At 53.0% G+C, this 54,177-nt stretch carries 66 protein-coding genes, 2 tRNA genes, 1 pseudogene and 1 riboswitch (2 of these 70 only partly in view); of the genes and pseudogenes, 57 read left to right on the plus strand and 12 right to left on the minus strand.

Annotation, left to right across the window (positions count from 1 at the left end; genetic code table 11):
- The 22 genes from pocR to ldtA form a co-directional block, all read left to right on the plus strand.
- Positions 1-15, plus strand: the final stretch of a protein-coding gene (gene pocR, locus HV237_RS09410) for a regulatory protein PocR (RefSeq protein ID WP_016153526.1). The gene continues 897 nt to the left of window position 1, outside the view; the window shows 15 of its 912 coding nt (coding positions 898-912); its start codon lies beyond the left edge, outside the window; its stop codon occupies positions 13-15.
- Positions 16-347: 332 nt separating this feature from the next.
- A riboswitch (cobalamin riboswitch) is annotated at positions 348-523 on the plus strand.
- Between the two features lie 87 nt (positions 524-610).
- Complete coding sequence (locus tag HV237_RS09415; RefSeq protein ID WP_047357937.1) at positions 611-1,990, plus strand: cobyrinate a,c-diamide synthase; 1,380 nt, start codon at positions 611-613, stop codon at positions 1,988-1,990.
- Entirely contained in the window at positions 1,987-2,946 is a 960-nt protein-coding gene (gene cbiB, locus HV237_RS09420; RefSeq protein ID WP_047357938.1) for an adenosylcobinamide-phosphate synthase CbiB, read from the plus strand. The genes HV237_RS09415 and cbiB overlap by 4 nt, the downstream gene beginning before the upstream one ends.
- A 10-nt stretch (positions 2,947-2,956) precedes the next feature.
- Positions 2,957-3,589 (plus strand): cobalt-precorrin-8 methylmutase, encoded by a 633-nt coding sequence (locus HV237_RS09425; protein ID WP_047357939.1) that lies wholly within the window; start codon positions 2,957-2,959, stop codon positions 3,587-3,589.
- The gene (cbiD, locus tag HV237_RS09430; protein WP_016153523.1) at positions 3,586-4,722 is read left to right on the plus strand and encodes a cobalt-precorrin-5B (C(1))-methyltransferase CbiD; all 1,137 of its coding nucleotides are present in this window, start codon (positions 3,586-3,588) and stop codon (positions 4,720-4,722) included. The genes HV237_RS09425 and cbiD overlap by 4 nt, the downstream gene beginning before the upstream one ends.
- Positions 4,716-5,321, plus strand: coding sequence for a cobalt-precorrin-7 (C(5))-methyltransferase (locus HV237_RS09435; protein WP_047357940.1), 606 nt, complete (start codon positions 4,716-4,718; stop codon positions 5,319-5,321). The genes cbiD and HV237_RS09435 overlap by 7 nt, the downstream gene beginning before the upstream one ends.
- Positions 5,311-5,880, plus strand: coding sequence for a decarboxylating cobalt-precorrin-6B (C(15))-methyltransferase (locus HV237_RS09440; protein WP_016153521.1), 570 nt, complete (start codon positions 5,311-5,313; stop codon positions 5,878-5,880). The genes HV237_RS09435 and HV237_RS09440 overlap by 11 nt, the downstream gene beginning before the upstream one ends.
- Positions 5,873-6,646 (plus strand): cobalt-precorrin-4 methyltransferase, encoded by a 774-nt coding sequence (locus tag HV237_RS09445; protein ID WP_003030275.1) that lies wholly within the window; start codon positions 5,873-5,875, stop codon positions 6,644-6,646. Before HV237_RS09440 ends, HV237_RS09445 begins: the two co-directional genes overlap by 8 nt.
- Complete coding sequence (gene cbiG, locus HV237_RS09450; protein ID WP_047357941.1) at positions 6,627-7,682, plus strand: cobalt-precorrin 5A hydrolase; 1,056 nt, start codon at positions 6,627-6,629, stop codon at positions 7,680-7,682. The genes HV237_RS09445 and cbiG overlap by 20 nt, the downstream gene beginning before the upstream one ends.
- Positions 7,682-8,407, plus strand: a complete 726-nt coding sequence (locus HV237_RS09455) for a precorrin-3B C(17)-methyltransferase (protein ID WP_003030278.1) — start codon at positions 7,682-7,684, stop codon at positions 8,405-8,407. The genes cbiG and HV237_RS09455 overlap by 1 nt, the downstream gene beginning before the upstream one ends.
- Complete coding sequence (locus tag HV237_RS09460; RefSeq protein WP_047357942.1) at positions 8,404-9,189, plus strand: cobalt-precorrin-6A reductase; 786 nt, start codon at positions 8,404-8,406, stop codon at positions 9,187-9,189. The genes HV237_RS09455 and HV237_RS09460 overlap by 4 nt, the downstream gene beginning before the upstream one ends.
- Positions 9,190-9,199: 10 nt before the next feature.
- On the plus strand, positions 9,200-9,994 hold the full coding sequence (locus tag HV237_RS09465) for a sirohydrochlorin cobaltochelatase (protein WP_047357943.1): 795 nt from the start codon (positions 9,200-9,202) through the stop codon (positions 9,992-9,994).
- Complete coding sequence (locus HV237_RS09470) at positions 9,991-10,704, plus strand: cobalt-factor II C(20)-methyltransferase (RefSeq protein ID WP_016156863.1); 714 nt, start codon at positions 9,991-9,993, stop codon at positions 10,702-10,704. Before HV237_RS09465 ends, HV237_RS09470 begins: the two co-directional genes overlap by 4 nt.
- The gene (gene cbiM, locus HV237_RS09475; RefSeq protein ID WP_016153516.1) at positions 10,701-11,438 is read left to right on the plus strand and encodes a cobalt ECF transporter S component CbiM; all 738 of its coding nucleotides are present in this window, start codon (positions 10,701-10,703) and stop codon (positions 11,436-11,438) included. Before HV237_RS09470 ends, cbiM begins: the two co-directional genes overlap by 4 nt.
- A 2-nt stretch (positions 11,439-11,440) precedes the next feature.
- On the plus strand, positions 11,441-11,722 hold the full coding sequence (locus tag HV237_RS09480; RefSeq protein WP_006683999.1) for an energy-coupling factor ABC transporter substrate-binding protein: 282 nt from the start codon (positions 11,441-11,443) through the stop codon (positions 11,720-11,722).
- Positions 11,709-12,386 carry an energy-coupling factor ABC transporter transmembrane protein gene (locus HV237_RS09485; protein WP_047357944.1) on the plus strand — a complete coding sequence of 226 codons (678 nt, stop codon included), beginning with the start codon at positions 11,709-11,711 and terminating at the stop codon, positions 12,384-12,386. The genes HV237_RS09480 and HV237_RS09485 overlap by 14 nt, the downstream gene beginning before the upstream one ends.
- A gap of 8 nt (positions 12,387-12,394) precedes the next feature.
- The gene (locus HV237_RS09490) at positions 12,395-13,210 is read left to right on the plus strand and encodes an energy-coupling factor ABC transporter ATP-binding protein (RefSeq protein ID WP_016153514.1); all 816 of its coding nucleotides are present in this window, start codon (positions 12,395-12,397) and stop codon (positions 13,208-13,210) included.
- Positions 13,207-14,727: a cobyric acid synthase gene (locus HV237_RS09495; RefSeq protein ID WP_047357945.1), complete on the plus strand. Its 1,521-nt coding sequence runs from the start codon at positions 13,207-13,209 to the stop codon at positions 14,725-14,727. The genes HV237_RS09490 and HV237_RS09495 overlap by 4 nt, the downstream gene beginning before the upstream one ends.
- The gene (gene cobU, locus HV237_RS09500) at positions 14,724-15,269 is read left to right on the plus strand and encodes a bifunctional adenosylcobinamide kinase/adenosylcobinamide-phosphate guanylyltransferase (RefSeq protein ID WP_016153512.1); all 546 of its coding nucleotides are present in this window, start codon (positions 14,724-14,726) and stop codon (positions 15,267-15,269) included. Before HV237_RS09495 ends, cobU begins: the two co-directional genes overlap by 4 nt.
- Positions 15,266-16,009 carry an adenosylcobinamide-GDP ribazoletransferase gene (cobS, locus tag HV237_RS09505; protein WP_047357946.1) on the plus strand — a complete coding sequence of 248 codons (744 nt, stop codon included), beginning with the start codon at positions 15,266-15,268 and terminating at the stop codon, positions 16,007-16,009. Before cobU ends, cobS begins: the two co-directional genes overlap by 4 nt.
- Before the next feature lie 24 nt (positions 16,010-16,033).
- Positions 16,034-17,098 (plus strand): nicotinate-nucleotide--dimethylbenzimidazole phosphoribosyltransferase, encoded by a 1,065-nt coding sequence (gene cobT, locus HV237_RS09510; RefSeq protein ID WP_016156857.1) that lies wholly within the window; start codon positions 16,034-16,036, stop codon positions 17,096-17,098.
- A gap of 854 nt (positions 17,099-17,952) precedes the next feature.
- On the plus strand, positions 17,953-18,882 hold the full coding sequence (gene ldtA / locus HV237_RS09515; protein ID WP_047357947.1) for a L,D-transpeptidase: 930 nt from the start codon (positions 17,953-17,955) through the stop codon (positions 18,880-18,882).
- Positions 18,883-18,905: 23 nt separating this feature from the next.
- Here ldtA and HV237_RS09520 read toward each other — a convergent pair whose 3' ends face one another.
- From HV237_RS09520 to mtfA, 5 genes are all read right to left on the minus strand, one after another.
- Complete coding sequence (locus HV237_RS09520; RefSeq protein ID WP_019077086.1) at positions 18,906-19,589, minus strand: ABC transporter ATP-binding protein; 684 nt, start codon at positions 19,587-19,589, stop codon at positions 18,906-18,908.
- A gap of 10 nt (positions 19,590-19,599) precedes the next feature.
- A complete protein-coding gene (locus HV237_RS09525; RefSeq protein WP_047357948.1) occupies positions 19,600-21,288 on the minus strand; it encodes an iron ABC transporter permease in 1,689 nt (562 codons plus the stop codon).
- Positions 21,272-22,309, minus strand: a complete 1,038-nt coding sequence (locus tag HV237_RS09530) for an extracellular solute-binding protein (RefSeq protein WP_047357949.1) — start codon at positions 22,307-22,309, stop codon at positions 21,272-21,274. Before HV237_RS09530 ends, HV237_RS09525 begins: the two co-directional genes overlap by 17 nt.
- A gap of 262 nt (positions 22,310-22,571) precedes the next feature.
- Positions 22,572-22,647: transfer RNA gene (locus tag HV237_RS09535), tRNA-Asn, on the minus strand.
- 99 nt (positions 22,648-22,746) lie between these two features.
- The gene (gene mtfA, locus HV237_RS09540) at positions 22,747-23,544 is read right to left on the minus strand and encodes a DgsA anti-repressor MtfA (RefSeq protein ID WP_047357950.1); all 798 of its coding nucleotides are present in this window, start codon (positions 23,542-23,544) and stop codon (positions 22,747-22,749) included.
- Positions 23,545-23,637: 93 nt separating this feature from the next.
- On the opposite strand from mtfA, the gene HV237_RS09545 reads away from it, so the two are divergent.
- Positions 23,638-23,727: transfer RNA gene (locus HV237_RS09545), tRNA-Ser, on the plus strand.
- A gap of 66 nt (positions 23,728-23,793) precedes the next feature.
- Here the strand turns inward: HV237_RS09545 and HV237_RS09550 are convergent.
- From HV237_RS09550 to HV237_RS09580, 7 genes are all read right to left on the minus strand, one after another.
- Positions 23,794-24,837, minus strand: a complete 1,044-nt coding sequence (locus tag HV237_RS09550) for a tyrosine-type recombinase/integrase (protein WP_103285481.1) — start codon at positions 24,835-24,837, stop codon at positions 23,794-23,796.
- Positions 24,812-25,054, minus strand: a complete 243-nt coding sequence (locus tag HV237_RS09555) for a DUF4224 domain-containing protein (RefSeq protein WP_071667664.1) — start codon at positions 25,052-25,054, stop codon at positions 24,812-24,814. Before HV237_RS09555 ends, HV237_RS09550 begins: the two co-directional genes overlap by 26 nt.
- A gap of 70 nt (positions 25,055-25,124) precedes the next feature.
- A complete protein-coding gene (locus tag HV237_RS09560; protein ID WP_181541779.1) occupies positions 25,125-27,596 on the minus strand; it encodes an exonuclease in 2,472 nt (823 codons plus the stop codon).
- Between the two features lie 141 nt (positions 27,597-27,737).
- Entirely contained in the window at positions 27,738-28,064 is a 327-nt protein-coding gene (locus tag HV237_RS09565; RefSeq protein WP_032944383.1) for an Rrf2 family transcriptional regulator, read from the minus strand.
- An 11-nt stretch (positions 28,065-28,075) separates the two neighbouring features.
- Positions 28,076-28,414 (minus strand): hypothetical protein, encoded by a 339-nt coding sequence (locus HV237_RS09570; protein ID WP_135107954.1) that lies wholly within the window; start codon positions 28,412-28,414, stop codon positions 28,076-28,078.
- A gap of 161 nt (positions 28,415-28,575) precedes the next feature.
- Positions 28,576-28,791: a hypothetical protein gene (locus HV237_RS09575; RefSeq protein WP_032943037.1), complete on the minus strand. Its 216-nt coding sequence runs from the start codon at positions 28,789-28,791 to the stop codon at positions 28,576-28,578.
- Positions 28,792-28,989: 198 nt separating this feature from the next.
- Positions 28,990-29,397 (minus strand): helix-turn-helix domain-containing protein, encoded by a 408-nt coding sequence (locus HV237_RS09580; protein ID WP_167394269.1) that lies wholly within the window; start codon positions 29,395-29,397, stop codon positions 28,990-28,992.
- Positions 29,398-29,527: 130 nt separating this feature from the next.
- On the opposite strand from HV237_RS09580, the gene HV237_RS09585 reads away from it, so the two are divergent.
- The 34 genes and pseudogenes from HV237_RS09585 to HV237_RS09745 form a co-directional block, all read left to right on the plus strand.
- Positions 29,528-29,755, plus strand: coding sequence for a YdaS family helix-turn-helix protein (locus tag HV237_RS09585; protein ID WP_047357952.1), 228 nt, complete (start codon positions 29,528-29,530; stop codon positions 29,753-29,755).
- 2 nt (positions 29,756-29,757) lie between these two features.
- On the plus strand, positions 29,758-30,312 hold the full coding sequence (locus tag HV237_RS09590; RefSeq protein ID WP_181541781.1) for a toxin YdaT family protein: 555 nt from the start codon (positions 29,758-29,760) through the stop codon (positions 30,310-30,312).
- Positions 30,313-30,366: 54 nt separating this feature from the next.
- Positions 30,367-31,167: a DUF1376 domain-containing protein gene (locus HV237_RS09595; protein ID WP_181541782.1), complete on the plus strand. Its 801-nt coding sequence runs from the start codon at positions 30,367-30,369 to the stop codon at positions 31,165-31,167.
- Positions 31,168-31,169: 2 nt separating this feature from the next.
- Complete coding sequence (locus tag HV237_RS09600; RefSeq protein ID WP_181541839.1) at positions 31,170-31,910, plus strand: ATP-binding protein; 741 nt, start codon at positions 31,170-31,172, stop codon at positions 31,908-31,910.
- Between the two features lie 19 nt (positions 31,911-31,929).
- Positions 31,930-32,346, plus strand: coding sequence for a PerC family transcriptional regulator (locus HV237_RS09605; RefSeq protein WP_181541784.1), 417 nt, complete (start codon positions 31,930-31,932; stop codon positions 32,344-32,346).
- A 5-nt stretch (positions 32,347-32,351) separates the two neighbouring features.
- A complete protein-coding gene (locus HV237_RS09610; protein ID WP_181541786.1) occupies positions 32,352-32,690 on the plus strand; it encodes a DUF977 family protein in 339 nt (112 codons plus the stop codon).
- Positions 32,687-32,881: a hypothetical protein gene (locus tag HV237_RS26160; protein ID WP_249415305.1), complete on the plus strand. Its 195-nt coding sequence runs from the start codon at positions 32,687-32,689 to the stop codon at positions 32,879-32,881. The genes HV237_RS09610 and HV237_RS26160 overlap by 4 nt, the downstream gene beginning before the upstream one ends.
- 10 nt (positions 32,882-32,891) lie before the next feature.
- Positions 32,892-33,404, plus strand: coding sequence for a hypothetical protein (locus tag HV237_RS09615; protein ID WP_071697840.1), 513 nt, complete (start codon positions 32,892-32,894; stop codon positions 33,402-33,404).
- A complete protein-coding gene (locus HV237_RS09620; protein ID WP_181541788.1) occupies positions 33,401-33,877 on the plus strand; it encodes a DUF550 domain-containing protein in 477 nt (158 codons plus the stop codon). The genes HV237_RS09615 and HV237_RS09620 overlap by 4 nt, the downstream gene beginning before the upstream one ends.
- Positions 33,877-34,134 carry a hypothetical protein gene (locus HV237_RS09625; protein WP_181541841.1) on the plus strand — a complete coding sequence of 86 codons (258 nt, stop codon included), beginning with the start codon at positions 33,877-33,879 and terminating at the stop codon, positions 34,132-34,134. Before HV237_RS09620 ends, HV237_RS09625 begins: the two co-directional genes overlap by 1 nt.
- The gene (locus HV237_RS09630) at positions 34,131-36,206 is read left to right on the plus strand and encodes a DNA cytosine methyltransferase (protein ID WP_181541790.1); all 2,076 of its coding nucleotides are present in this window, start codon (positions 34,131-34,133) and stop codon (positions 36,204-36,206) included. Before HV237_RS09625 ends, HV237_RS09630 begins: the two co-directional genes overlap by 4 nt.
- A gap of 732 nt (positions 36,207-36,938) precedes the next feature.
- Positions 36,939-37,172, plus strand: a complete 234-nt coding sequence (locus HV237_RS09635) for a DinI-like family protein (RefSeq protein WP_086539115.1) — start codon at positions 36,939-36,941, stop codon at positions 37,170-37,172.
- Between the two features lie 45 nt (positions 37,173-37,217).
- Positions 37,218-37,463 carry a hypothetical protein gene (locus HV237_RS09640; protein ID WP_127791700.1) on the plus strand — a complete coding sequence of 82 codons (246 nt, stop codon included), beginning with the start codon at positions 37,218-37,220 and terminating at the stop codon, positions 37,461-37,463.
- Positions 37,464-37,592: 129 nt separating this feature from the next.
- Entirely contained in the window at positions 37,593-37,793 is a 201-nt protein-coding gene (locus HV237_RS09645; protein ID WP_047357957.1) for a hypothetical protein, read from the plus strand.
- A complete protein-coding gene (locus HV237_RS09650) occupies positions 37,769-38,155 on the plus strand; it encodes a RusA family crossover junction endodeoxyribonuclease (RefSeq protein WP_249415306.1) in 387 nt (128 codons plus the stop codon). The genes HV237_RS09645 and HV237_RS09650 overlap by 25 nt, the downstream gene beginning before the upstream one ends.
- Positions 38,152-39,192: a DUF968 domain-containing protein gene (locus HV237_RS09655; protein WP_094169326.1), complete on the plus strand. Its 1,041-nt coding sequence runs from the start codon at positions 38,152-38,154 to the stop codon at positions 39,190-39,192. The genes HV237_RS09650 and HV237_RS09655 overlap by 4 nt, the downstream gene beginning before the upstream one ends.
- Before the next feature lie 13 nt (positions 39,193-39,205).
- A complete protein-coding gene (locus HV237_RS09660; protein ID WP_181541792.1) occupies positions 39,206-39,811 on the plus strand; it encodes a hypothetical protein in 606 nt (201 codons plus the stop codon).
- A gap of 381 nt (positions 39,812-40,192) precedes the next feature.
- A complete protein-coding gene (locus HV237_RS09665; RefSeq protein WP_016150433.1) occupies positions 40,193-40,471 on the plus strand; it encodes a phage holin in 279 nt (92 codons plus the stop codon).
- Positions 40,443-41,015, plus strand: coding sequence for a lysozyme (locus HV237_RS09670; protein ID WP_276569315.1), 573 nt, complete (start codon positions 40,443-40,445; stop codon positions 41,013-41,015). Before HV237_RS09665 ends, HV237_RS09670 begins: the two co-directional genes overlap by 29 nt.
- Positions 41,015-41,563, plus strand: coding sequence for a DUF2514 domain-containing protein (locus tag HV237_RS09675; RefSeq protein WP_181541794.1), 549 nt, complete (start codon positions 41,015-41,017; stop codon positions 41,561-41,563). Before HV237_RS09670 ends, HV237_RS09675 begins: the two co-directional genes overlap by 1 nt.
- Positions 41,564-42,006: 443 nt before the next feature.
- Complete coding sequence (locus tag HV237_RS09680) at positions 42,007-42,210, plus strand: hypothetical protein (RefSeq protein WP_181541795.1); 204 nt, start codon at positions 42,007-42,009, stop codon at positions 42,208-42,210.
- Positions 42,211-42,459: 249 nt separating this feature from the next.
- The gene (locus HV237_RS09685) at positions 42,460-42,951 is read left to right on the plus strand and encodes a DUF1441 family protein (RefSeq protein ID WP_181541796.1); all 492 of its coding nucleotides are present in this window, start codon (positions 42,460-42,462) and stop codon (positions 42,949-42,951) included.
- Positions 42,951-45,056: a phage terminase large subunit family protein gene (locus HV237_RS09690; protein WP_181541798.1), complete on the plus strand. Its 2,106-nt coding sequence runs from the start codon at positions 42,951-42,953 to the stop codon at positions 45,054-45,056. The genes HV237_RS09685 and HV237_RS09690 overlap by 1 nt, the downstream gene beginning before the upstream one ends.
- Positions 45,053-45,268: a hypothetical protein gene (locus HV237_RS09695; RefSeq protein WP_094169320.1), complete on the plus strand. Its 216-nt coding sequence runs from the start codon at positions 45,053-45,055 to the stop codon at positions 45,266-45,268. Before HV237_RS09690 ends, HV237_RS09695 begins: the two co-directional genes overlap by 4 nt.
- Positions 45,265-46,773, plus strand: a complete 1,509-nt coding sequence (locus tag HV237_RS09700) for a phage portal protein (RefSeq protein WP_094169319.1) — start codon at positions 45,265-45,267, stop codon at positions 46,771-46,773. The genes HV237_RS09695 and HV237_RS09700 overlap by 4 nt, the downstream gene beginning before the upstream one ends.
- On the plus strand, positions 46,700-48,742 hold the full coding sequence (locus tag HV237_RS09705; protein ID WP_176443280.1) for a ClpP-like prohead protease/major capsid protein fusion protein: 2,043 nt from the start codon (positions 46,700-46,702) through the stop codon (positions 48,740-48,742). Before HV237_RS09700 ends, HV237_RS09705 begins: the two co-directional genes overlap by 74 nt.
- Before the next feature lie 91 nt (positions 48,743-48,833).
- Entirely contained in the window at positions 48,834-49,160 is a 327-nt protein-coding gene (locus HV237_RS09710) for a capsid cement protein (protein ID WP_094169317.1), read from the plus strand.
- Positions 49,153-49,428, plus strand: coding sequence for an ATP-binding protein (locus HV237_RS09715; protein ID WP_094169316.1), 276 nt, complete (start codon positions 49,153-49,155; stop codon positions 49,426-49,428). Before HV237_RS09710 ends, HV237_RS09715 begins: the two co-directional genes overlap by 8 nt.
- A 12-nt stretch (positions 49,429-49,440) precedes the next feature.
- A complete protein-coding gene (locus HV237_RS09720) occupies positions 49,441-49,995 on the plus strand; it encodes a phage tail protein (protein ID WP_044712015.1) in 555 nt (184 codons plus the stop codon).
- Positions 49,992-50,390: a phage tail terminator protein gene (gene gpU, locus HV237_RS09725; protein ID WP_008784478.1), complete on the plus strand. Its 399-nt coding sequence runs from the start codon at positions 49,992-49,994 to the stop codon at positions 50,388-50,390. The genes HV237_RS09720 and gpU overlap by 4 nt, the downstream gene beginning before the upstream one ends.
- Before the next feature lie 7 nt (positions 50,391-50,397).
- On the plus strand, positions 50,398-51,135 hold the full coding sequence (locus HV237_RS09730; RefSeq protein WP_094169315.1) for a phage tail protein: 738 nt from the start codon (positions 50,398-50,400) through the stop codon (positions 51,133-51,135).
- 36 nt (positions 51,136-51,171) lie between these two features.
- Positions 51,172-51,579: a phage minor tail protein G gene (locus HV237_RS09735; protein ID WP_094169314.1), complete on the plus strand. Its 408-nt coding sequence runs from the start codon at positions 51,172-51,174 to the stop codon at positions 51,577-51,579.
- Between the two features lie 50 nt (positions 51,580-51,629).
- Positions 51,630-51,908 carry a phage tail assembly protein T gene (locus tag HV237_RS09740; protein ID WP_008322441.1) on the plus strand — a complete coding sequence of 93 codons (279 nt, stop codon included), beginning with the start codon at positions 51,630-51,632 and terminating at the stop codon, positions 51,906-51,908.
- Positions 51,886-54,177 (plus strand): annotated as a pseudogene (locus HV237_RS09745) (phage tail tape measure protein); its annotated part runs 12 nt beyond the window's last position; the annotation flags it as partial. The gene HV237_RS09740 and the pseudogene HV237_RS09745, both read left to right, overlap by 23 nt.

A 54,177-nucleotide genomic window follows, 5' to 3' on the forward strand; every position in this document is an offset into this window, starting at 1 on the left:
GGCGAATCCGCTTAAATGGCAATATTTTGCTATTGCCGATTTTTGATATAGGGCGCTATGTCAGTCATTATAAAATGAAAAGTAGCGACAGCAGTCAATAAATTGTCATAGCGCAACAAAATATTAGTATTAGAGGGATAAACTGCACCAGTTTTTATTTTTGTGATGAGATACAGTGTCTCTGTGAATGACTTTCTTTATTCTTTGTTGGCACTTTCATTCAGAATGCGAGCATATGAATAAGTGGGTTTATGCCAGGTAATTGGTTGAATGAACCCGGCAAGATATTAAATTGAATTATTGTCATGAGGTCGTGAATTTACCTCATAACAGAGAGCTTAATTAATCAGGCTCTTGAACTGACAGGTTTGCCACATTTGTGGTAGGGAAGGGGGTGAGAATCCCCCGCAGCCCCCGCTGCTGTGATGCTGACGACCCCGTATTGACCACTGATCGCAAGATTGGGAAGGACGGGTGAGGATGACGCTAAGCCAGAAGACCTGCCTGTCAGTGACTACCAACAACTTCGGTGGGAAGTGGGTGGTTCAGATGCATACAGTCGAGAGACTGGGTATCTTTACACCCCTACCACCCTGAACAGGATCAGGGTATGGCGGCCAATTTTCACGCTTTTGTTCTTGCAGGTACCGGAAGCGGCTGTGGTAAAACCACGGTGACGCTGGGCTTGTTGAGCTTGTTGAAAAAACGCGGTTTACGCGTCCAGCCCTGCAAAGTAGGCCCCGATTACCTTGATACCGGCTGGCATACCGCGGTATGCGGCACTGCTTCCCGCAATCTTGATAGCTTCATGCTTCCCGTCCCCACCCTGAATGCTTTATTTCGCGAGCACATGCAACATGCGGATATCGCCGTTATTGAAGGCGTTATGGGGTTGTATGACGGATACGGCACCGACCCAAACTACTGCAGCACCGCCGCGATGGCCAAACAGTTAGGCTGTCCGGTTATCCTACTGGTTGATGGCAAAGCCGTTTCCACCTCGATCGCCGCGACAGTAATGGGGTTTCAGCATTTTGATCCAACCCTGAATATTGCCGGCGTTATTGTTAACCGGGTTAACAGCGAAACGCATTACCAGCTCCTGAAAGTGGCGATTGAGCGTTACTGCGCTGTACCCGTATTAGGCTACGTTCCCCGTATGGAAGGCGTAGCGCTTCCTGAGCGTCATCTGGGTTTGGTTACCGCGCGTGAGTCGGTTATCAACCAGCAGCCGTGGCAGGCGTTTGCCGCGACGCTGGAGCAAACCCTTGATATCGACGCGCTGCTGAGATTAAGCCAGTTCGACACGCTTCCTGCTGGTGAATGGCCAGCGTTGCCCGCCGCAGACGCCGGGGCAGGGCTAACGCTTGCCATCGCCGATGACGAAGCGTTCAATTTCTACTACCCGGACAACATTGCGCTACTGGAGCGCACGGGGCTTAAGATTGTCCGTTTTAGCCCGTTGCACGACACCTGTTTACCCGACTGTCAGATGATCTGGCTGGGGGGGGGCTATCCTGAGTTACATGCTGCGGCGTTGGCCCGTAATATTGCAATGCTTAACCAACTGCGGGCGGCGCACCAGCAGGGTGTCGCGATTTATGCCGAGTGCGGGGGGCTGATGTATCTCGGCAGTTCGCTGGAAGACAGCCTGGGTGATACCTGGCTGATGGCGGATATCATTCCCGGTCACAGCAAAATGGGAAAACGTCTGACCCGATTTGGCTACTGCGAAGCGCAGGCCGCGCAGCAAACGTTGTTAGCTGCAGAAGGCGAAGTGCTGCGCGGACATGAATTCCACTACTCCGATTTTACCCCTGAAACCTCCGCGGTGATGAACTGTCGCAAAGTGCGCGATGGCAAAACGCTGCAAGCCTGGTCCGGCGGCTGGCAGGTGGGAAATACCTTTGCCAGCTATCTACACGTTCATTTTGCTCAACGTCCGCAGATGCTTAACCACTGGCTGGCAGCCGCGAGGAGCGCACTATGACCATCCTCGCGTGGTGTGTTGCCTGGCTGCTTGATTTTATCATCGGCGATCCGCAGAACTGGCCGCATCCAGTGCGCTGGATTGGCAATCTGATTTCTGCAGTGCAGCGAGTTGTTCGGCGTTACTGCCATAGCGACCGTGCGCTACGCATCGGTGGCGCGGTGATGTGGATTGTGGTGGTTGGGCTGACCTGGGCTGTGTCCTGGGGAGTACTGGCGCTGGCGCACTCTATTCATCCCTGGCTTGGTTGGGTGGTTGAGGTCTGGATGATCTTTACCGTGCTGGCCGGGCGCTGCCTGGCAAATGCCGCGCAGGATGTCGAGCGTCCGCTACGTGCCGGTAACCTTGCTGCAAGTCGGGAAAAGCTGTCATGGATTGTGGGACGCGATACCTCGCAATTACAGCCACAGCAGATCAATCGCGGCGTAGTGGAAACCGTGGCTGAGAACACCGTTGATGGCATTATCGCGCCGCTGTTCTTCTTGCTCCTCGGCGGTGCGCCTCTGGCGATGGCCTACAAAGCGGTAAACACCCTTGACTCCATGGTGGGCTACAAACATGAAAAATACCGCGCTATCGGTATGGTCAGCGCTCGTCTGGACGATGTCGCAAATTATATTCCCGCGAGACTAAGTTGGCTGCTGCTGGGCGCAGCGGCATTTTTATGTCGCCAGGACGGCGCGCGTGCTTTGCAGATTGGCTGGCGCGATCGCTACAACCACAGCAGCCCAAACTGCGCGTGGTCAGAAGCGTCCGTTGCCGGGGCATTAGGAATTCGTCTGGGTGGTCCTAATGACTACTTTGGCGAGCGCGTTGAGAAACCGTGGATCGGTGATGCACAACGCGATATTTCGGTAGACGACATTTCCCATACGATTCGATTGATGTGGGTGGCATCGATGCTGGCACTGGCGCTGTTTATTGCGCTGCGGTGGCTGCTGGTCGGTGTAGCCTGAGGACAACACAATGCAATATATCCAGCAACCCCAGGCGATAGAGGCCAAAAGTTTCGACATTATTGGCGAGATCATCCGTGAAACCCGCCCGGACTATCAGTTTGCCAGCTCGTTACATGAAGCCATTATCAAGCGGGTCATTCACACGACAGCGGATTTCGACTGGCTGGACATTCTGTGGTTTTCCAGTGATGTGCTGGAGCAGTTCTGTGCGGCGCTTAGCCGTTCGAGCGTGATTTATACCGATACCACTATGGCCCTTTCCGGGATTAATAAAACGCTGTTGGCAAAATTCGGTAGCGAATGCCGCTGCTACATCAGCGACCCGCGGGTCGTGCGGACGGCAAAAGAGCAGGGCATTACCCGGTCAATGGCGGCCGTTGACATTGCGGTGAAGGAAGAGGGTGAAAAGCTGTTTGTGTTTGGCAACGCGCCGACAGCGCTGTTCCGCCTGCTTGAGCATGATGTGGCCGTGAGTGGCGTAGTTGGCGTACCGGTTGGGTTCGTCGGTGCAGAAGAGTCGAAAGATGCACTGACCCAAAGCAATCTACCCGCCATTGCTGCGTTAGGTCGTAAAGGGGGAAGTAACGTCGCCGCCGCGATCGTCAACGCCATGCTTTATCACATGCAGGGGGCGCGATGAGCGAGTCCTTCGATACGCCTGTGTGGCACAACGGTAAAGCGCTGCGTAAAGGATATACCACGGGATCGTGCGCGACGGCGGCGGCAAAAGTGGCGGCGCTGATGGTATTGCGCCAACACCTGATCCATCAGGTTTCTATCGTGACGCCATCAGGTGTGACGCTGTGTCTGAACGTAGAGTCACCGCATATCGAAGGACAGCAGGCGATAGCCGCCATCCGCAAAGACGGTGGCGATGATGTGGATGCCACTCACGGCATGCTGATTTTTGCCCGCGTGACGTTAAACGATAGCAAAGAGATAACCCTTCAGGGCGGGGAAGGCGTCGGCACGGTAACCCGCAAAGGGATCGGCCTGCCAGTGGGCAGTTCGGCGATTAATCGCACACCTCGCCAGACCATTGAGTCTGCGGTTCGTGAGGCGATTGGTCCGAATCGTGGGGCGCAAATTGAAATCTTCGCGCCGGAAGGCGAAGAGCGGGCGCAAAAAACCTACAACTCCCGCCTTGGCATTCTGGGCGGCATTTCGATCATTGGTACGACTGGGATCGTCACGCCGATGTCAGAAGAAAGCTGGAAACGTTCACTGTCGCTGGAACTGGAAATTAAGCGAGCGGCGGGGCTGGAGCGTGTCGTACTGGTGCCAGGAAACCACGGCGAACGTTTTGTGCGTGAGCAGATGGGGATCGACACCCAGGTTGTGGTCACTATGAGCAATTTTGTCGGCTACATGATTGAAGAAGCCGTCCGTCTGGGGTTCCGACAAATTGTGCTGGTGGGACACCCTGGTAAGCTCGTCAAAATTGCGGCGGGGATCTTTCATACCCACAGCCATATTGCCGATGCTCGCATGGAAACGCTGGTGGCCCACCTCGCGTTACTGGGTGCGCCGCTGGAACTGCTCACGCTGGTCAGCGACTGCGATACCACCGAGGCGGCGATGGAACACATAGAAGCATACGGTTTTCAGCACATTTACAACCATCTGGCTAAGCGCATCTGTATGCGCGTCCTGCAAACGTTGCGCTTTACCAAAAATCCCCCGACCTGTGACGCCATCATGTTCTCTTTTGATAATCAGGTACTTGGAAGTAATCGCCCGGTCGCAGAGATTGCTGAGGAGATGCAATGTTAACCGTTGTAGGGATGGGACCAGCCGGTTTGCATTTGATGACGCCTGCGGCGCGTGAAGCGGTCGCAACGGCTGATGTTCTGGTCGGTGGAAAGCGACATTTGCAGCAATTCCCGGATTTTACCGGTGAACAGTTTGTTCTCGGTGCCAATATTCTCGAACTCTTGAACTGGATTTGCGCGCACCAGGAACAACGTGTTGTGGTGCTGGCATCTGGCGATCCGCTGTTTTACGGCATCGGGACGCGCATGGTGGCGCATTTCGGTATTGAAAATGTGCGCATTATTCCCGGTATTAGCGCGGTGCAGTACCTGTGTGCGCAGTCCGGTATTGATATGAACGATATGTGGCTGACCAGTAGCCATGGTCGCAGCGTCTGTTTCGATGAACTGGCGCGACATAACAAGGTGGCGATGGTGACAGATGCGCAGTGCGGCCCGCGTGAAATTGCGCAGCAGCTCATTGCACGAGGCAAGGGACATCGCTGGATGGTGATTGGCGAAAACCTGGCAATGGAAAACGAACGGATCCATTTCCTGCCTGTGAGCGAAGTTAACGCCGACTATGACATGAATGCAGTGGTGATCCTTGATGAAAGATGAGCTGTTTCTACGTGGAGAGAAAGTGCCGATGACCAAAGAAGCGGTACGTGCACTTGCCCTCTCAAAACTTGAATTACACCGCGCCAGTCACCTGATTGATATTGGCGCAGGAACCGGCAGCGTGTCGATAGAAGCCGCGCTGCAATACCCTGGATTGCGCGTGACGGCAATCGAGCGTAACCCGGCGGCGCTCAGGCTGCTGGATGAAAACCGCCAGCATTTTGCCTGTGCAAACATCGACATTTTTCCCGGTGTTGCGCCGATGACCATCGCTGAAAAAGCCGATGCTATTTTCATGGGCGGCAGCGGCGGCCATTTGACTGAACTGATTGACTGGTCAATGCGTCAATTGCATCCCGCAGGGCGGCTGGTGATGACATTCATCCTCCAGGAAAACCTCAACACCGCGCTGGCACATCTGGACCATCTTGGCGTACCGGGAGTGGATTGCCTGCAGCTACAGGTTTCCTCGCTTACCACGCTTGGCAGTGGTCACTATTTCAAACCGAATAACCCCGTATTTGTTATCGCCTGTCAGAAGGAAGGAAACCATGTCTGAGATTTTTGATCCCCGTAGCGTGTGGTTTGTTGGCGCAGGTCCTGGCGATCGCGAGCTGATTACCCTCAAAGGTTACCGGTTGCTACAGCAGGCGCAGGTTGTTATCTACGCCGGATCGCTGATTAACACCGAACTGCTGGAATATTGTCCTGCTGGTGCTGAATGCCACGACAGCGCTGAACTGCATCTGGAGCAGATCCTTGATCTGATGGAAGCCGGAGTGAAAGCGGGTAAGACCGTGGTGCGTCTGCAAACCGGCGATGTTTCGCTGTACGGTTCCGTGCGCGAGCAGGGCGAGGAACTGACCAAACGCGGGATTGACTGGCAGGTGGTGCCCGGCGTCAGCGCATTCCTTGGTGCGGCGGCGGAGTTGGGCGTTGAGTATACCGTGCCTGAGGTCTCACAGAGCCTGATCATTACCCGCCTGGAAGGACGCACGCCGGTGCCGGAGCGCGAACAGCTGGAGTCATTTGCCAGTCACCAGACATCTATGGCGATTTATCTGTCCGTTCAGCGTATTCATCGTGTGGCCGAGCGTTTGATTGAAGGCGGTTATCCGGCGACCACGCCCGTGGCGGTGATCTACAAGGCAACCTGGCCGGAAAGCCAGACCGTGCGCGGTACCCTGGCGGATATTGGCGACAAGGTTCGTGATGCGGGCATCCGTAAAACGGCCCTTATTCTGGTCGGTAATTTCCTGGGCTCGGAGTATCACTACTCCAAACTCTATGCGGCGGACTTTAGCCATGAATACCGTAAAGCCTGAGTCAATTGCGCTTTTTTGCCTGACCCCGGGAGGCGTTACGCTGGCAAAACGTCTGGCGGCCATGCTGCCGGTCACCTGTTTTACCAGTGAAAAGCTGCTGGAGGAGGGATTCATTCCTTTCGAAAACGGCTTTGCGAATACCACCCGCGAAGCGTTTGCGAATTACTCGGCGCTGATTTTTATCGGTGCGACCGGCATTGCGGTGCGCGTGCTGGCCCCGCTGGTCAACGACAAATTTTGCGATCCGGCGGTGGTAGTCATTGATGAACGCGCCCAGCATGTCATCAGCCTGCTCTCCGGTCACGCGGGCGGTGCCAATGCGCTGGCGCGGTATCTGGCGGGCATGTTGGGCGCCGATCCGGTGATCACCACTGCGACGGATGTCAACGATATGGCGGCACTGGATACGCTGGCATTTCAACTGAATGCCCGGATGAGTGATTTCCGTTCGGCGGTGAAGATCGTTAATCAGATGCTGGTCAGTAATAAGCGGGTGGGGCTGTGGTGGGATGATGAACTGACGCAGGATGTCAGTCATTGCGACCGGCGCGGATTTATCACGGTAACCGATCTCAATCAGCTTCCTGAACTGGATGCGCTGGTGTGTATCACCTTACGCACCAATTTGCCCGATCTGCCTGTTCCGCACTGGAAGCTGGTGCCACAACGTGTTGTGGCCGGAATTGGTTGTCGTCGTGACACGCCGTTCCCGTTGCTGGCCGCGCTGCTTGCCAGGCAACTCGAAGCCCAGCAGCTCGATCCGCTGGCGCTAAAAGCGATTGGCAGTATCACGCTGAAAAAAGATGAACAGGGACTTATCCAACTGGCTTCGTGCTGTCGCGTTCCTTTCGAGACCTTTACTGCTGACGCGCTGCGTGAGCATGAACACCGTTTCCCGGCCTCATCGTTTGTTCGCAAAACGGTGGGTACAGGGAGCGTTTCCGGTCCTGCAGCCTGGCTGCTGAGCCACGGAAAACTGTTAGGCGAGACCCTGCGAGAACAGGGCGTCACTATCACTTTGGGAGTTTCACACTGATGTTAAGCGTAATTGGAATTGGCCCTGGCTCGCAGGCAATGATGACCATGGAAGCCGTTGAAGCATTGCAGGCAGCGGAAATCATCGTTGGCTATAAAACCTACACCCACCTGGTAAAAGCGTTCACTGGCGACAAGCAGGTGATCAAAACCGGGATGTGCAAAGAGATTGAACGCTGCCAGGCGGCGATCGAACTGGCGCAGGCGGGTCACAACGTGGCGCTGATCAGCAGCGGTGACGCAGGGATTTACGGTATGGCCGGGCTGGTGCTTGAGCTGGTCAGCAAGCAAAAGCTGGACGTTGAGGTCAGGCTGATCCCAGGAATGACGGCCAGCATTGCCGCCGCCTCTTTGCTGGGCGCGCCGTTGATGCACGACTTCTGCCACATCAGCTTAAGCGATCTGTTAACACCGTGGCCAGTTATCGAAAAACGTATAGTGGCTGCCGGCGAAGCAGACTTTGTAATCTGTTTCTACAACCCGCGCAGTCGGGGTCGCGAAGGACATCTGGCGCGCGCATTTGAGCTGCTTTCTGCCAGCAAGAGCGCGCAAACGCCGGTGGGTATTGTGAAGTCAGCCGGACGTAAAAAACAGGAAAAATGGTTGACCACCCTGGGTGAAATGGACTTTGAACCGGTTGATATGACCAGCCTTGTGATCGTTGGCAACAAAACAACCTATGTTCAGGACGGCCTGATGATCACGCCACGAGGTTATGTGCTGTGAATTACGGTGATGTGTTGGTCATGGGCGGTACCAGCGATGCGCGCATGCTGTGCCAGCAACTGGACGCAGCCAATGTGGCCTACACCCTGTCAGTTGCGACCCCAACGGGGAAGCAGCTGGCGGGAGATATCAAAGGTCAGGTGCGCTGCGGACGTCTGGAGCGCGAACAAATGATTGCCTGGCTACAGGAAAATCAGACGCGCTGGGTGATAGACGCCTCGCATCCGTATGCCGAGGTGGTGAGCCGCAACATCATGAACGCCTGCGAAGCGGCGGGGGTACTGCTGAGCCGCTATCAACGTCCTGAGCAGTTGAGCGGTTTAACCCATCCGCAGCTTTATACCGTACAGAGTATTCAGCAAGCCTGCGAGGTTGCGCGCCGCTTCGGTGACCGCGTGCTGCTGACGACCGGCAGTAAAGATCTGGCTATCTGGCGCGAAGGGTTGCCTGAAAAAACGCTGCTGGCGCGCGTCCTGCCTGTACCCGAGGTTATTCAGCAATGCGCGGACCTGGGATTTGGCGTCGGTGAGATTTTTGCATTGTGCGGGCCGTTTAGCGCCGAGTTCAACGCTGCGTTTTATCGCCAGTGTCAGGCTGATGTGGTGATCACTAAGGCATCCGGTGCGGAAGGTGGTTATCAGGAAAAAGTTCAACCCTGTCTGGATGCAGGTATCCCCTGCATCGTGATTACACGTCCGGCACCGTTGGTGACGGGAGAAGAGTTACTGGAAAGTCAGGCCGCCTTTGGGGCGCGTTTAACGCGCTGGCTGGCCGCTGCTTAAGGAGTTAGAGATGAAAAAGGCGCTTCTGGTGGTCAGCTTTGGCACCAGCTATCACGACACCTGTGAGAAAAATATTGTGGCTTGCGAGCGCGATCTCGCAGCCAGTTGCCCTGACCGCGACCTGTTTCGGGCGTTTACCTCCGGGATGATTATCCGCAAGCTCAAGCAGCGCGACGGCATTGAGATCGACACGCCGCTGCAGGCACTGCAAAAGCTGGCGGATCAGGGGTATCAGGACGTGGCTATTCAGTCGTTGCACATTATCAACGGTGATGAATACGAAAAAATTGTCCGCGAAGTGCAAAGCATGTGCCCGCTTTTTTCTCGCCTGACGCTGGGTGTTCCGCTGCTGAGCAGCCATGACGATTACGCCCAGCTGATGCTGGCGCTGCAACAGCAGATGCCGGTGCTTGGCGAAAATGAAAAAGTGGTGTTTATGGGACACGGTGCCAGCCATCATGCCTTTGCCGCCTATGCCTGCCTCGACCATATGATGACGGCACAGCGCTACCCGGCGCGGGTTGGGGCGGTGGAAAGTTACCCGGAAGTCGATGTGCTGATTGAAAGTTTGTCTCAGGAAGGGGTGACGGCGGTGCATCTGATGCCGCTGATGTTAGTTGCTGGCGATCATGCCATCAATGATATGGCCTCTGACGAAGAGGATTCCTGGAAAACATTGTTCAATGCGGCCGGGATACCGGCTACGCCGTGGCTCAGTGGTCTGGGTGAGAATCCGGCGGTTCGCGCTATGTTCGTGGCGCATTTACAACAGGCGCTTAATGTGGCGCTGGAGGAAGCAGCATGAGCGGAAAACTGTACGCATTAAGCACCGGGCCAGGCGCTTCCGATCTTATCACCGTGCGGGCCGCACGCACGCTGGGTACGCTGGATATTCTCTATGCGCCCGCCGGGCGCAAAGGTGGCGACAGTCTGGCTCTGTCGATCGTACGTGAATATATCGGCGAGCAGACCGAAGTTCGCTGCTGCCATTTTCCTATGAGTGCTGACAGCGCCGAAAAAGAGGCGGTATGGGATGACGTTGCGGCCGCGCTGGTTCAGGAAGTCGAAGCGGGTAAGCAAGTGGGCTTTATTACACTTGGCGACGCCATGCTGTTCAGCACCTGGGTTTTTTTACTCCAGCGTATTGGCTGTCCTGACTGGTTAGAAATCGTCCCGGGCGTGACCTCTTTCGCTGCGATTGCCGCGCGGTCAAAAACGCCGCTCGCCATGGAGCAACAGTCACTGGCCGTGGTCTCCTGTACCGCGCCGGAAGCGGAAATCCAGCAGGCGTTAAAGCAGCATGACAGTCTGGTGCTGATGAAGGTATACGGTCGTTTTGCGCGCATCAAAGCGCTGCTGCAACAAGAGGGTTTGTTGGGCTGCGCATTGATGATGTCTGAAGCCACGCTGCCGGGTGAACAGTGCTGGCGTCATCTCGATGAGGTGAGCGACGATCAGCCGCTGCCTTATTTCTCGACCATTCTGGTCAATAAACAGTGGGAGTATGCACAATGAAGCTTGAACAACAGCTAAAACAGCTGTCTTTCAGCGGGTTGGCTGCGGCGCTATTACTGATGGTTGTTCCTGAACAAGCGTTCGCCATGCACATAATGGAAGGTTTTTTGCCGCCGATGTGGGCGCTGGCCTGGTGGCTGCTGTTTTTACCGTGCCTGTGGTACGGGCTGGTGCGGCTGCGCCAAATCGTGCAGGAAGATAGTCACCAAAAAGTATTACTGGCTCTGTGCGGCGCGTTTATTTTTGTGCTGTCGGCGCTGAAAATTCCTTCTGTTACCGGAAGTTGTTCGCACCCTACCGGGGTAGGCCTGGCGGTTATCCTGTTTGGACCGGGCGTGGTGGCAATCCTTGGGGCAATCGTCCTGCTGTTCCAGGCGCTGTTACTGGCGCACGGTGGTTTGACAACGCTTGGCGCTAACGGCATGTCGATGGCGGTGATTGGCCCGGTAGTGGGTTACATGGTATGGAAAATGGCCTGCCGTGCGGGGTTGCGTCGTGATGTTTGCGTCTTCCTGTGCGCGATGCTGGCGGATCTCGTCACCTATTTCGTGACCTCGGTGCAACTGGGCGTGGCGTTCCCGGACCCATCCGCCGGTGCTACGGGTTCAATCATCAAGTTCATGGGGATTTTCTGCCTGACGCAGATCCCAATTGCGATAGCGGAAGGTCTGCTCACCGTAATGATTTATGACCAGTTAACCAAACGGCAGTTGATTACCGCTCAAGGACATTAACGATGAAAAAGACGCTGATTTTGTTAGGGATGGTAGTGGCGCTGGTGATCCTGCCGTTCTTTATCAACCATGGTGGAGAGTACGGTGGCTCAGACGGTGAGGCGGAGAGTCAGATTCAGGCAATTGCCCCACATTATGAGCCGTGGTTCCAGCCGTTGTATGAACCGGCAAGCGGCGAGATTGAAAGCCTGCTGTTTACGCTTCAGGGATCGCTGGGCGCAGCCGTGATTTTCTACATTCTGGGTTACACCAAGGGCAGGCAACGCCGTGATGACCGGGCTTGACAGGCTTAGCTATCAAAGCCGCTGGTTTCATGTCTCACCCGTGCGGAAATTTCTGCTCTGGCTGATGATGATGATTCTGGCGTTTACTCTGCCCCCGTTGGGGCAGGGTATTGAGCTGTTACTGATTGCCGCGCTGAGCTGCTGGCTGCTGCGCATTTCCTTCTGGCGCTGGTGTCGCTGGATGGCATTACCGTTTGGTTTTCTGACGGTCGGCGTCGTGACCATTCTGTTTAGTTTTAACCGCGATCCGCAGACGCTGCTGGCCAGCATCCCCGTTGGAAGCTACTGGTTAGGCGTTAGCGCGCCAGGGCTTGTCACCGCCAATGAAACCTTCTGGCGCAGCCTGGCTGCGCTGGCGGCGACGTTCTGGCTGGTACTGAATCTGCCGTTTCCGCAATTGATTATCTTACTCAAACGCGCGCACGTTCCTCGCCTGCTCACTGAGCAGATCCTGCTAACCTGGCGCTTTATTTTTATCCTGTTAGACGAGGCGCTGGCTATTCATCGCGCACAAACGCTACGTTTTGGTTATCGTAGCTTGCCGTTGGGCTATCGCTCGCTGGCGATGCTGGTGGGATTGCTGTTTACTCGCGTGTTGATCCGCTACCAGCAAATGACCACCACACTGGATATCAAACTGTATCAGGGTGATTTTCACCTGTAAGGAAAAGTATGCTTGCCACTTCAGCGCTTTGGTTTCGCTATCAGGATGACCCGATCCTCAAAGGGCTAACGCTGGACTTTTCAACGCATGCCGTCACCGGGCTGGTCGGTGCTAATGGCTGCGGGAAATCCACGCTGTTTATGAACCTGAGTGGTTTACTGCGCCCGCAGGAAGGCGCGGTGATGTGGCAAGGCAAACCGCTGGATTACAGCAAGCGCGGCCTGCTGGCGCTGCGTCAGCAGGTGGCAACCGTATTTCAGGATCCCGATCAGCAAATTTTTTATACCGATATCGACAGCGATATTGCCTTCAGCCTGCGCAACCTTGGGGTGGATGAGACTGAAATCTCCCGCCGGGTGGATGATGCGCTCACGCTGGTCGATGCCCAGCATTTTCGCCATCAGCCTATTCAGTGTTTAAGCCACGGGCAAAAAAAACGTGTGGCGATTGCCGGGGCGTTGGTGTTGCAGGCGCAGTATTTGCTACTGGATGAACCTACTGCGGGCCTTGACCCATCAGGTCGCACGCAGATGATTGAGATAATCAAACGCATCGTAGCGCAAGGAAACCACGTGGTTATCTCCAGCCATGATATCGATCTTATCTATGAAGTCAGCGATGCAGTGTACGTTTTACGCCGGGGTGAAGTGCTAACACACGGCTCGCCGGGTGATGTGTTTGCCCGGACGGATCTTATTGAACAAGCGGGATTAACTCAGCCCTGGCTGGTGAAGCTGCATACCGAGCTGGGCTTCCCGCTGTGTAAAACAGAGGCTGAATTTTTTAGCTGTATGCGAGAGAACGCACTGAAGGAGGCGTCATGACGCAGGCAATAATGTTGCAGGGAACGGCATCTGATGTAGGTAAAAGCGTGTTGGTCGCCGGTCTGTGTCGAATTTTTTATCAGGATGGACTGCGTACCGCACCGTTCAAATCGCAGAACATGGCGCTGAACTCTGGCATTACGCCAGAGGGCAAAGAGATGGGGCGCGCGCAAATTTTTCAGGCTGAGGCCGCCGGTATTACGCCAGATGTGCGTATGAATCCGGTGCTGCTTAAGCCGACCAGCGATCGTAAAGCGCAGGTTGTGCTGATGGGCAAAGTGGCAACCGATATGGATGCGGTGAGCTACCACGAGTACAAACCTAAACTACGGGATCAAATCCTGTCTGTTTATAACAGTCTGGCGCAGGAGTTCGATGTGCTGGTACTGGAAGGGGCGGGAAGCCCGGCTGAGATTAACCTGCGCGATCGCGATATCGTCAATATGGGTATGGCTGAAATGGCGCAGTGCCCTGTCGTTCTGGTGGCGGATATCGACCGCGGCGGGGTGTTCGCCTCCATTTACGGCACGCTGGCGCTACTGCACGACCATGAACGCGCCAGGGTAAAAGGGGTGATCATCAATAAGTTTCGCGGTGATGTGGCGTTGCTGTATTCCGGGATTGAGCAAATTGAAGCGCTGACCGGCGTTCCGGTCCTGGGCGTCATGCCATGGCTGGACGTTGATCTGGAAGATGAAGATGGCGTTGCGCTGCAAAAGGGCAAATATTTGCGCACAGACAAACGCGACATCGATATCGCCGTTGTTCAGATACCACACATTTCTAACTTTACTGATTTCAATGCGCTTGCCGCACAGCCGGATGTGCGCGTGCGCTATGTTCGCCAGCCAGAAGAGTTGGCGGGGGCCGATCTGGTGATTCTGCCCGGCAGCAAAAACACCCTGGGCGATCTGGTGTGGCTGCGTGAAAGCGGGATGGCGCATGGCGTGGTGCAATTACATCGTAATAACGTACCCGTGGTGGGGATTTGCGGTGGCTATCAAATGCTCGGCGAAACCATCATTGATGAAGTTGAGTCAGGACTCGGTACGTTGCCGGGTCTGGGCTTGCTCAATACCGTAACGCATTTTGCCCAGCATAAAACCACGACCCTGGTTGAGGGACAAATGTCCTCCTCGCTGCCGGACTGGCTGGCGGGTACCGCGGGATTATCCGTTCGCGGTTATGAAATTCATATGGGCGAAACGGCATTAACCGAGGAATGCCGGTCGGTGATGACGCTGCGTAAAGACGGTGGCAACGTGGCTGATGGCGCGGTCACTGCCGATGGCCTGGCGTTCGGCACCTATCTTCACGGTCTGTTCGACAGCGATGAATTTACCCGTGCGCTGGTTAATGGCTTGCGAGAACGTAAAGGGTTAGCGCCGCTGGATTCCACCTTCCATTACGCGCAATATAAATCGCAGCAGTTTGATCTACTGGCGGATGCGATGCGGCAACACATCGATATTGAGAAAATTTATACCATCATGCAGCAACACCGGGAGCCAGTATGATGATTCTGGTGACTGGCGGCGCGCGAAGCGGCAAGAGTCGGCATGCGGAAGCGCTGATCGCAGATTCTCCAAACGTTTTGTATATCGCGACTTCGCAGATTTTTGATGAGGAGATGGCTGCGCGAATTCAGCATCATCGTGACGGACGTCCTGCGCACTGGCGTACAGCCGAACGCTGGCAACATCTCGATGAACTGATTACGGCAGCAAACGATCCACAAGAAGCCATTCTGCTGGAGTGCATCACCACGATGGTGACTAACCTGCTGTTTGCGCTGGGCGGTGACAGCGACCCGGATAGCTGGGATTACGCGGCGATGGAGCAATCTATTGAGGATGAAATTCGTTCGCTGATTGCGGCCTGTCAGCGCTGTCCGGCCAGGGTTGTGCTGGTCACTAACGAAGTCGGAATGGGGATTGTTCCGGAGAACCGTCTGGCACGGCATTTTCGCGATATTGCAGGACGTGTGAACCAGCGACTGGCGGCGGCGGCTGATGAGGTCTGGCTGGTGGTATCAGGAATTGGAGTCAAAATTAAATGAGTAAGTTGTTCTGGGCAATGCTCTCTTTTATTAGTCGCTTGCCCGTTCCTGCTCGCTGGTCGCAAGGACTGGATTTCGAGCACTATTCGCGTGGCATTGTGATGTTCCCGCTAATTGGCGTGGTGCTGGGAGGGTTGACGGGGCTGGTCTTTATGGCGCTGCAGCCCTGGTGTGGGGTGCCGTTGGCGGCCCTGTTTGCAGTCCTCACGCTGGCGTTATTGACCGGGGGATTTCATCTCGACGGTCTGGCGGATACCTGTGACGGTATTTTTTCTGCCCGTCGACGCGAGCGGATGCTGGAAATCATGCGTGACAGCCGCCTGGGGACCCACGGTGGACTGGCGTTAATTTTCGTGTTGCTGGCAAAAGTGCTGGTGGTGAGCGAACTGGCTTTGCGGGGCACGCCGATGCTGGCGGCGCTTGCTGCCGCTTGTGTCGCCGGGCGGGGTGCCGCTGTTTTGCTGATGTATCGACATCGCTACGCTCGCGAAGAAGGGCTGGGCAACGTCTTTATCGGTAAAGTCACCGGGCGTCAAACCTGCGTCACGTTGGGATTCGCGGCGATCCTGGCTGCCGTGCTTCTTCCTGGCATGCGCGGCGTGGCGGCGCTGGTTGTTACGATGGTGGCGATTTTTATTCTTGGGCAGTTATTAAAACGCACGTTGGGTGGGCAAACCGGCGATACGCTGGGCGCTGCCATTGAACTTGGCGAGTTGATTTTCCTGCTGGCTCTGCTCTGAGTCAGCCAACATACTGGAACCCTTATGCAGACTTTAACCTCTTTACTCCACGCAATCCCTTCACCTGATAGTGCTGCGATGCTGCGTGCACAGCAGCATGTCGATGGCTTGCTTAAACCGCCAGGAAGTCTTGGTCGGCTCGAGTCGCTCGCCGTGCAACTGGCCGGAATGCCGGGTCTGAAGGGCGTACCGCATGTGAATGGCAAAGCGATGCTGGTGATGTGCGCCGATCACGGTGTATGGGATGAAGGGGTTGCCGTTTCGCCTAAAATCGTCACGGCTATTCAGGCTGCTAATATGACGCGTGGCACGACAGGCGTTTGTGTGCTGGCAGCTCAGGCGGGGGCAAAGGTACATGTGATTGATGTCGGCATCGATGCTGAGCTTATCCCTGGCGTGGTGAATATGCGCGTGGCGCGCGGCTGCGGCAATATTGCACAAGGCCCGGCGATGAGTCGTTCGCAGGCCGAGGAGCTGCTGCTGGAGGTTATTCGCTATACCCATGAGCTGGCCAAAGATGGCGTAACGCTGTTTGGCGTCGGTGAACTTGGTATGGCAAATACGACACCAGCGGCGGCAATCGTCAGCGTACTGACCGGCAGCGATGCCGAGGATGTGGTGGGTATCGGCGCTAACCTGCCGCTTTCAAGAGTAGGCAATAAAGTCGATGTTGTGCGGCGAGCAATCGCCGTCAATCAACCGGATCGCAATGACGGTATCGATGTGCTGGCTAAGGTAGGCGGGTTTGATCTGGTCGGCATGGCGGGGGTGATGTTGGGGGCGGCCTCCTGCGGCCTGCCGGTCGTGCTGGACGGTTTTCTCTCTTATTCCGCTGCGCTGGCAGCCTGCCAGATTGCGCCGCAGATTAAACCTTACCTGATCCCGTCACATTTCTCCGCCGAGAAGGGGGCTCGCACCGCGCTGGCGCATCTTGAACTGGAGCCGTATCTCAATATGGGGATGCGTTTGGGTGAAGGCAGCGGGGCCGCGCTGGCGATGCCGATTGTTGAAGCCGCCTGTGCAATGTACAACAACATGGGGCAGCTTGCCGCCAGCAACATTGTGCTTCCGGATGGTAAGGAAGCATAGTTTTCGGCCACGCTGAACCTCGCCCCATGGTGCAATACCGTTCAGTTAAGCATTATGGGGAACATGTGATTCTTGCTAAGGGTTCCGTTCACCTCGGCGGTAGCAATTCTCTGAAGCGCAGATACCCGTGAACGTGCAAGGGAGGCTCACCGCCGCCTCCCTTGCAACCCAGGCTCCCGGCGGGAAAATCGTCGCTGCGCGATTCATTCGTCTTATGCCGTCAGCCTGTCGGGTCGGGGCCGGGCCTGCGTCCCTGCAGGCCGTCCCCTCTGCCCGCATCCCTGCGGGCAGACCCGGTCAGCCGTCAACGCCTCATCGATTTTCAGCCGGACCGGGGTTATCGCTGCAACGCACTGACTTCCAGTTAACTCTGTTTTGCTGTTCAGATAAAAAACGCAGGTGGTCAGGTGTGGGCTGGTCCGGCTGAAAATTGCCGACGTGTTTCCGTAAGGCAGGGAGAACCCGCAGGGATGCGGGTTCAGGGCGCGTTTTGCAGGGATGCTACCTCGCGCCCGGCCCGGTAGCCTGGAGGAATAAACGGAGGGGACCGCGGAGCGGCAATTTTCCCGCCAGGAGCCGGGATTGTAAAGGGCGTGGCGGAGAACGCCCTTTACACGTTCACAGGAATCGGTGTTTCAGAGAAACGATGCACATGAGGTGAACGGAACCCTTACCGTGAGATAGCATATTCATAACTTCTGCCAACACAGGTGATGCTTTCTGATACAGAGGCGTTAACTGAACTGCATTAGCTTCAGGCGGCTTTTTTATGCGGATTTTAGGCGTAACCCACTAAAACAGATAATAAAAGCTATAATGAACGGATATCTGCTGCGGCGAAGGAAAGGAAAAAAATGCGTCGTGTAAAACTGCTTTGTTCACTCATTATGCTGCTCGTGAGTCAGAGCGCGCAGGCGGTGAGTTTTCCGCTCCCGCCTGAAGGCAGTCGCCTGGTGGGGAGCCCTTTGACCATTACGGTACCTTCAGGAAACACTCAGCCGTTGGAAGCTTTTGCCGCGCAGTACGGACAGGGGTTGAGCAATATGCTGGAGGCCAATCCCGGCGTGGATGTTTTTCTGCCTAAGTCTGGCTCTACGCTGGTTGTGCCACAGCAACTGATATTACCGGATACTGTACGCGAGGGGATCGTAATCAACGTCGCAGAAATGCGCCTTTACTATTATCCCGCTGGCAGCAATACGGTTGAGGTTTTACCCATTGGCATTGGCCAGGCGGGCAGAGAAACGCCGCGTAACTGGGTCACGGCGGTAGAACGTAAGCAGGAAGCACCAAGCTGGACGCCTACGCCGAATACCCGGCGCGAATACGCAGCGCGTGGGGAAAGCCTGCCGGCGTTTGTTCCTGCCGGGCCAGATAACCCGATGGGACTGTATGCGATTTATATCGGCAGGCTTTATGCCATTCATGGCACAAATGCGAATTTCGGTATTGGTCTGCGGGTAAGTCAGGGGTGTATCCGTTTGCGTAATGACGACATTAAATATCTGTTTGATACCGTACCGGTAGGGACGCGTGTGCAACTGATAGACCGACCGGTGAAATACAGCGTAGAGCCGGACGGTAGTCGCTGGGTGGAAGTGCATGAACCACTGTCACGAAACCGGTCGGAATACGAGTCTGACAGAAGAGTTCCCTTGCCAGTCACCCCCGCGCTGCGCACCTTCATCAGCGGGAATGACGTGGATGTGAGTCGCGGAAATCAGGCACTGGAAAGACGCTCCGGCATGCCGGTGAATATCAGTCTGATTCAGACCCATTACTAATTTTCAAGGCGACCCTGTGACCTTTAGCCTGGGTGGGTCGCTTTTTTAATTTGATACTGCCCCATTTTTACCACGCCAATATGGTCTGCCATTAGCTGCGCCTCGTGTTCGCTGTGTGTAACCAGCAGTGCCGTTTGCCCGGCGGCACGCAAAATATCCCGTACCTCGTTGCCAAGACGCTCACGCGTGCGCTTATCAAGGCTGGAGAAAGGCTCATCGAGCAGCAGGATTTCCGGATGTGGCGCCAGCGCGCGCGCAAGAGCGATACGCTGCTGTTGACCGCCGGACAGTTCATGCGGATAACGGCTGGCATGACTGTGCAACTCCACCATTTTTAACAGTTCCGCCACCCGGACCTGCTGCTGCTCACGCGGCATACGTCGTAACCCAAAGGCCACGTTTTGTTGCGCGGTCAGGTGAGGGAATAACGCATATTCCTGAAAGACCATGCCGACATGCCGTTTTTCCGGCGGCAGATGAACACCGGAACCGGCAACGCGGCGCTGCGACACATAGATCTCTCCGCTTCGCAGCCGTTCAAATCCGGCAACTGCGCGTAACACGGTGGTTTTTCCGCAACCTGAAGCGCCCAGTAGACAGGCGATCTCTCCTTTACGTACCGACATTGAAAACCCGCTCAGCACCGATTGCTGGCTGTTGCCGTAGGCAACGTGCACATCCTGGAGTCGTAATGCAATTTCTGACATTGTTACTCTCTTAACCACGGCGAGTCATCTGGTGACGCACCAACAAAATAACCGGTAGCGTGCCAGCTAAAACAATCATTAGCGCGGCGATAGCACCTTCTTCATAGGTTCCACGGGCGGCTTCTGCATACAGCAACGTTGCCAGCGTTTCGAAGTTTACCGGGCGCAACAGCAACGTTGTTGGCAGTTCTTTCATGGCATCGGCAAAAACCAGCAGGGCGCTACTCACTAACGCCGGGCGCAGCAATGGGAAATGAACCCGTGCAAATGTGCCCGCACCATTCTCACCCAACAGACGAGAAGCCTGCTCCAGCGAAGGCGGAATGCGGCCCAGGCCGGAATCCAGTGCGCCGATAGCAATCGCCTGGAAACGCATGGCACAACAAATTACCAGCAGGATCCCGGCAGACATCAGCGGCAGGCCGCGAACATCCAGTAAATCTGCCAGCCAGCGGTCGACTGCCATGGCGGGGGTTAAAAAACCAATCGCCAGAATTGTACCGGGAACCGCGTAGCCTAAAGAAGCCAGACGCATTACACCACGGCGAAATCCTGGCATCGCGTTATCTGCGGCGCTATGCCGCGCGCTCCAGGCCACCAACATACTGACGCAAACCACCACCAACGTGGTTCCCGCGGCCAGTGATAACGTATTTTGTAATGCAGCCAGTAACGAGGAGGATATAGGGCTCTCGTCACCTATACGTTTGGCGCTTTCCCAGATTAAAAACAGCACCGGGGCCAGAAAGCCCAGCACAACTGGCAGCGAAATAACGATACCGAGTAGCCAGCCACGCCAGCCTTGCACGCGGGTGGGTTGAATTTCCCGCAGGCTACGGCTGCTGAATCCCTGTTTTCTGCGGCCATAAAATTCCAGCGTCAGAATAAAGAATATAAACATCAGCATCATGCAGGCGATTTGCGCTGCGGCAGATAAATCAGAGCGAGAGATCCACGTGGTGTATACGGTAACGGTTAACGTTTGTACCCCGAGAAATTCCGACGCGCCAATATCGTTAAGCGTCTCCAGCAGCGCCAGACTGATCCCGACGGCCAGTGCCGGGCGTGCCATGGGGAGAGCAACACGAAAAAAGGTCCCGGTTGCGCTGCAACCCAGCGTACGTGCAGCTTCCAACAGGTGGGCCGGCTGGCTGATAAACATGGCGCGGGTTGTCAGGTACACGTAAGGATAAAGTACTAATCCGAGCAAGATTATTGCGCCGGAAAGGGAACGTAAATCGGGCAGGCGGAACTGTCGCGGGCTGTCAAAGCCCAGTAAGAAACGGATAAAGGTTTGCAGGGGGCCAATCGGATGCAGCAGATCGAGCCATGCAAAGGCAACGATGTAGGTCGGCATTGCCAGCGGCAACAGCAGCGCCCAACTGAGAATTTTTCGCCCAGGGAAATCCCATGCCGTTACCGCCCATGCGCTGCCTACGCCAATGACGCCAACCATTATCGCGACACCCGCTAGCAACAGCACGGTGTTTTTTAGCGCTGAGGGCAGTACATATGTCATAAGATTATCCCAGTGGGATAAATCAGCCTGGGTGGCCTGCCAGATCAGCGCAACGATGGGGGTCAGGACGCCAAGCGCGACGCACAATGCGCCAAGATGCAACGGCGTTAATAATGACTGCGGCCCGGAAACCAGGCCGCGTAACGTCGGAAACTGCAGCGATTTATTGATCGAATCCAACTTTATCTACCAGCAAACTAGCTTGTTTACGATACTTCACGATCTCGGTGAGCGGCGTTTTATCGACGTCGATTTCACCGATTGTGGCGCTAATGACCGGGTCAAGCGTTACGCCTTTCAGTACCGGATATTCGAAGTTCGCTTTCGCATACTGCTGCTGGGCAGGCGCGGAAACCAGATATTCCATCAGCTTAACGGCATCGGCTTTATTTGGCGCATAGCGGGCAACGGCAGCGCCGCTGATGTTGACGTGCGTACCGCCATTTTCAAAGGTTGGTTTAACGACTTTAATGGCATCGCCCCACCGACGAGCATCGCTGCCTTCTTTGGCGTTTTTCATATGGCCGACATAATAGGAGTTGGCCAGACCAATATCACAAATTCCACCGAGGATATCGCGGGCAACATCGCGATCGCCGCCGGTGGCTTTACGCGCCAGGTTAGCCTTCACGCCGCGCAGCCATTCTTCGGTTTTGGCTTCACCATGATGGGCAATCATCGCGGCGATCAGCGCCGTGTTGTAGGGGTGCTGACCGGAACGAATACAAACTTTACCTTTGTATTCTGGGCTGGCGAGCTGTTCGTAATGCCAGTTATCGATTGGCAGAGACTTCTCGGCATACAGTACGCGGGCGCGCATTGAAAGCGCAAACCACTGATTATCCGCGCCGCGCAGATTCGCCGGAATGGCGGCTTTCAGCGCTTCTGACTCTACCGGCTGGGTGACGCCGGCTTCAACTAAATCGATGAGATTTCCGGCATCGACGGTCATCAGCAGGTCGGCAGGGGAGTTTTTGCCTTCCGCCTTAACACGCTCAAGCATACCGTCTTTGATATAGACCGTACTTACTTTGATACCGCTGGTTTTAGTCCAGCTATCAAGTAAAGGCTGGATCAGGCCCGGTTCACGGGTGGTGTAAAGCGTTAACGTTTCCTGAGCGAAAGCCGGCAGGCTGACAGAGAAGAGGAGGGCAGAGGCAAGCGTGATACGGCGCAATCCTGTGCGAGTCAGAGCATTCATCGTTTTTATCCCAGAGTAATTGGAACATACAGTGAACCGAGTCGGGGCTCGTTCTTTTGGCTCGCGTACAATAAATGATAATCACTAGCACTTACAATAATTGCAAAGTTTAAACGATTTACATTTACACAACTTTAATCAACGATGTGATGCGGCATGGAATAGGGAGTTATGGCAGACTGAGGGCTTATAGAGGCAGCTTTTACACAGACATGAAAAGCAAAAAGCCCGCTTAAGTTTCCTTAAGCGGGCTTCTTAAATTTGGCTCCTCTGACTGGACTCGAACCAGTGACATACGGATTAACAGTCCGCCGTTCTACCGACTGAACTACAGAGGAATCGTGTGAACGAGGCGCATATTACTGACCTCATCATGAGGTGTCAACAGTAAAATTAGCGCGTCATTTCAATTGGTTAATTAATCTTCAAATTCAGTGTTAATGCGTGTTTGGTGAGCGATAATCGTCGTCTCCCCGGGTATCTCGTAACCGCTCCATGGGGTTCTGGCGATAAAACTGGATGAAACGCTGCCATAAGGCAGGAAAACGCGGAGCAAATAATTCAGGAGCACTGAAAAAATACTCGGATAGCACGGCAAAGCATTCAGCAGGATCGGTCGCTGCGTAGGCATCTATACTGCACGCAGTTTCACCAACCAGATCGATCTCATCCTGAATATTGTTCATTGCAGCATGCAGGTCGTGTTCCCAACCGGCGATATCGCGTAGGGGAATCGCCGGAATACCGCTGGCACGATCGCCATTACGCATATCAAGCTTGTGCGCCACTTCATGGATGATCAGATTAAAGCCGGAGGCATCAAAGGAATCCTGAATATCAAGCCAGTTGAGGATTATCGGGCCTTGTTGCCAACTCTGCCCGGACTGTACCACGCGTTGATTATGCACCAGCCCAATATCGTCTTCCCATTCATCGTCTACGACAAATGGGGCAGGGTAGATGAGAACTTCATGAAACCCGTCGAGCCACTCAATCCCCATTTCCAGAACAGGTAAACAGAATAGCAGAGCAATGCGCGCACTTTTTAGCGGGTCCAGCTCAAACCCCTGAAGAGCGACTAATCTTTTTTGTTGTAAAAAGCGCTCGGCCAGGGCAATAAGTCTGGCTTGTTCTTGCTCGGTGAGATTCACCAAAAGGGGAATAGCCAGGGCGTCGTCCCACGGCCAATCGTCACTCCGGGTTGCTTCTTGTTCTTTCCAGGGCCACTTAATCATCGTTTTGCTCGCAAACTCGTCACTTGAACGAAATTGACGGAACTGGGTCTGTTAAAATGCCAAATTACCTGGCATCATGGCAACCGCCAAAACGGAGAGATGCCAGAGCGGCTGAATGGACCGGTCTCGAAAACCGGAGTAGGGGCAACTCTACCGGGGGTTCAAATCCCCCTCTCTCCGCCACTATTCAAACACTTAGCTCAATTCCTTTCAACGACTCATGTCACACTTGGTATAGTGTTGGTATATTCACTTGGTATAAAACTCGCCATCATCATCTTCTGATTTGCCCAATACTGGAAGATCCAATGTGGGAGAAATTTTCACTTTTCTGTCATAAACCACAACTTGGCTTTCAGTTTTGTGACCTGAGAATAGTTGTTTGTCCTTACTCGAGCCTTCGTAATCAGATATTCCCTTGGCTTTGAGATCATGAAATGTACACGGCAGTTTTCTATCTAGTTTTTTTCCTGCTGCTTCCCTTGCAGTTTCCCACAGATCGTTAAACCCACTTTTTGAATACTTAGTTTTTTTACTGCTACAAACAACGGTTTCCCGTCCACCCAGAGTCTTTGCAAGTTCGATGGCGTTATGTAGCCTCTCGGTCCAGACTTTTATTTGTTTAGTCCCGGTCTTTCCCTGCTGGATAAAAATGCCTTCCTCGCTTACTTGCGACCATTTGAGAGAAAGAACATCGGAAACGCGAGCCGCACATAAGTAAGATATCTCCATGCCAACCCGGAGAGCTGGTGCCGCCTCTTCATAAATTGCCTGATATTCTTCGTCTGTCACGTACACGTCACGGGCTTTTAAAGAGAACTTGCGTACTCCTTTGCACGGATTTCCTTTCACATACCCTCGTTCATATCCCCATGAGAAAACTCGCGACATCCCGCCGAGTTCCTGGTTTGCCTGGTTAATACTGCGTTGGCCCCGTTTATCCATATAGATCCTGACCATCTCAATTTTTATGTCATCTGCTCGCATATTCCCGAACACTGGGACCAGGTTTTTTTCATATGACCTGTAATCAGTCTGTGTCCGCGGAGCCAGTTCAGCAAAAGCTGGGCTGCTGGTGAATAACTTCCATAATTTAGAAAATGTCATTACGTCTGAACGCTTGGCTTTTTCTTCCTCATAGCGCGCCCATAGCCGGGACATACTTGTCCCGGTAATAGGTGCAAGAGTTACGCTTTGTTTTGTTCCTTTTGGCTTCCACACATAGCTATAACGGTTTTTAGTTACGCGTGGCGGGAGGTGCTTGTCTTTAGGATCTTTTCTTGGTCTGCCCATTGATTGCGTCGTAATTTGGCTCAAGTGCAACATATTCATCGACCTTAGGTAATTCAGAAACTCCGGGATCAATACTTCTGCGCAATACAATTGGGCGGTTCCGCCCATCAGTGGTGAACGGTATGCCGTGACACCGCAGTTGTCGCTGCTGGTGGGTGTAGCGCTGATAGCCAGTAATTTCTGCAATTTCCTGAGGAGACAGTGTAAGTTCGTGCATAGCTCATCTCTCTGATGGCCTGCCTGTAAAAACATACCAGGCAGGATCCATAAATTGTGAAATTAGAAAATCAATTTGCGGTCAGACGTTGCCAGATTGCTGATACGTATTTGACCTGATGCCGGGCATCAGAAAGTGCATTGTGCATGTCACCTTCAAACGGGATGTCGAAGCGCGGATTTATACCGACAGATTTACCCAGTTCGACCATGGTCCTTACGTCCCTGTCATTCCAGAACGGAACAGCGAAGGGGGTATCTGTTAACGCGTATGCGCGGCGAAGAATGACGTTATCAAACGAGCGACCATTACCCCATAACTGAACTGTGTGGCTTCCGTTAGCAGCGTTTTCAGCAATAAAGTCAGCCAGGAGTTCGAGGGTCTCAAGCAACCCCATGGCTTCATCAACAAGAATGGCAGAGCGGGCTTCAGATGATTGTTTCAACCACCACTGAATCGTCGACGCATCCGGTTTCATGCCAAACGACATCGATGACTCCAGACTGACAACCTGGTAAAACTCGGCACCAGTGTTACCAGTTGAAGGATCAAAAAATACTGCGCCAATAGAGACTATTGGGGCATCAGGACTGTTGCCCATAGTTTCCATATCAACCATCAGGTGAGTATAAAAAGCGTTCAGGGGATCCGTATCAATATGGTGAACGGGTTCATTATTCAGAGAAGCTGACGCGTCACCAGTTGCATCAGCGCTTTTAACTGGCAAAACTGCTGTTTCGCTCTGAGACACTTCAGGATTAGCTTTGATTTCGTTGTTGTTAGTTTCTTCCATCTGCACATTGCTGGTGGCTTCCTCTGTATTGGTATTATGTAACTTATTCTCGACGGCGCGCTGGCGTACCTGGTCTACGACAGAAAGTGCGTGTGCTGGCTGGTTACCCATCAGGCCATCGATGGAGAACACGCCGTTGCCCATGTTAGCGATTTCTGGTTGTTCGACTCCTGCCTTCTGTTCAGCTGTGACTTTCTCGTTAACCTCGTTTTCCCAGCTTTTTTCTGGCACATGACCAGCCGCCAGCAGGGTTTCCTGGCATGGTGTTTCATGGTTGCTTTCTGTCAGGTTTGCGTTGATATAGGCCTGCAGCCGACCAGGAAATTTAACCAGTTCGGATGATGTACCGCGGATAAGCGCAAAGATAGCGGCTCGCGAATAGTCCAGAATGCCAGCGCTTTTTCGCAGTGCTTCCGACCATTCCTTAAAAGGACTCTCTTTTTTGGTGACGATCTCTTTTGCCCGGCGGTAGACCCCACCCGGGATGTCGTAGATATTGAAATCCATTGGAAGAGTGGCCAGCGCAATCTCAACGTCGAGCGTATCCAGTGTATGAGCATAATCGGTATTGCGATCAGTCTTATTGCCACCACCAGCGTTCGTTCCAGTATCAGTGCGCTGAATCTGCGACACACGATTTCCCTTACACCACTCTTTAACCAGCAATCCGCGGTCAATGTGTTCAGTACTGAACCAGGCCTTAAAGAACTGAATTACGGTAGACAGATCCACTCGTTTACCATCAACCGGGAAAATAGTTTTTAGCGCGCTGATAATTTTCCAGATATCGATCTCTGGCGCTTTCTTGAATGGTTCTACATTCTCGGCGGCAAGCAGCAGATTTTGCACGTAGCTGTTATCCACATCCAGCTCAAGTTCCTGAATGGTTTTCTTCTGTTCAGTATCAATATGGTAAGCATATTCATCAGAAATAAACTGAGCCAAAAGGCGCTGGCGTAGCGGGAGAGTCGCAACGGTAATGAGTTCTGGCGTTACAGGTGGAACGGTGGGCTCATCACCCACAATTCGTGCTTTCTTATCGTTAACCCACTCCTGCATGGTTTGAGTCCGCGCTTTCGGTTCCGCAATCCATTCGCTAATAAATTCCTCAAATGAAGCAATGGTATAGACCTGCTCACGGTCGAAGACTTCTTTTATTGCGTTTGCCAGCTTCCACTCGACATGAGCAGAAAGCTCTTTCGCCGCTGGCACATTTGCAACGGCCAGTAACAGGTTTTGTATATAGAGATCATTTTCGTCCAGTTCCATTTGCCCGATCTGGACGTGCCGCGCTTCACTGATTTCCTTCTCTTCACCGTCATTTAACAGGTGCGCAATCAGCCGCTGAGACAGGCGCAGGCGAGATATGGGGCGGAGCAATGCTGGCGCATCGCTGGTGGGTACATTGGCACTGGAGGTTTCAGGTTTTTGCTGGCTGGAAGCCTCCAGATTTTCATTATCCGGCTTCTGTTTCAGTTGCCACGTTTGCTGGTCTTCTGCCAGTTCGTAACGATCGCACCATGTGTCATCAAGTGTGCTTTCCTCAGGAAGATCGTCAACAACAAACCAGTTGGTGCGGACAGGTAATTGATAGTCGGCGCCACGACCGACGGCAATATCGTTATCTTCGAGAATATTGAGGATTTCGCGTTCTGCACGGGAATCTGATTTCGCAGAGAACCAGCAAAACAGGTTTTTTGCCTCAGTTGCTTTCGCTTTGGCTTTAATAAGATACGCATACGTTAACATTGCGTTCGGGCTCCATAGGATTGTAAGATACCCGGCAGCTGATGATCGCCGCCTAAGGTAGTGGTTATTGGTCAAAACTCGTTCCGGAAAGCTTTGGTCGGCTGACCGGGTACTTAACCCGCCTTGCGCGGGTTTTGTGCTTTATGGGGTAGGGGATTTTCCCTGCGCCAGCTGTGCGACGGGGACCCACTCCAGAGCATTCAGCACGGGTTCAAATGAATCAGGCGTGTGAGTAACGGCGCGAACAACGTCAGCCACGCTGGGGTTTGCTTTGCTAAGATGGTACCCGCCACCGGCGCCACGCTGACTGGTAACAATTTCACTGCTGCGCAGCTTCGAGAAAATCTGCTCGAGGTAAGACACAGACAGCTTCGATTCCTTACTGATTGATGCGATGGAAACCGGACTGCCGTTGTAAATCCTGTTGAGGATGGCAACCACCTGAACAGATGCCACCACACGTTTCATTCCGAACTCCATCATGCATCCTTTGCCGGTTCGCGACCGTATCCTGGGTTATCGTTTAAGGCGTCATTCAGAACCTGCATTGCCTCATTATGTGGGAGAGTCAGAGCAAGTTTGATCGCCGTTCCAAGAGCTTCAGCCGCACATTCAAACTTACGAGCGAGCCTGGCTGTTTCATCAACTTGTTCACCCATCGCTTCCATTTCAAAGTTGTGCTCAGTCCAGACTTCATCCATCACATCACTTTCAACTTCTTCACGTAATGCTTCTTTTACTTCCAGAACAGGCAAAACCCCGATTAATGCCTCGGCTGGCGCGCTGCTGAAGCGCAATGCCAGATCGTTAGCTGACATAAAAACCTCCGGAAAAAAGCCCGCCACGGGACGGGCAAAGAACACTTTTCCAATTTAACCAGAACAGGTCTTCGTCTCCTATTTGGTTACGATGGTGGTATTACCATCACAATGCCCTGTGCACCGGGCATGAGGCTGGCAACAGCCATTGGTCAAACTCGTTATGAACGAACAGCAGTCTGTTGGTCGGCAGACGGGTCGCCTTTCTGGGCAAGCGTGTAGCAAATCAGTCGAATGATTACTTCAATGCGATTTAGATGTACGGCCTGACACCGCACTGGTTTACGTGCGAAATCGATCATGGATTTATCCTCTTGCGTTGCCCTTGTCGCCAGGCTGGCGGAACGTTGAACCTGCTGCGTGTTAATACTTGTCATCTCATCCGGTGATTCGTATGCCGCCGGCAGCTACTTCGTGGGCGTCCTGCCTAGATGACTGTCTTTGAGTTGGGAATAGTATTATCGATTGAATCGATACATGTCAAATTAAATCGATATCAATGAGTGTGAACAGCTCACCGATTAGTTTATCGGATTGATTTCGCGTGCTTTATGAAGGGTGCTGGAGTGGAGGGGTTACTCGTTACTGGGGATTATCTTTCGTTTTTTTAGGTAAGCAGTAGCTACATCATCTAGCTCTTGCAGACGCAGTTCGATCAACTTAATTATCTTTTCTCTCTCATCGTCAGTGGGCAAAAGCTCAAATTGCTCCAGTAGCTTTTGTTCCTGGGCCGACTGAGGCTGACGTTTTTTTTCTGATGTTATGGCAGGAATAGTGTCAGCTTCAGTTTCTTCAAGAAAAAACCAATAGAGTGGATAGCCTGTAGCGGACTGTAGCCTATCTAGGATGTCAGCTCTTGGAAGTATATTAGAGTTACACCAGCCATTTACTGACTGGGCTTTTACTCCCAGTCTGCGTGCGAGTTCCGATTGAGATATTCCAAGATCATGGATGGCTTTTTGTAATCGCTTTCCGAAGTTCATATTCCTAGCCCGCTCAAAAACATACATCTGATTATACAGATTTTATCTGTAGCTCAATCTATCGATATAATTTGACTATATCGAAATAATTTGATTTACTCGCTTCAAGTTCACTACCCGAGACAAATCAATGAAGCTCACAACACAAAAGAAAATGTTAGCCATATGCAGTCAGGCAGAACTGGGGCGCCGTCTAAATCGGCGAGCTCAAACAGTTAATGGATGGTTCAAGAAAAAGGTACCCGGCGAGCTTGTTGTTCGCGTATCCAAAGCTCTCAATTGGCAAATTACGCCACACGAGTTGCGACCGGACCTTTATCCAAACCCCACTGATGGTTTACCTCAAAAGGAGGCTTAATCATGCAATCAGCCACGTATCAACATCATAGCCAACGTTTAGCTATTCCGTTGAAAACGGAAAATCAATTTAAACCCCAGCGCCGTGACGGCATTCAGCACTGCGTCATATTGGCAGCCGTTCGTGAATGGGAATCGACATTACCAGGACAGGCACAGGAACGGATCGCTCAGCTGGTGGCTGAAGAGTGGGCCAAAGCAGATGGCCGCGGAATTGCTGTTAATAAACAGAATTTATTCCGATATCTGAAAAACGAGGGCGGTTCGGAAAAGTACAGGGCTTACGTTATGCGGCTGTCAGGTTCAATTATTGCTGCTATGCCAGTTCAGATTGCCAGAAAGCACGGATTAAGTAATGCGAGCACAGAAGCAGAGCTGGTGGCAAACGCTATCAAAGAGTGCAGTGAGGCACACCATGCGAAATTAATTGGCGCGCCATTACAAAAGCTCGAGAAGGAAATCCGTGAGGCGGCAATCGCATTGTTCAACATGTTACCTGCTGACGCGGCGGGACCACTACTGGCGAGTATAAGCACCGTAGCGCCGCAATTGTTTTAATCGAGTTTTGAGCAATAACCATTACGCGCCGGGAAACCGGACAAGGGAGTAACCATGGCAGCTCTGCCTTACATGCAACTTTACATTGCTGATTACCTGGCGGACACCATGCATCTGTCTACAGAAGAGCATGGCGCATACCTGCTACTGATGTTCAATTATTGGCAAACAGGTCGCCCGATCCCCAAAAACCGACTATCGAAAATTGCACGGCTGAGTAACGACCGTTGGGATGCCGTTGAACCTTCGTTGAAAGAGTTTTTTAACGATAACGGAACCGAATGGGTACAGGAGCGTATAGAGCGTGATCTGGAGGCGGTTAAAAACTCGATCAGCCAAAAGTCAGCAGCTGGAAAAGCATCCGCTCAGGCGAGAAAAGCTAAAAAAGGAGCGAATAACCAACAAAATAACAACGGGTGTTCAACGGGTGTTGAGCCGCCGTTAAAACAGAACGCCAACGGAAACCCAACTAATAAAGATCCAGATACAGATACAGATCTAAAAGAAAACCAAGAGAGAGAGTTATACGCGCCAAGTGGCTTTTTACCGCCCATAGGCAAATTTCCGATCACAGATGACTGGACTCCTGGTGATGACTTTGTACGCCAGGCTGCGCAGTGGGGAATAAACCTTGGGGATCTACCAGGGTATACCGCCGTCGAATTACAGCAGTTCCGGGACTACTGGAAATGTGAAGGGAAAGTTAAACACCACATCCAGTGGGAACAGACTTTTGCTTCCAGCCTGAAAACATCACGCGCCAAATCTTCCTCACCATCGGCAGGTACACGTCGACAGGCTGGCTTTGGCGTTTCACAACCTGACACTCAGATCCCGCCGGGATTCAGGGGGTAATGATGAAATCGACGCATGACTTGCTTGGCCGTCTACGTAACCTCATGCCTGCAGGTGTCCAGCCGAAATTTACCAGCAGTCAGGAATTAATGGCCTGGCAGCAGGAAGAAGGGCGAAAGCGCGCAGCTGAGCTGGAAAAACAAAATCAGCGTAACCGTTCAGAAAGGATTTTTGGGCGCTCAGGGATCTGCGAGTTGCACAGGGGGTGCTCATTTGCAAATTACCTGGTGAGCAACGGCGGGCAGAAACACGCGCTGACAATGGCAAAGAGCTACGCCCATAACTTTGGGAATGGCTTTACCAGTTTCATATTCAGCGGCAGTTGTGGAACAGGGAAAAATCATCTTGCCGCGGCAATCGGGAACTACCTGCTTCAGCACGATTATTCCGTTCTGGTCGTGACAGTACCTGATTTGATGCTTCGCGCACGCAAATGCTATGACGAGGGCCAGTCTGAGTCCGATTTGCTGGACGATTTGTGCAAGGTTGATTTGCTTGTTCTTGATGAGGTTGGTGTTCAACGTGATACGCGCAATGAGTGGGTATTACTTAATCAGATTATCGATCGCCGTATGGCGTCAATGAAACCAGTGGGGGTGCTAACAAACCTGAATTATGACGAGTTATCGAAAGTTCTGGGTGAGCGGGTCATGGACCGCTTAACCATGGATGACGGTATCTGGGTAAATTTCGCCTGGGGAAGTTATCGCAAAAATGTGACCCATTTACGGGTCGTGAAGTAACTAAAACGAGTATTGACCAATGACCATAGAAATCTCTCAGAAAGATCGGGTTGCGATAGTAGTACGCCATACCCCGAACTGCGTATTACGTGATGTGTGTGAAGCGCTGGATATTCCATCCGGTACCGCTGGTAAGTTTCTGCGCGCGCTGACTGTCAGTGGCACAGTCCTGCGTACTCACAATGGAACTCAGTATGTTTATAACATCGCCACGGATGCAGAAATACCCGACGTAAAACTGCCCTTCATGGAAGAGAAAAGTGATCCGGTTGAAACGCAATTAGCAGAGAAAATGGCGAAAGACCTGAAGTCCCGAGGGCTCTGGCGGCGCGCGGCAAAAGTATATACCGACATGTTAGACATTGCCCGTAGTTCAGCTGAAGTGTCACGTATAGCACAGCAACGTAATGAATGCCTGCGTATGGCCCGGAGATGATCAGCATGCCAAGACCAAACACACCAGAAGAGCAGGCGGCACTTATCCGGGTGATCATCGAAGAAGTGAAAATCCGTGGACGCTTAACCGTTAGCGAGGCATCACAGATGTTGTCGCTGCATCGTCAGACTGCTGAGAAGTATTTCCGCGTAGCAGCCGAACGCGGCGAACTCATTCGTTACGGTCGTCTTGGTTTGTTCAGGGACCAAAAGGCTGTGATTGATTTCGATCTCCAGCGTTTTTCATACGGATCGAGTAATCCTGGGATTGAGTTACCAGCAGATTTTCGGGGAAGTGCGGTTATGCGCCGGGTCATTGAAATTGTGGGGAGGATGCCAGCATGACAACCGAAAAACGGGCGTTGAATTATGACCCAGCCGATCCCGACAAGATGCGATTACCAATGGGCGTAACATGTGGTAATTGCCACCATATCCATCGTTGTAAAGCAATTTTTGGACACACGGAGTCGGACACATATTGCGATTGGTCACCGTCGCGATTTATTGCTGGCATTGGCGTGAAGGGGGAGTGAGATGGACTTAATACCATTAACGCACGACGAGCTCTGCCAAATTGCCTGGCGCTTTCTTCAGAATAATGGCTTTAAAGTGGCGTTTCATGATCGGTTCCGTGCATGGACACCTTACGGCGAACAGGCTGATGCTATCGGCTTTCGCAACGGTGCTAGCTGTCTGATTGAGGCTAAATGCTCTCGCTCTGACCTGTTAGCCGACCGTAAGAAGCCTTTCCGGATTGAACCCGAGAAAGGTATGGGAGATTGGCGCTTCATGATTAGCGAGCCGGGAATTGTGAATGTTGAAGACCTGCCGTCAGGCTGGGGCTTACTTCACGTTATTAAAGGTCGGGTTAAGAAGGTGCACGGATGGCCTGGTAACGGACTTTGGGTTAACCGGGATAGCAAACCATTCCAGGCCAACAAACAGGCTGAATGCGACTACATGTTTAGCGCTCTACGCCGGATGGATTTACGTGGACATCTTAAAGAGGTTTACGACGGCGTAATCGTTAATAAGACAGAAGGAACCGCAGCATGACAACTAACAACCACCCGGCGCACGGTCCTGTATCACTCGATCGCCTGCACCAGACAAGAGAAATACTCAGCAAAGCATCAGCACAAAGCGATGGGGGCAATCTCGGCTACGCAATGGCTGATGCTGTGAAGGTGATTGATGGGGTTCTGGAGTCGTTAGCCCGTGAACAAGTACGCCGTGAACATGCAGCATGGTCACAGGCTACTTTCGGCGATGTCGGTCCAGTTGGTCCGTTGAAGCACCTTTCCAAAGAAGCTCTCGAGGCGGCTGCTGAACCAGGCGACCTTAGCGAATGGGCTGACATGCAATTCCTGTTATGGGATGCACAACGTCGTGCCGGTATCAGTGACGAGCAGATTACCCTGGCGATGGTAGAAAAGCTGGCGGTAAACAAGCAGCGAGAATGGCCTGAACCGAAAGACGGGGAGCCGCGCCTGCATATCAAAACTGAACAGCATCAGGGAGAGAAGTGATGGATCCGCAACTGGAATACGCCACGAAGCGTATCGTCGAGCTGGAAAACCTGCTGCTGGTGAATGTTGAGGAAACTGTCTGGCCTGCCGAAGTGGGAATGGTCTTCAGCCAGGTTGAACGTACCGGGGATCTCCCGTCACATCACCAGCGCCGCCTTAAACATCACATCAATCGCATGTGGCTGGAGAAAATACAGGTACCAGCGATCATCACAGCGGCACAGTCACTGGCCATCGCCATGGAGAAATACGCGTGAGAGAAATCATTGTCGATAATTTTGCTGGTGGTGGCGGGGCGTCAACCGGCATTGAAATGGCGATCGGTCGTAGTGTTGATATTGCTATTAACCACGACGAGAACGCCGTAGCGATGCACACGACAAACCATCCTGATACGTTGCACTATTGCGAGTCTGTGTATGAGGTTCGCCCAAAGGTTGCTACCGCAGGTTGTCCGGTGGCGCTGGCGTGGTTTTCTCCAGATTGCCGCCACTTTTCTAAAGCTAAAGGGGCTAAACCTGTTGAGAAAGCGATCCGCGGACTGGCCTGGGTAGTATTACGCTGGGGGCTGGATGTTGAGCCGCGGGTAATGAAACTGGAAAACGTCGAAGAGTTTAAAACGTGGGGGCCGTTACTGGCTGGAGAAATGCGACCTGACCCATCCCGCGCGGGCGAAACTTTTGAAGCGTTTATTGGCATGCTGACAACTGGCATCCCGGCGAACCATCCAGCGCTGGAGGAATGCTGTGAGTTTCTGAATATTTCGCTTGATAGCGAAGATGCCGCGCGGCTGGTTAAAGGCCTTGGTTATGTTGTCGAGTATCGCGAACTGCGCGCCTGCGACTATGGTGCGCCGACAATCAGAAAACGTTTCTTCATGGTTATGCGTCGCGACGGGAAGCCTATTGTGTGGCCGGAACCAACACATGGAGATCCGAAATCTCCAGCGGTTCAGTCGGGCAGGTTGGCGCCATGGCGCACCGCTGCGGAGTGTATCGACTGGACAATCCCGGCGCCGTCAATATTCGATCGCAAAAAACAGCTGGCAGAAAATACCCTGAAGCGGATCGCGCGCGGCATACAGCGCTTTGTTATCGACAGTGCGTCGCCGTTCATCGTGAAATGCAATCACACCAGCACCAAAACGAGTTACGACTGTTTCCGTGGTCAGGCGCTGGGCGAACCTTTGCAAACCATTACTAAAACCCACGGTTACGCGTTAGCCGTACCGCACCTGACAAAGTTTCGCACTGGTGCAACCGGTCAGCCTGTTACCGAACCAGTACCGACGGTTACCGCTGGCACATCAAAACGCCCGGGCGGGAATGGGCATGCTCTTGGTTTGGTAGAAGCCGCGCTGACCCCGTTCCTGGCTGGCAACGGCGGCAGTGAATACCAGGCTAAACCGCGCCCGATGGATAAACCTGCTCATACCATTCTGAAGCAATCCCGCGCCTGTCTTGTTGCGCCGGTTATCGCCCGCCAGTTTGGGGCCAGTGTCGGCCACCGGGTAGACGAACCGAGCGCAACCATCACAGCTGGTGGTGGCGGTAAATCTCAACTGGTGACGCCTACGCTGATTCAGATGGGATATGGCGAACATCCCGGGCAAGAACCGCGTGTGCTGCGACTGGATAACCCACTGGGGACTGTTACTGCTGGTGGGAATAAATTCGCGACGGTGAGCGCATTCCTGGCGAAACACTACGGCGGTAACTATACGGGACCGGGTGTCGGTTTAGATGAGCCTGTTCATTCAGTTACCACTGTTGATCACCACGCAGTTGTCGCTGCGCATTTGATGGTCAATAACACAGGACATCCCGGCGGTACGCTGGACAATCCGGCTCATACCTTAACGACGGGAAATCATCATGCTGCAATAACCTCTCACCTAGTGAAATTGCGCGGCACCTGCCGGGACGGACAACCAACCAGTGAACCAATGCCAACGGTGACGGCGGGCGGGCTGCACATAGGGGAGGTGAAGACCATTCTTGCGGTCGATGAATACGACGAACATCGCGCGCAGCAGACGCTTGAGTTTCTGCGGGAATACTGCGGCGAGGATTGCGACGGGCTGGTGACAGTTGAAGGCATTACTTACCGCATCGTTGATATTGGCATGCGGATGTTGCAACCACATGAGCTTTACCGCGCGCAGGGCTTCCCTGAGTGGTACATTATCGATCAGGACTATCGGGGCAAGAAGTACGCGAAGGACAAGCAGGTTGCGCGATGTGGTAATGCTGTTCCGCCGCCATTTGCAGAAGCACTAGTACGGGCTAATTTACCGGAGCTTTGTCAGCAGAAAGAGATCGCAGCTTAATGTCCGAGTTTCAGAACATGGTGTAACAAATCCTGCTACTTCAATGACGTAGATTCAAACCTGATATAATTAGGCTCTTCACAACACGAGGAGCCTAAAATGTACCATTACATGATCCCTATCAACGGAACTGTTCACCTGATCAAGACTGACTCTCTGATCCCTGAAGGGACTGAGTATAGCTTTGAAGGAGAAAGTCTAATCTGCGCTCATGCCACTTTTAAATCTGGGACGTATGGCTTCCTGATACCAAAGGGAAATCAGTTGAATAGAGAGCATGCGTTCTGGCATGTAAGTGGAATTCACCCTAATCCCCTGGAAATGGATAAATCGTAATCCATAATATGCATGCCATTGTCCTGAACATACGGTGGCATGCATCCGGCACTACAACAGGAATGTTAAAGTGCAAACAATACAATTCGAGCAATATTCAACCTGTCACAGATGGCGAATACCACCGCCATTTCGTACATTCTGTGGTTTCTATTACCCATTGCGTTAATGCTGTCCAATCATCGCTCGCTGAGGCGCTGGTTAGGGTTAACCTTCCGGAGTTTTGTCAACTGAAACAAATAGCGGCTTAATAAAACATTGCTAATTCAACCCGCTACAGCGGGTTTTCTTTTTTTACTTCTGACAGGAAATTAACAATTTGTGCTCTTAAAGCGTTGATCATTTTCGTGCACAGGTATACTGTATATAAACACAGTATATGCAATGGAGGCCATTATGAAAGTTGAATTAACCATTGATCGCACTAAAGAACTACCAAAAGGTGCGGTACCAGCACTGGAGAAAGAATTGCTTAAGCGCCTGAATGGCCACTATGACAATTGCAGGCTCACAATCCGACGTGCTGGTTCAGATGGGTTAAGTGTTTTTGGCGGTGACAAGGACGACAAAAAGAAAATTGAATCAATCCTCCAGGATACCTGGGAAAGCGCTGACGACTGGTTTTATTAATTATTTTGGGTGTTACTTTGATCCCGTTTGCATGGGGGAGTTTAAGTGAAAGAAAAAGTAGAATTGCCCAAAAAAGGCTACGCAGTCATCAGATGTCACGATGGAGTCATCGTTGCCAGACTGCAATCATTTCCTGAGTGTGAGCGCGCACTGATGTACCGTCGCGGTAGCATGGTGTCTTTCATGCCTCTTCAGGATGATGAAATTATTGGTACACCTACGTTATTTACTCAGATGCTGGAAAGGGCTGGTTATCGCGTTACCCAGAATTCTGTTACACTCCCGTCATAGGCCTGAACAACCTATACCTGCTGCGCCACAGGAGAAAAGCCCCATGGCGCAAGATCAATTCAAGCAATCCCACATACTGACGTTAACCAACGCCAGCGATTTTCTTTTTGCCGCATCCAGAGGTGCGTTATGAAGAAAAGCTGGTTTCAACATACACAACTCACCACTGAGCAGGCTGACGAACTGGAAGCCCGCTATCACGCAAAGCAGATTAAGACCGAGCGTAGTCTGGATAATGACTTCATTCACTGGACGATCAGCGCGTTCTTGCCAGAAGTCTCTAAGCCTCCGCGTCAGGACAGAACATGGCAACAACGGATCTGGAGGTGAATGTGAAAGTCTACGATATCACCCCAATGGGCAAGCCCAGAATGACGCGCGCTGACAAATGGAAAAAACGCCCCGAGGTTATGCGTTACCGGGCTTTCTGTGATGAAGTTCGTCTGCGGGGTGTTGAGCTGCCTGAAAGCGGTTCACATGTCACCTTCATTCTGCCGATGCCAGCGAGCTGGAGCAAAAAGAAACGGGCTGAGTTCAACGGTAAACCACACCAGGCTAAACCTGATTTCGACAACATGATGAAAGCCCTGATGGATGCCATTTACGAAGATGATGCTCACATCTGGGATTCACGCGTCACTAAATTATGGGGCGAGAAGAGGCAAATAATTATCGGGGAGATTGCAGAATGAGGGCGCTGCTGAAGCCGGTGGTTGCGCGTGAGCTTGGAATTGTGCTGCTCAGACCGGGCAGCGAGCTGATGTCATTATTCAGTTGTGAACGTGTGCTGGTAGAAAGCCAGCCGGCAGGAATGGAACGGTTGCCTGCTGGCCGTGTTCCTGACGTTCGCCAGCCGCTTGCCAGTGACGAGTCACTGTGGCCGTTCTTCCTGGATGAAAAGGTTATGAAGGCTGCTGGTGGTTTGAGTGGACTTGATTATTGGCTTCTGCGTTATGGCGGCACCTGCTGCCAGTGGCCACACAGCGATTACCATTATCACGAGTTAACCACTCTGCGTCATGAACCCGGATCTGTTCTTCTGTGTGGCCATTGTGATAACCATTTGCGTGACCACTACAGCGAACAACTTGCAGAGCTGGCGAGACGTAATGTTATTAGCTGGATTATCAATAGCATCATGGTGGCGCTGAATCAGGATCCTTCCAGAGAACTGTCACTGGCGGAGCTATGCTGGTGGGCGGTGCGTATGGGTGTTACCGACGCAATTCCCGAATCCGTAGCCAGTCGGGCGCTTCGTATTCCTTCGGAAGATCATCAGTCAGTCATGCGTGAATGTGACATCGAACCGGGTCTAACCGCCACCAGCATCATTACAGCCAAAGCCAGCACAGTAACCGTGAACATGCCACCAGCTCAGGTGCCTGCGGTTAAGCCCTTAGTTGGTGTTCTGGTCGATCCTGACTCTCCGCAAACCTATATGAAACGTCCAAAGCGTATCCGTTGGACGGCCCCCCGATATCTGGAATGGATTAAAACACAGCCCTGCGAATGCTGCGGCAAACCATCCGACGACCCACACCATTTAATTGGCTGGGGGCAGGGAGGTATGGCAACGAAGGCGCATGATATTTTCGCGATCCCCCTCTGTCGTCAGTGCCATACAGAACTACATAACGACCCGGTGAAGTTTGAGCGAAAGCATGTACCTCAGCCGGTAATGATTATCAGAGTGCTGGACCGGGCTTACGGGCTCGGTGTTCTGGCGTAAGGAGAAGAACAGGATGACACCACGTCAACGCCGCAATCATTATGAAGCACTTGGTAAAGCAGCATCTGCGCCGCGTAAAAGCTGGCTGGGTAAATGTATCCTCCTGACGGGGATCCAGTCCGGATGGATTAAATCCCTGCTCACTACCTGGGGAGAAGGTGTGGGAGGAAAAACTGCTCCTCGTTTGCCGCGAGGACATGCGTGCTGGAATGTGCTTAAGGGACGGAACTGGTCAGATAAGGCACTCGAGCGATTTACCGTTGCGTTAAATCAGGCGAGAGAAGAGGGATTCCGTGGACAGCAGGCAATGAACAGGGCACACAGCATTCTCTGGCCCCAGTTACCCGCCAGTGTAATTGACGAGGCCCTGCATAGTGACGATGTCGATTTTGTTGAGCAATGCGTACTGCAGGCGCTGGATATAAACGATCCGGTTTATGTTGTTGGTCTTCAGTATTACACCACCCGAAAAAAAATCTCAGACATAACCCGGGAACTGCAGGCGATTGCGCCATGGCTGACACAAGAAAAGGCCAGAGAGCGAGTGAAGTGGTGTTTACAGATTTTCAGAGCAAAGGTGTACCTGTCAGCGAAAGCACTTTTGGAAAGCGAGGAATAATGTTTTTGCTTTATTGTGCTGTTTTTTGTGTCTGGTATTGAAAACTACCCAGAAAGTTAGATAATCCATTCATGCTTGGCAGAGCTGCGCCACGATGGCAGCGACGAAAAGCGAACAATTTGAATATAACGAGAACCCCGCCAGCGCGGGGTTTTTGCTTTCCGGCGATACGACAGGGGTATTCGCGAGGTGCATTGCACCAGTACCCCTGTCATATCGTCGATCTAATCTTCCACAAATATTAAGCCTCGCAATTCTGCGGGGCTTTTTCATTTCAGGCTCACGGGTATCACTCACTACGTGCTTTGTTGATAAATCCAGCCAGTGAAGCCTGACCCTTTCATCACACACAGCGCCATCCGAAAAATCGGAGGTGAGGCTATGACCAGAATGAGCACCATTTACAGCAGACTTTCATATGGATCAGGAACCACGCTTGCCGGCTGCGGTGTATCAGCGAAGGCATATGCCGAAACAGCTAAAACAGCAAAAGAGGTGTCCTGGATGTTGGCCGACAGAATTGCAGGGTTAAGCCTGAGCGACTGGGCAATTATTGTCGGTATCGCATGCACGGTAATCACGTGTGCAGTGAACTGGTATTTCCGCTGGAAAGAACGGGAGGATCGTCGCAATGGCTATGCCACAAAAGCTGAAGAATAGCGTTATTGCAGCTATACCCGCAGGCGCTATTGCTATCGCTGCGGCGTTGATTACTGGCCCAACGGGTAATGATGGCCTTGAAGGTGTGCGCTATCAGCCTTATCGGGATGTTGTTGGGGTGTGGACGGTATGCTGGGGCCATACTGGTAAAGATATTATCTTGGGCAAGACCTACACCAAAGCAGAGTGCCAGGCACTGCTGGATAAAGACCTGAATATTGTCGGCCGCCAGATTAACCCATATATCAACGCTCCGATCCCCGAAACGATGAGAGGGGCGCTGTACTCATTTGCGTATAACGTAGGCGCGGGAAACTTCAAAACCTCCACACTACTACGAAAAATCAACCTGGGTGATTCGAAAGGTGCATGCGAACAACTGCGGCGCTGGATCTATGCTGGTGGCAAACAGTGGAAGGGTTTAATCACCCGGCGTGAAATTGAGCGTGAAGTTTGCCTGTGGGCAGAGAAACCTCAAAATCTGAGTGATGGATATGGGCCACTTAACCCGGGCATTCCAGTATCAGTCCCGGGGGTATTCTGATGAGCCTGCGATCTCAACTTATTATCGTTGCATTGCTGGTGGCCGTCGTATTCATCGCCGGTAGCGTATGGAGCAGCCGCGGTTGGGAAAAAAAGTGGGCGGAACGTGACAGCGCGGAATCATCGCAAACAGCGAACGCGCAGACCGCCGCCCGCATGATTGAACAAGGGCGTATTATTGCCCGTGATGAGGCTGTAAAAGATGCACAAGCACAAGCCGCTAAATCTGCTGCCACTGCTGCTGGCCTGTCTGCCACTGTTAGCCAGCTGCGTACCGAAGCAACAAAGCTTGCCGCCCGCCTGGACGCCGCAAAGCACACCTCAGATCTTGCCGCTGCCGTTAGAAGCAAAACAGCCGGTGCTGACGCCGCAGTGCTCGCCGACATGCTCGGACGCCTTGCAAAAGAAGCTCGATATTATGCTGAGCGATCTGACGAAAGCTACCGAGCTGGAATGACATGTGAGCGTGTTTACGACTCGGTAAAAGAATCAAACAACAGCAGGTTTGGTGATGGTTTAAGCGGGAAATCTAGCTTAAGCAGACTGTAAGGGAAGGTAAAATATAAAACCAGCAACATAAAGACATACTGACATGTTGGCTGGGGTTAGGTGAAAGTTAATTTTTCCTTTCATATCTTTTGGTTAGCTCAAGTTTTGCCCAATGCGCAAGTAAGCCAAGGATTAGGTATGTACTGTAGAAAAGTACTTTAAAAACATATATTTCCAACATTTTTATCTCCTGTATGATCTGATGGAGATAGCCTCGAATTGAGGTTATCTATTGTAGTGCCTAATAGGTCTTCCCATTAGTGAGTCGTAAAATGGCGACTCTTTAAAAGATTCATTACGTGAGATATAGAAATGGTTTCACTTCGTTTGAACAAAGCTGTGTTAATCAGCCCTACAGGCATTCACTGGGTGACTGCGTTCATGCTTTACTAAATAATTCATGGGGTTATCATGGTAGCTCTTTGATAAAAGGAGTTTTGGTAATGAAATTTCTCTGGGTTGTATGCATTATTTGCGGAGTTATTGGGTTTGTGCAGGGAATTATCGGGGTGTTCGGTGCTGTTAGTGCGCCTCAGCAGGCTGCTGGTGCAGCAATGGGCGTTGCGTGGGCGGTAATTCCATATTGCATCTGTCGTGCTATCCAGGAGATGAGACCACAAGAAGTGGTAATCAAAAAAGACGAATGATACTCAGCTATCACATCGAATAAGCCTCGCAAAAGCGGGGCTTTTTAATGCCCGCATCCACCATTGCAAGTGATAATCATTATTATTAAATGGGTCCTCCTGGCGGGGTGGCCTGCCACGGGGCGGCATGCTCGCGGGAATCGGCTAGTTTTTGCGATCTATGGTCATCATCATCATTCGCGCAATCCATTGATTTTTCACACCCAGATTTTTCAATGATGTCGAATCGTTCAAAAAGTGTTCACCATCATGGACCAGGAAATTGCTTCGTTAAAACTCAACATTAACCAGCTGGCTGGCATCACTGGCGTACATCGACAGACCGTTGCCGCCAGGCTAAAAAATGTTGAACCTGCTGCCGGTAGTAACAGCAAACTCAAGCTGTATCTCGTCACCGATATTCTGAGTGAACTGATGGTTCCCACCGTCTCAACGTCCAACGTAGAGGAAATGGAACCATCCTACAGGCTCGCGCACTGGAAAGCCGAAAATGAGCGGCTGAAATTTGAGATAGAAACTAAGCAGCTCATTCCCGCTGAAGACGTTGCCAGAGAATTTTCACTGATGGCGAAAGCTGTTGTAACGGTGCTTGAAACTCTCCCGGACATTCTTGAGCGTGACTGCGCATTGACGCCAGTCGCTGTCTCGCGTGTGCAAGACGTGATTGATGATTTGCGCGATCAGGTTGCACAAAAAGTGATGGACGTCGAACCAGAGGAGGAAGAGCCAGAGGAGGACTGATGGCAAAACGGGCATCAGCCAGGGGAATTCGTCGTGATATCTCCGGTATTTTGCGTGCTCCACGTCGTATGAAAGTAGCCGATGCGGTTCAAGATTTCATGCGTGTCCCTATTGGTGCGGGTAACTCTGTGAAGTGGGATCCAAATCTGGCCCCTTACATTATAGAGCCGATGAACTGCCTGGCATCGAGGGAATATGATGCGGTGGTGTTTGTTGGACCCGCTCGAACCGGGAAAACCATTGGCCTTATTGACGGCTGGATTGTCTACAACATCGTTTGCGATCCCGCTGACATGCTGGTCATCCAGGTGTCCGAAGAGAAAGCGCGTGAGCACTCCAAAAAGCGACTCGACCGCACCTTTCGGTGTAGTCCGGACGTGAAATCACGGCTCAGCCCACGACGGAATGATAACAACGTCCACGACCGCACATTTCGAGCCGGTAACTACCTCAAAATCGGCTGGCCATCGGTCAACATCATGTCATCGTCAGACTATAAGAGCGTGGCGCTGACTGACTACGATCGCTTCCCTGAGGACATCGATGGGGAAGGTGATGCGTTTTCCCTGGGTTCAAAGCGTACCACCACCTTTATGTCCAGTGGGATGACGCTGGTTGAGAGCTCTCCCGGTCGTGATATCCGTGACACAAAGTGGCGTCCTTCTTCGGCCCATGAAGCGCCGCCGACAACCGGCATCCTGTCATTATTTAACCGTGGCGATCGCCGCCGTCTCTACTGGCCCTGTCCGCATTGCGGCGAGTATTTCCAGCCAGAAGTGGCGAACATGACCGGTTACCGGGAATTACCTGACCCCGTTCTGGCAAGTGAATCTGCCTTCCTCCAGTGCCCGTCATGCAAAGGCAAAATTACGCCCGATATGAAGCGTGACCTTAATATCCGCCATGTCTGGCTGCGTGACGGGGAAAAAATAGACCCGGACGGCAATCGATATGGTGAACCACGCCGCTCGCGTATCGCCTCGTTCTGGATGGAAGGCCCGGCAGCTGCTTATCAGACCTGGGCGCAGATGATGTACAAATTCCTGACTGCTGAGCAGGAATACGAGGCCACCCAGAGCGAAGAGACGCTAAAAACGGTGGTAAATACCGACTTTGGTCGACCCTATTTGCCCCGCGCTAATCTCGAGCAGCGTAAAAGTGAACTGCTGGAACAGCGCGCCGAAGATGTGCCAAAGCGTGCCGTGCCCGATGGTGTGCTGTTTATGACTGCAACGGTCGACGTTCAGGGCGGTAAATCCCGGCGTTTCGTGGTCCAGGTGACTGGCTACGGTGCGCAGGGTGAGCGTTGGGTTGTTGACCGCTACAACATCCGACAGTCATTAAGGGCCAATGAGCACGGCGAGTGCTATCCCATAGACCCGGCGAGCTACCCGGAAGACTGGGATTTGTTGCTGTCCGATGTGTTCGAAAAGTCCTGGGTGTTGGCGAGTGTTCCATCAAAGCGCATGCGACTTATGGCGATGGCTGTCGATTCAGGCGGGGAAGACGGTGTTACCGACAATGCGTACAAATTCTGGCGCAAATGCCGCCGTGAAGGGCTGGGCAAAAAGATTTATCTCTTCAAAGGTGACAGCGTGCGCCGCTCGAAACTCATCACCCGTACTTTCCCTGACAACACCGACAGATCTACCCGCCGCGCAAAAGCCGCCGGTGATGTGCCGCTTTATCTACTCCAGACCGACGCACTTAAAGACCAGGTGAACAACGCGTTGTGGCGTGATTCGCCTGGCCCGAATTACGTGCATTTCCCTAAATGGCTCGGCAGCTGGTTTTACGATGAACTGACCTATGAGGAGCGTTCAACCGATGGCAAATGGAGTAAGCCGGGACGCGGCGCAAACGAAGCGTTTGACCTTCTGGTCTATGCAGATGCGCTCGCCATCCTCCACGGCTACGAGAAAATTAAATGGCCCGATGCTCCTGAGTGGGCGAGGCGGGAAACGTGGCTGGAGAACGCGCCGGCGGAAGCTGGCGAAGCGCCATCCCCGACACCTGAGCCTGTACCAACGAAAACCCGGAAGCGGAAAAAGCCCGTAACCGATGATGATAATCCCTGGACAAGTTCAGGAGGAGGGTGGTTGTGAGTCAAAGCACGATTGAAACGATGATCCAGCGTTACACAGAAGCAGAAATGGCAGTGCTGGAAGGCAAAACCATCCGCTTTAATGGGCAGGAAATGACGATGGAAAACCTCTCCGAGATCCGTAAAGGTCGGCAGGAGTGGGAACGCCGCCTTACTTCCCTTATTTCGCAGCGCCGTGGGCGATCCGGCTACCGACTGGCGAGGTTTGAATGAGCCTTTTAGATGATGCGATTGGTGTCTTTTCGCCAGGCTGGAAAGCAGCCCGTCTGCAGGCGCGCGCGAAAATCAGGGCCTATGAAGCCGTTACCCCGACCAGAACGCATAAAGGGCGCCGTGAAAACCGTTCTGCAGATCAGCTCAGCAAAATGGGGGCCGTATCACTGCGGGAGCAGGCCCGGTGGCTCGATAACAACCACGATTTGGTGATTGGTGTGTTCGATAAGCTTGAAGAACGGGTGGTGGGGAAAGCCGGAATTATTGTTGAACCCCATCCCAAACTGATGAACGGTAAAATCGCCAAAAAGCTGGCCGATCAGATCCGTAGTAAATGGGCAGAATGGTCTGTCAGGCCAGATGTCACGAACCAGTTTACCCGTCCGATGCTTGAGCGCCTGATGTTGCGCACCTGGCTGCGGGATGGCGAAGTGTTTGCCCAGCTTGTCAGTGGAACCGGGAATGGTCTTACGCCAGCAGCCGGTATTCCTTTCTGGCTTGAAGCGCTTGAACCAGATTTTATTCCCATGAACAGCGATTCTGCCAGCCAGCTTAATCAGGGGGTATTCGTCGACAACTGGGGCAGACCAAGGAAATATCAGGTTTATAAAAGTCTGCCCGTTTCAGGCCGTCAGCTTGATACCAAAGAAGTTGATGCGGAAAACATGCTGCATCTTAAATTTGTCCGCCGTCTGCACCAGACCCGGGGCGTATCGATGCTGTCCGGCGTACTGATGCGCCTGAGCGCACTCAAAGAATATGAAGACGCCGAGCTCACCGCCGCACGTATTGCTGCCGCGCTGGGGATGTACATCAAAAAGGGGGACGGGCAAAGCTTCGAAGAGAGTAACAGTTCTTCCGATGATGATGATCGGGAAGTGATGATTCAGCCTGGCATCATTTATGACGATCTTAAGCCAGGTGAAGATATCGGCATGGTGAAATCTGACCGGCCCAATCCTAACCTTGAAACCTTCCGTAATGGTCAACTTCGCGCTGTCGCAGCAGGCAGTCGACTCAGCTTTTCAAGCACAGCCAGAAACTACAACGGCACCTACAGCGCGCAGCGGCAGGAACTGGTGGAATCAACAGACGGCTATCTCATTTTGCAGGACTGGTTTATTGGCGCGGTGACCCGGCCAATGTACCGCGCCTGGCTGAAAATGGCGGTTGCTGCCGGCGAGATTAAATTGCCCCGCGGTCTGGATATGGAGTCGCTGTACTCGGCAGTGTATTCCGGCCCTGTTATGCCGTGGATCGATCCGGTTAAAGAGGCCAATGCCTGGAAGTTACAGATCCGGGGCGGAGCGGCAACAGAATCCGACTGGGTCCGTGCCAGCGGACGTAACCCGAACGATGTGAAGGCGCGACGGAAGGCAGAAATCGACGAAAACAAAGAGATGGGGCTGGTGTTTGACACTGACCCTGCCAATGACAAAGGAGGCACCAGTGCCGAAGCCAAAGAACCGGGCGCATCACCGTCCGAAAGCCAGCGCAAAAAGTAATTCCTGGTTCCGTATGCAGGCCAGCGCCGACAACGAAGCGGATATTTATATCTACGACGAGATCGGCTACTGGGGGGTGACGGCGCGCCAGTTTGTGAATGACCTGAAGGCGCTTGGCGACATTACCCATATCAACCTTCATATCAATTCGCCCGGTGGCGATGTCTTTGATGGCATCGCCATTTTTAATGCCCTGAAGCATCACGGCGCAGCGATCACCGTTCACATCGATGGTCTGGCAGCTTCAATGGCTTCGGTGATTGCGATGGTTGGCAACCCGGTCATTATGCCGGAAAACACCATGATGATGATCCACAAACCATGGGGATTCGCAGGTGGCGATGCCAACGATATGCGGGATTATGCCGATCTGCTGGATAAGGTCGAGTCTGTCCTGATCCCGGCGTACGCGGAGAAAACAGGAAAAACGACCGAGGAAATCGCCACCATGCTGGACGATGAAACCTGGATGGATGGTAAAGAATGCTTAGCGCATGGCTTTGCCGATCAGGTCACTACATCTCTGCAGGCGATGGCCTGTATTCAATCAAAACGTATTGAGGACTTTGAAAAGATGCCAAACAGCATTCGTAACATGATCACCCCGCCGCGCAATACCACCCAGCGCGAACCGCAGCAACCGCAACCACAGGTGCCGGCAACGACGACCACAGCGCCAGCGTCCACTTCTGATGAAGCCACTATCCGTGCACAGGTGCTTGCCGAGCAAAAGAACCGTGTTACCGCGATTAACGATCTCTTTGCGATGTTCGGCGGCAAGCATCATGAGCTGCAGAATAAATGCATCGCGGATCCGGAATGCACCGTTGCACAGGCTAAAGATGAACTGCTGGCGGCGCTGGGCAAAAATGCAACCCCGTCGAATAAAACTACGGATGCGCATATTTACGCCGGGAACGGTAACTTTGTTGGCGACGGAGTTCGCCAGGCACTGATGGCGCGCGCGGGCTTCGAAAGCATGGAGCGTGATAACGTCTACAACGGTATGACGCTGCGCGAATATGCCCGTATGGCGCTGACCGAGCGCGGCATCGGCGTTTCCAGCTATAACCCGATGCAGATGGTCGGCATGGCACTGACGCACAGCACGTCTGACTTCGGCAATATCCTGCTCGACGTTGCTAATAAAGCGTTGCTTCAGGGCTGGGAGGAAGCGGCAGAAACTTTTGAGCAGTGGACCAAGAAAGGCCAGTTGTCTGACTTTAAAACGGCGCATCGTGTCGGTCTGGGTGGTTTCTCATCCCTGCGCCAGGTACGTGAGGGGGCTGAATATAAGTATGTGACCACCAAAGATAAAGGTGAAAGCATCGCGCTGGCCACCTACGGTGAAATCTTCTCTATTACCCGTCAGGCGATCATCAACGACGATCTGAATCAGTTAACCGATGTACCTATGAAGATGGGGCGCGCGGCAAAAGGGACGATTGGTGATCTGGTATATGCCGTTCTTACCGAAAACGCGAAATTGTCTGATGGTAAGCCGCTGTTCCATGCTGATCACGGCAATATTTCCGCAGGCGCGATTTCTGTAGCCAGCCTTGATGAAGCGCGCAAGATGATGCGCCTTCAGAAAGAGGGAGAGCGTCCCCTGAATATTCGCCCGGCATTCATGCTGGTGCCAGTCGCCCTCGAAACCCTGGCAAATCAGACGATCAAGTCTGCCAGTGTGAAAGGGGCGGATATCAACGCCGGTATCATGAACCCAATTCAGAACTTTGCTGAAGTTATCGCGGAGCCGCGTCTTGACGCCAAAGATACCAGCGCCTGGTATCTGACCGCCGCTAAGGGCACGGACACCATCGAAGTGGCTTACCTGAACGGCGTTGATACTCCGTATATCGATCAGCAGGAAGGCTTCACGACCGACGGCATTGCCACCAAAGTGCGCATCGATGCCGGTGTATCTCCTCTGGATTATCGCGGCATGGCGAAATCAACCGGGAAATAATCCCTTCCTCTCAAGCAGCACATCACAGCCCATCAGGGCTTTTTTTGTATCTGAATTCGGCCCCGTATAGGGCTGGATGGAGACTGAGTTTATGGCGAAGAATTTTGTACAACATGGCAAAACTATTGAGATTGCCAACACGGGCAGCGTTGCGATCCTGAGTGGTTCGCCGGTGCTGGTGGGGAAAGTCGTGGCGATTGCCATTACTGATATTCCGGCAGGTCAGACAGGGGACGGTTTTGCCGAAGGCATTTTCCTTCTGCCGAAGCTGACTACCGATGCGATCGCCATCGGTGAGCAGGTTCATATCAAAGATGGCAAAGTGCAGAACGACACGACAGGTGCCGATCTGGCAGGGGTTGCCTGGGAAGATGCTGCTGCAAGTTCTTCAATTGTAGCCGTGAAAATCAATGCCTAATCCCTTTGACAGACTTGTCAGCCGCATGGATGCGGTCACGGTAAACAAAATGGGCAAGCCAGCGACCATCAACGGGGAGCCCATGGTTGTTATTCCGGCTGAGTTTCTGGAAGAAATGGGGCCTTTGAGCGGAACAGGGCGGTCACTGGTGGTGTTTACTGCAGGATACAGGCCGCGCCGTAATGACGTGGTGATTTTTGAAGGGGAGGAATTCCATCTTACCCGCCACGAACGCTTTAACAGCAAGCCACGCATCTTTATCGAATAAGCAGGGGGGAATATGTCGATTAAGGGGCTGGAGCAGGCCATCGCTAACCTGAACAGCATCAGTAAAAAAGCTGTACCGCGCGCTTCCGCCCAGACGGTGAATCGTATCGCCACACAGGCGGTCAATCGCAGTGTGTCCGCTGTCGCGAAATCAACCCGCGTCCCCCGAAAACTGGTCAGGCAGCGTGCGCGGGTACGCCGGGCAACGGTGGCGAAGCCGCGCGCTCTGATTCGCATAAACCGCGGTAATCTTCCTGCTATCAAACTGGGACCATCCAGCATGCGTCTGTCGCGGCGTAAACGGGATAAGTCTGGTACGAACAGTGAGCTACGTGTAGGGCGTTTCCGTTTCCCTGGGGCCTTTATTCAGCAACTGGCAAACGGCCGCTGGCATGTTTTGCGGCGTACCACGAAGAGCCGGTATCCCATTGAAGTAGTCAGTATTCCCCTGGCCATTCCCCTGACCGAGACATTCCGGGCTGAAGTGCCAAAACTTATGGACGAACGTATGCCGCAAATTATGCGACAAAACCTGTCTAACCAACTGAGGTTGATCCTTAAACGATGAAAAACAGTGATATCCGCAAAGCCGTACTAACCGCGCTCCAGCGCAATATCTCAGATGCAGTGACATGGTTCGACGGTCGTCCTGGGTTTCTGGATGAGCAGGATCTTCCGGCGGTAGCGGTTTACCTTTCTGACGCCCGGGCCTCGGATGAAAGTGTTGATGAAGATATGTGGACAGCCGTGCTGCATGTTGAGGTGTTTCTGAAAGCCACGGCTACAGACAGTGCTCTGGATTCCTGGATGGAGGACCGCATCTATCCGGCAATGGCTGATGTTCCCGAACTGGCAAATCTTCTCGAATTGATGGCGGCTCAGGGATATGACTATCAGCGCGATGAAGAGGCCATGACGTGGGGATCTGCCGACCTCAGTTATTCCATCAGCTACATTATGTGAGGACGTAATGACTACACCAAACCCACTGGCGCCAGTAAAGGGTGCCACCACCACGCTCTGGATTTATTCCGGATCGGGCAACCCGTTCGCTAACCCATTATCGGATGTTGACTGGACGCGCCTGGCAAAGATTAAAGATCTGCAGCCCGGTGAACTGACTGCCGAATCAAACGATGATACCTATCTGGATGACGATGATGCCGACTGGACTGCTACCGCGCAGGGGCAGAAATCGGCGGGTGAGGCCAGTTTTACGCTGGCCTGGAAACCTGCTGAGAGCGGGCAGCAGGATCTGGTTCGCTGGTTTGATGACGGTACCGTGCTGGCGTACAAAATCAAATACCCGAATGGCGCCATCGATGTGTTCCGTGGCTGGGTAAGTAGCCTGGGCAAAACGGTGACAGCAAAAGACACCATTACCCGTTCTGTCAAAATCAGCAATAACGGTAAGCCAGGCCTTGCTGAAGACAGTGCTGCTGCAGCGATTGCCGTAACCGGCGTCAGCCTGGATAAATCGACCACCACCGTTGCGGTTGCTGCTACCACCACGCTGAATGTCACCGTGGCACCAGCCAGCGCGAGTGATCAATCTTTCCGGGCCACCACCACAGATGCAGGTAAAGCCACGGTGACTGTCGCCGGTACGGTGCTGACGGTCACCGGTATTGCCGCCGGAACCGCTGACATTATCGTGATGACCAACGACGGGCTGTTTGTTGCGACCTGTAAAGTCACCGTTTCCTGACCTCCGGGGCTGTGGCCCCGCTTTCTGGAGTAACCCATGTTTTTAAAAAGTGAACCGTTCGAACGTAACGGTAATACAGTCACGCTCTACGAACTGTCGGCACTGCAGCGTATTGAGCATCTTGAACACCTGAAGTCGCTGGAAAGTATCACTGATGCCGACATGCAGGCGGCGATGGATATGACGATTAAATCCGGCGCACTGCTGGTGGCCATGTCTTTATGGCATGGCCACCCCCTGAAAGGGACGCACAAAACGCCGAAAGAAGACGTTGAGCAGATCCAGAATGAAGTGCTGATGACCTGGCCGCTGGAGATTGTTTCCGCTGCAGAGTACACCGTGAAGCAGCTGTCCGGCATGGTGCCGCTGCCGGAAGCGAATGATCCGGAGGATGTTGCTGTGACTGAGCCGGTCAGTCTGGAAAAGTCCTCGCCAGTGAGCTGACATTCGTCCTGAAACTGGCGCGAGAATTTCGCCGGCCGGACTGGCGCGCCATGCTTGCTGGTATGTCGTCAACGGAATACGCCGACTGGCGAACGTTCTACCAGGACAATTTTTTTAATGATGTGCAACTGGATGCACATTTTTCCTCGCTGATGCATATCGTCATTACCGCGCTTGACCCCAAAACCACATCAACCCCTGCCAGCTTCAGCCTGCTTTCACCTTCTGCGGAGGATATTGCCGACGATGAACCCGGTGACGCAGTGCTGATGGCAAAGGCTGAGGGCATTTCAGGAGGTGTTCGCTATGGCCCAGACGGCAGTGGGTGACCTGGTCGTTAACCTTGACGTTAATTCGTCAAAGTTCAACGAGCAGATGGAGTACGTAAAAAGGCAGTTTAAGCAGACGGGGGACGCAGCGAATGACTCGGCGCTGAAGGTGCAGCAGTCATTTACCCGCCAGGAGAGCGCCGCGAAGAAGGCCGGTATTTCTGTCGGCCAATACAACGCGGCGATGCGTATGCTGCCTGCGCAGTTTACGGATATCGCCACCCAGCTGGCCGGTGGGCAGAGTCCGTGGCTTATCCTGCTGCAGCAGGGCGGTCAGGTGAAAGACTCCTTCGGCGGTATTATTCCGACCTTTCGGGCGCTGCTGGGCACCATATCGCCAGTGATGGTTGGGGTTGGCGCGCTGGCTGCCGCCACTGGCGCGGTGGTTTACGCCTGGTATCAGGGCTCGTCCACGTTGTCTGATTTCAACAAAACGCTGGTTCTGTCCGGTAATACTGCCGGGCTGACCTCAAACCGCATGCTGGTGCTGGCGAAATCTGGCGAGCAGGCGGGACTCACGTTTAACCAGACCAGCAGTGCGCTGACGGAGCTGGTCAACGCCGGAGTGCGTGCCGGTGCCCGGTTCGATGAGATGAGTCAGGCGATAGCGAAATTTACCGATGCGTCGGGCGTGCCGGTCGATAAGGTGGCGGCGGCATTCGGCAAACTGACGAACGATCCGACCTCTGGTCTGATTGCCATGGCGCAGCAGTTCCACAACGTTACAGCGGAACAGATTGCTTATGTGGCGCAACTGCAGCGTGCCGGTGATGAGGCCGGGGCTCTACAGGCAGCTAATGATGCGGCGACGAACGGTTTTCGCGAGCAGACAAAGAGCCTGCGCGACAATATGGGGTCGATTGAAACTGCTGCCGACAGCCTGAAGCGTGCCTTTAAATCGATGTGGGATGCGGCGCTCGATATCGGGCGGCCTGACACCACGCAGGAGATGCTTGCCAAAGCGGAAGCGGCCTTTAAGCGGGCGGATGAAATCTGGAATCTGCGTAAAGGTGATGGTTATGTCAATGATGATGCGCGCGCCAGCTACTGGAACGATCGGGAATCTGCACGCCTTGCACTGGAAATGGCGCAACAGCAGGCCAGTGTGGCAAAGGCAACTGAGGATAACGCAGCCCGCGAGGCGGTGATTGAATCTGACCGCCAGAAGTATGCCGCGCAGGCGCAGTCGAATTATGCAAAGACTCAGACTGCGCTGGAGAAGTACACGGCCCGTCAGAATGAACTGAACAAGGCGCTGAAAGACGGACGGATCCTCCAGGCTGACTACAACATCAATCTGGAAGCTGCGAAAAAAGAATACGACGACTCGCTGAAGAAACCCAAAGCCCCTTCAGCGGTAAAAACACCTGCAGGTGTAAAAAGTGTCGATACTGCCAGCGCGCAGACGCTGGAGCTGGAGGCGCAGTTACGCACTCTGCAGGAGCATAAGAGCATCACGGATACCATCAGCCAGCAGCGGCAGGAATTGTGGAAACAACAATCCCGCTTTTCGGTGCTGGAAGAGGCCTCCAAAAAGCGCGCACTGACCGCCGATGAAAAATCGGTGCTGGCGAACAAAGACGAGGTGCTGGCGCGGGCCGAAGTGAATGCCCGGCTGGGCGATCAGATTGTTGCCCAGGAACGGTTAAACCGCCTGCAGGACAGCTCGCAGAAGTACGTTACCCAGATTGGGGAGAAAACCCGAGCGCTTGTGGCCGGGGGCAGCATGAGCAGTCGCGGCGCGCAGCGGCAAAACGAAGAGGCACAGCTGCGACAGGGCTGGATGAATGCCGGCGGTACGGACACCGATCAGGGTTATCAGAACGAACTGGATGCACTGAAGAAATATTATGCCGCACAGGACGAGCTCCGCGGCAACTGGCAGGCTGGGGCGAAATCAGCGTGGGCTGACTATGCCGATTCAGCAGCTGATGCCTATGGTTCGATGAAGTCCGCTGCTTCAGCCACATTCGATGGTATCAGCCAGAATATGGCCGATATGCTGACGACAGGGAAAGCAAACTGGGCAGATTTCACCCGTTCCACGTTGTCGATGTTGACGCAGATCCTGATGAAGCAGGCCATGGCCGGCCTGGTCAGTTCCGCCACGTCAGCGCTGGGTTTCGCTGGCGGTGGTTATACCGGATCCGGCGGTAAGTATGAGCCTGCAGGTGTGGTGCACCGTGGAGAGTTTGTCTTTACGCAGGAAGCCACCAACCGAATCGGTGTCGGCAACCTTTATCGCATGATGCGCGGTTATGCGACTGGT

Source organism: Citrobacter sp. RHBSTW-00570 (assembly GCF_013739755.1).
Taxonomy (GTDB): domain Bacteria; phylum Pseudomonadota; class Gammaproteobacteria; order Enterobacterales; family Enterobacteriaceae; genus Citrobacter; species Citrobacter braakii.

What these genes read in the sequence shown, in the direction of transcription:
- HV237_RS09415 (WP_047357937.1), top strand. Translation starts at nt 611, where the DNA reads ATGGCGGCCAATTTTCACGCTTTTGTTCTTGCAGGTACCGGAAGCGGC.
- cbiB (WP_047357938.1), top strand. Translation starts at nt 1,987, where the DNA reads ATGACCATCCTCGCGTGGTGTGTTGCCTGGCTGCTTGATTTTATCATC.
- HV237_RS09425 (WP_047357939.1), top strand. Translation starts at nt 2,957, where the DNA reads ATGCAATATATCCAGCAACCCCAGGCGATAGAGGCCAAAAGTTTCGAC.
- cbiD (WP_016153523.1), top strand. Translation starts at nt 3,586, where the DNA reads ATGAGCGAGTCCTTCGATACGCCTGTGTGGCACAACGGTAAAGCGCTG.
- HV237_RS09435 (WP_047357940.1), top strand. Translation starts at nt 4,716, where the DNA reads ATGTTAACCGTTGTAGGGATGGGACCAGCCGGTTTGCATTTGATGACG.
- HV237_RS09440 (WP_016153521.1), top strand. Translation starts at nt 5,311, where the DNA reads ATGAAAGATGAGCTGTTTCTACGTGGAGAGAAAGTGCCGATGACCAAA.
- HV237_RS09445 (WP_003030275.1), top strand. Translation starts at nt 5,873, where the DNA reads ATGTCTGAGATTTTTGATCCCCGTAGCGTGTGGTTTGTTGGCGCAGGT.
- cbiG (WP_047357941.1), top strand. Translation starts at nt 6,627, where the DNA reads ATGAATACCGTAAAGCCTGAGTCAATTGCGCTTTTTTGCCTGACCCCG.
- HV237_RS09455 (WP_003030278.1), top strand. Translation starts at nt 7,682, where the DNA reads ATGTTAAGCGTAATTGGAATTGGCCCTGGCTCGCAGGCAATGATGACC.
- HV237_RS09465 (WP_047357943.1), top strand. Translation starts at nt 9,200, where the DNA reads ATGAAAAAGGCGCTTCTGGTGGTCAGCTTTGGCACCAGCTATCACGAC.
- HV237_RS09470 (WP_016156863.1), top strand. Translation starts at nt 9,991, where the DNA reads ATGAGCGGAAAACTGTACGCATTAAGCACCGGGCCAGGCGCTTCCGAT.
- cbiM (WP_016153516.1), top strand. Translation starts at nt 10,701, where the DNA reads ATGAAGCTTGAACAACAGCTAAAACAGCTGTCTTTCAGCGGGTTGGCT.
- HV237_RS09480 (WP_006683999.1), top strand. Translation starts at nt 11,441, where the DNA reads ATGAAAAAGACGCTGATTTTGTTAGGGATGGTAGTGGCGCTGGTGATC.
- HV237_RS09485 (WP_047357944.1), top strand. Translation starts at nt 11,709, where the DNA reads ATGACCGGGCTTGACAGGCTTAGCTATCAAAGCCGCTGGTTTCATGTC.
- HV237_RS09490 (WP_016153514.1), top strand. Translation starts at nt 12,395, where the DNA reads ATGCTTGCCACTTCAGCGCTTTGGTTTCGCTATCAGGATGACCCGATC.
- HV237_RS09495 (WP_047357945.1), top strand. Translation starts at nt 13,207, where the DNA reads ATGACGCAGGCAATAATGTTGCAGGGAACGGCATCTGATGTAGGTAAA.
- cobU (WP_016153512.1), top strand. Translation starts at nt 14,724, where the DNA reads ATGATGATTCTGGTGACTGGCGGCGCGCGAAGCGGCAAGAGTCGGCAT.
- cobS (WP_047357946.1), top strand. Translation starts at nt 15,266, where the DNA reads ATGAGTAAGTTGTTCTGGGCAATGCTCTCTTTTATTAGTCGCTTGCCC.
- cobT (WP_016156857.1), top strand. Translation starts at nt 16,034, where the DNA reads ATGCAGACTTTAACCTCTTTACTCCACGCAATCCCTTCACCTGATAGT.
- ldtA (WP_047357947.1), top strand. Translation starts at nt 17,953, where the DNA reads ATGCGTCGTGTAAAACTGCTTTGTTCACTCATTATGCTGCTCGTGAGT.
- HV237_RS09520 (WP_019077086.1), bottom strand. Translation starts at nt 19,589, where the DNA reads ATGTCAGAAATTGCATTACGACTCCAGGATGTGCACGTTGCCTACGGC.
- HV237_RS09530 (WP_047357949.1), bottom strand. Translation starts at nt 22,309, where the DNA reads ATGAATGCTCTGACTCGCACAGGATTGCGCCGTATCACGCTTGCCTCT.
- mtfA (WP_047357950.1), bottom strand. Translation starts at nt 23,544, where the DNA reads ATGATTAAGTGGCCCTGGAAAGAACAAGAAGCAACCCGGAGTGACGAT.
- HV237_RS09550 (WP_103285481.1), bottom strand. Translation starts at nt 24,837, where the DNA reads ATGGGCAGACCAAGAAAAGATCCTAAAGACAAGCACCTCCCGCCACGC.
- HV237_RS09555 (WP_071667664.1), bottom strand. Translation starts at nt 25,054, where the DNA reads ATGCACGAACTTACACTGTCTCCTCAGGAAATTGCAGAAATTACTGGC.
- HV237_RS09560 (WP_181541779.1), bottom strand. Translation starts at nt 27,596, where the DNA reads ATGTTAACGTATGCGTATCTTATTAAAGCCAAAGCGAAAGCAACTGAG.
- HV237_RS09565 (WP_032944383.1), bottom strand. Translation starts at nt 28,064, where the DNA reads ATGAAACGTGTGGTGGCATCTGTTCAGGTGGTTGCCATCCTCAACAGG.
- HV237_RS09570 (WP_135107954.1), bottom strand. Translation starts at nt 28,414, where the DNA reads ATGTCAGCTAACGATCTGGCATTGCGCTTCAGCAGCGCGCCAGCCGAG.
- HV237_RS09575 (WP_032943037.1), bottom strand. Translation starts at nt 28,791, where the DNA reads ATGACAAGTATTAACACGCAGCAGGTTCAACGTTCCGCCAGCCTGGCG.
- HV237_RS09580 (WP_167394269.1), bottom strand. Translation starts at nt 29,397, where the DNA reads ATGAACTTCGGAAAGCGATTACAAAAAGCCATCCATGATCTTGGAATA.
- HV237_RS09585 (WP_047357952.1), top strand. Translation starts at nt 29,528, where the DNA reads ATGAAGCTCACAACACAAAAGAAAATGTTAGCCATATGCAGTCAGGCA.
- HV237_RS09590 (WP_181541781.1), top strand. Translation starts at nt 29,758, where the DNA reads ATGCAATCAGCCACGTATCAACATCATAGCCAACGTTTAGCTATTCCG.
- HV237_RS09595 (WP_181541782.1), top strand. Translation starts at nt 30,367, where the DNA reads ATGGCAGCTCTGCCTTACATGCAACTTTACATTGCTGATTACCTGGCG.
- HV237_RS09600 (WP_181541839.1), top strand. Translation starts at nt 31,170, where the DNA reads ATGAAATCGACGCATGACTTGCTTGGCCGTCTACGTAACCTCATGCCT.
- HV237_RS09605 (WP_181541784.1), top strand. Translation starts at nt 31,930, where the DNA reads ATGACCATAGAAATCTCTCAGAAAGATCGGGTTGCGATAGTAGTACGC.
- HV237_RS09610 (WP_181541786.1), top strand. Translation starts at nt 32,352, where the DNA reads ATGCCAAGACCAAACACACCAGAAGAGCAGGCGGCACTTATCCGGGTG.
- HV237_RS26160 (WP_249415305.1), top strand. Translation starts at nt 32,687, where the DNA reads ATGACAACCGAAAAACGGGCGTTGAATTATGACCCAGCCGATCCCGAC.
- HV237_RS09620 (WP_181541788.1), top strand. Translation starts at nt 33,401, where the DNA reads ATGACAACTAACAACCACCCGGCGCACGGTCCTGTATCACTCGATCGC.
- HV237_RS09625 (WP_181541841.1), top strand. Translation starts at nt 33,877, where the DNA reads ATGGATCCGCAACTGGAATACGCCACGAAGCGTATCGTCGAGCTGGAA.
- HV237_RS09635 (WP_086539115.1), top strand. Translation starts at nt 36,939, where the DNA reads ATGAAAGTTGAATTAACCATTGATCGCACTAAAGAACTACCAAAAGGT.
- HV237_RS09645 (WP_047357957.1), top strand. Translation starts at nt 37,593, where the DNA reads ATGAAGAAAAGCTGGTTTCAACATACACAACTCACCACTGAGCAGGCT.
- HV237_RS09650 (WP_249415306.1), top strand. Translation starts at nt 37,769, where the DNA reads ATGGCAACAACGGATCTGGAGGTGAATGTGAAAGTCTACGATATCACC.
- HV237_RS09655 (WP_094169326.1), top strand. Translation starts at nt 38,152, where the DNA reads ATGAGGGCGCTGCTGAAGCCGGTGGTTGCGCGTGAGCTTGGAATTGTG.
- HV237_RS09660 (WP_181541792.1), top strand. Translation starts at nt 39,206, where the DNA reads ATGACACCACGTCAACGCCGCAATCATTATGAAGCACTTGGTAAAGCA.
- HV237_RS09665 (WP_016150433.1), top strand. Translation starts at nt 40,193, where the DNA reads ATGACCAGAATGAGCACCATTTACAGCAGACTTTCATATGGATCAGGA.
- HV237_RS09670 (WP_276569315.1), top strand. Translation starts at nt 40,443, where the DNA reads ATGGCTATGCCACAAAAGCTGAAGAATAGCGTTATTGCAGCTATACCC.
- HV237_RS09675 (WP_181541794.1), top strand. Translation starts at nt 41,015, where the DNA reads ATGAGCCTGCGATCTCAACTTATTATCGTTGCATTGCTGGTGGCCGTC.
- HV237_RS09680 (WP_181541795.1), top strand. Translation starts at nt 42,007, where the DNA reads ATGAAATTTCTCTGGGTTGTATGCATTATTTGCGGAGTTATTGGGTTT.
- HV237_RS09685 (WP_181541796.1), top strand. Translation starts at nt 42,460, where the DNA reads ATGGACCAGGAAATTGCTTCGTTAAAACTCAACATTAACCAGCTGGCT.
- HV237_RS09690 (WP_181541798.1), top strand. Translation starts at nt 42,951, where the DNA reads ATGGCAAAACGGGCATCAGCCAGGGGAATTCGTCGTGATATCTCCGGT.
- HV237_RS09700 (WP_094169319.1), top strand. Translation starts at nt 45,265, where the DNA reads ATGAGCCTTTTAGATGATGCGATTGGTGTCTTTTCGCCAGGCTGGAAA.
- HV237_RS09705 (WP_176443280.1), top strand. Translation starts at nt 46,700, where the DNA reads ATGACAAAGGAGGCACCAGTGCCGAAGCCAAAGAACCGGGCGCATCAC.
- HV237_RS09710 (WP_094169317.1), top strand. Translation starts at nt 48,834, where the DNA reads ATGGCGAAGAATTTTGTACAACATGGCAAAACTATTGAGATTGCCAAC.
- HV237_RS09715 (WP_094169316.1), top strand. Translation starts at nt 49,153, where the DNA reads ATGCCTAATCCCTTTGACAGACTTGTCAGCCGCATGGATGCGGTCACG.
- HV237_RS09720 (WP_044712015.1), top strand. Translation starts at nt 49,441, where the DNA reads ATGTCGATTAAGGGGCTGGAGCAGGCCATCGCTAACCTGAACAGCATC.
- gpU (WP_008784478.1), top strand. Translation starts at nt 49,992, where the DNA reads ATGAAAAACAGTGATATCCGCAAAGCCGTACTAACCGCGCTCCAGCGC.
- HV237_RS09730 (WP_094169315.1), top strand. Translation starts at nt 50,398, where the DNA reads ATGACTACACCAAACCCACTGGCGCCAGTAAAGGGTGCCACCACCACG.
- HV237_RS09735 (WP_094169314.1), top strand. Translation starts at nt 51,172, where the DNA reads ATGTTTTTAAAAAGTGAACCGTTCGAACGTAACGGTAATACAGTCACG.
- HV237_RS09740 (WP_008322441.1), top strand. Translation starts at nt 51,630, where the DNA reads ATGCTTGCTGGTATGTCGTCAACGGAATACGCCGACTGGCGAACGTTC.